This is a genomic window from Vibrio sp. B1-2 (assembly GCF_963888445.1).
Taxonomy (GTDB): Bacteria; Pseudomonadota; Gammaproteobacteria; order Enterobacterales; family Vibrionaceae; genus Vibrio; species Vibrio anguillarum.
Genome location: NZ_CAWPJH010000044.1, coordinates 1 through 57,671, shown reverse-complemented (window position 1 = coordinate 57,671; position 57,671 = coordinate 1). Strand labels below are relative to the sequence as shown.

At 44.6% G+C, this 57,671-nt stretch carries 52 protein-coding genes (1 of these 52 running past the window's edge); 25 read left to right on the top strand and 27 right to left on the bottom strand.

Going from position 1 to position 57,671, the window contains the following annotated elements:
* The 3 genes from AACQ75_RS16920 to nspC form a co-directional block, all read left to right on the top strand.
* Positions 1-1,478: the 3' portion of a pyridoxal phosphate-dependent class III aminotransferase gene (locus AACQ75_RS16920; RefSeq protein ID WP_170889112.1), read on the top strand. The gene continues 1,411 nt to the left of window position 1, outside the view; only the last 1,478 of its 2,889 coding nucleotides appear in the window; its start codon lies beyond the left edge, outside the window; its stop codon occupies positions 1,476-1,478.
* A 16-nt stretch (positions 1,479-1,494) separates the two neighbouring features.
* Positions 1,495-2,739, top strand: coding sequence for a carboxynorspermidine synthase (locus tag AACQ75_RS16915; RefSeq protein WP_170889111.1), 1,245 nt, complete (start codon positions 1,495-1,497; stop codon positions 2,737-2,739).
* 64 nt (positions 2,740-2,803) lie between these two features.
* Entirely contained in the window at positions 2,804-3,937 is a 1,134-nt protein-coding gene (gene nspC / locus AACQ75_RS16910; RefSeq protein ID WP_017046172.1) for a carboxynorspermidine decarboxylase, read from the top strand.
* A gap of 54 nt (positions 3,938-3,991) precedes the next feature.
* Here the strand turns inward: nspC and AACQ75_RS16905 are convergent, their stop codons facing one another.
* The 3 genes from AACQ75_RS16905 to AACQ75_RS16895 form a co-directional block, all read right to left on the bottom strand.
* Complete coding sequence (locus tag AACQ75_RS16905; protein ID WP_026028013.1) at positions 3,992-5,602, bottom strand: methyl-accepting chemotaxis protein; 1,611 nt, start codon at positions 5,600-5,602, stop codon at positions 3,992-3,994.
* Positions 5,603-5,960: 358 nt separating this feature from the next.
* Positions 5,961-6,473 (bottom strand): glycine cleavage system protein R, encoded by a 513-nt coding sequence (locus AACQ75_RS16900; RefSeq protein ID WP_013857004.1) that lies wholly within the window; start codon positions 6,471-6,473, stop codon positions 5,961-5,963.
* Positions 6,474-6,675: 202 nt separating this feature from the next.
* Complete coding sequence (locus AACQ75_RS16895) at positions 6,676-7,614, bottom strand: DUF3943 domain-containing protein (protein ID WP_017044301.1); 939 nt, start codon at positions 7,612-7,614, stop codon at positions 6,676-6,678.
* Between the two features lie 156 nt (positions 7,615-7,770).
* On the opposite strand from AACQ75_RS16895, the gene AACQ75_RS16890 reads away from it, so the two are divergent.
* On the top strand, positions 7,771-9,009 hold the full coding sequence (locus AACQ75_RS16890; protein ID WP_170889110.1) for a CinA family nicotinamide mononucleotide deamidase-related protein: 1,239 nt from the start codon (positions 7,771-7,773) through the stop codon (positions 9,007-9,009).
* A gap of 263 nt (positions 9,010-9,272) precedes the next feature.
* Entirely contained in the window at positions 9,273-9,527 is a 255-nt protein-coding gene (locus AACQ75_RS16885) for a hypothetical protein (RefSeq protein ID WP_013857001.1), read from the top strand.
* Between the two features lie 67 nt (positions 9,528-9,594).
* Here AACQ75_RS16885 and yfaE read toward each other — a convergent pair whose 3' ends face one another.
* The 4 genes from yfaE to ubiG form a co-directional block, all read right to left on the bottom strand.
* Complete coding sequence (yfaE, locus tag AACQ75_RS16880) at positions 9,595-9,873, bottom strand: class I ribonucleotide reductase maintenance protein YfaE (RefSeq protein WP_013857000.1); 279 nt, start codon at positions 9,871-9,873, stop codon at positions 9,595-9,597.
* Complete coding sequence (gene nrdB, locus AACQ75_RS16875) at positions 9,873-11,006, bottom strand: class Ia ribonucleoside-diphosphate reductase subunit beta (RefSeq protein ID WP_010318364.1); 1,134 nt, start codon at positions 11,004-11,006, stop codon at positions 9,873-9,875. Before nrdB ends, yfaE begins: the two co-directional genes overlap by 1 nt.
* 68 nt (positions 11,007-11,074) lie before the next feature.
* Positions 11,075-13,357: a class 1a ribonucleoside-diphosphate reductase subunit alpha gene (nrdA, locus tag AACQ75_RS16870; protein WP_017046168.1), complete on the bottom strand. Its 2,283-nt coding sequence runs from the start codon at positions 13,355-13,357 to the stop codon at positions 11,075-11,077.
* A gap of 480 nt (positions 13,358-13,837) precedes the next feature.
* A complete protein-coding gene (gene ubiG / locus AACQ75_RS16865) occupies positions 13,838-14,545 on the bottom strand; it encodes a bifunctional 2-polyprenyl-6-hydroxyphenol methylase/3-demethylubiquinol 3-O-methyltransferase UbiG (RefSeq protein ID WP_017044298.1) in 708 nt (235 codons plus the stop codon).
* Positions 14,546-14,839: 294 nt separating this feature from the next.
* On the opposite strand from ubiG, the gene gyrA reads away from it, so the two are divergent.
* The 3 genes from gyrA (at position 14,840) to AACQ75_RS16850 (ending at position 19,861) form a co-directional block, all read left to right on the top strand.
* On the top strand, positions 14,840-17,563 hold the full coding sequence (gyrA, locus tag AACQ75_RS16860) for a DNA topoisomerase (ATP-hydrolyzing) subunit A (RefSeq protein WP_017044297.1): 2,724 nt from the start codon (positions 14,840-14,842) through the stop codon (positions 17,561-17,563).
* A 349-nt stretch (positions 17,564-17,912) separates the two neighbouring features.
* Positions 17,913-19,559, top strand: coding sequence for a methyl-accepting chemotaxis protein (locus AACQ75_RS16855; RefSeq protein WP_017046166.1), 1,647 nt, complete (start codon positions 17,913-17,915; stop codon positions 19,557-19,559).
* 125 nt (positions 19,560-19,684) lie between these two features.
* The gene (locus AACQ75_RS16850) at positions 19,685-19,861 is read left to right on the top strand and encodes a hypothetical protein (protein ID WP_017042466.1); all 177 of its coding nucleotides are present in this window, start codon (positions 19,685-19,687) and stop codon (positions 19,859-19,861) included.
* Positions 19,862-19,955: 94 nt separating this feature from the next.
* Here the strand turns inward: AACQ75_RS16850 and manA are convergent, their stop codons facing one another.
* Complete coding sequence (manA, locus tag AACQ75_RS16845; protein ID WP_170889109.1) at positions 19,956-21,152, bottom strand: mannose-6-phosphate isomerase, class I; 1,197 nt, start codon at positions 21,150-21,152, stop codon at positions 19,956-19,958.
* Between the two features lie 153 nt (positions 21,153-21,305).
* On the bottom strand, positions 21,306-23,204 hold the full coding sequence (locus AACQ75_RS16840) for a PTS fructose transporter subunit IIABC (protein WP_115339741.1): 1,899 nt from the start codon (positions 23,202-23,204) through the stop codon (positions 21,306-21,308).
* Positions 23,205-23,531: 327 nt separating this feature from the next.
* Here AACQ75_RS16840 and AACQ75_RS16835 point away from each other — a divergent pair, with 327 nt between their 5' ends.
* Positions 23,532-24,434 (top strand): helix-turn-helix transcriptional regulator, encoded by a 903-nt coding sequence (locus AACQ75_RS16835; protein WP_160117740.1) that lies wholly within the window; start codon positions 23,532-23,534, stop codon positions 24,432-24,434.
* Between the two features lie 2 nt (positions 24,435-24,436).
* Here the strand turns inward: AACQ75_RS16835 and AACQ75_RS16830 are convergent, their stop codons facing one another.
* The 3 genes from AACQ75_RS16830 to AACQ75_RS16820 all read right to left on the bottom strand — a co-directional run bounded on the left by AACQ75_RS16830 (position 24,437) and on the right by AACQ75_RS16820 (position 26,046).
* Positions 24,437-25,231, bottom strand: coding sequence for a PTS sugar transporter subunit IIA (locus tag AACQ75_RS16830; protein ID WP_064625109.1), 795 nt, complete (start codon positions 25,229-25,231; stop codon positions 24,437-24,439).
* A 6-nt stretch (positions 25,232-25,237) separates the two neighbouring features.
* Positions 25,238-25,534, bottom strand: a complete 297-nt coding sequence (locus tag AACQ75_RS16825; RefSeq protein WP_013856969.1) for a PTS fructose transporter subunit IIB — start codon at positions 25,532-25,534, stop codon at positions 25,238-25,240.
* A 104-nt stretch (positions 25,535-25,638) separates the two neighbouring features.
* Positions 25,639-26,046, bottom strand: a complete 408-nt coding sequence (locus AACQ75_RS16820) for a PaaI family thioesterase (protein ID WP_170889108.1) — start codon at positions 26,044-26,046, stop codon at positions 25,639-25,641.
* A gap of 39 nt (positions 26,047-26,085) precedes the next feature.
* Between AACQ75_RS16820 and AACQ75_RS16815 the strand changes: the two genes are divergently transcribed.
* Positions 26,086-26,364 carry a DUF134 domain-containing protein gene (locus tag AACQ75_RS16815; protein WP_026027228.1) on the top strand — a complete coding sequence of 93 codons (279 nt, stop codon included), beginning with the start codon at positions 26,086-26,088 and terminating at the stop codon, positions 26,362-26,364.
* Here AACQ75_RS16815 and nqrM read toward each other — a convergent pair.
* On the bottom strand, positions 26,361-26,564 hold the full coding sequence (gene nqrM / locus AACQ75_RS16810; protein ID WP_013856966.1) for a (Na+)-NQR maturation NqrM: 204 nt from the start codon (positions 26,562-26,564) through the stop codon (positions 26,361-26,363). The two genes, AACQ75_RS16815 and nqrM, sit on opposite strands and share 4 nt — an antisense overlap.
* Positions 26,564-27,049, bottom strand: coding sequence for a NifB/NifX family molybdenum-iron cluster-binding protein (locus AACQ75_RS16805; protein WP_013856965.1), 486 nt, complete (start codon positions 27,047-27,049; stop codon positions 26,564-26,566). The genes nqrM and AACQ75_RS16805 overlap by 1 nt, the downstream gene beginning before the upstream one ends.
* Positions 27,050-27,600: 551 nt before the next feature.
* Between AACQ75_RS16805 and mglB the strand changes: the two genes are divergently transcribed.
* From mglB to mglC, 3 genes are all read left to right on the top strand, one after another.
* Complete coding sequence (gene mglB, locus AACQ75_RS16800; protein WP_026027227.1) at positions 27,601-28,575, top strand: galactose/glucose ABC transporter substrate-binding protein MglB; 975 nt, start codon at positions 27,601-27,603, stop codon at positions 28,573-28,575.
* 137 nt (positions 28,576-28,712) lie between these two features.
* A complete protein-coding gene (gene mglA / locus AACQ75_RS16795) occupies positions 28,713-30,221 on the top strand; it encodes a galactose/methyl galactoside ABC transporter ATP-binding protein MglA (RefSeq protein ID WP_170889107.1) in 1,509 nt (502 codons plus the stop codon).
* Positions 30,222-30,231: 10 nt separating this feature from the next.
* Positions 30,232-31,239 carry a galactose/methyl galactoside ABC transporter permease MglC gene (mglC, locus tag AACQ75_RS16790; RefSeq protein ID WP_170889106.1) on the top strand — a complete coding sequence of 336 codons (1,008 nt, stop codon included), beginning with the start codon at positions 30,232-30,234 and terminating at the stop codon, positions 31,237-31,239.
* Between the two features lie 93 nt (positions 31,240-31,332).
* Here the strand turns inward: mglC and AACQ75_RS16785 are convergent, their stop codons facing one another.
* Positions 31,333-32,124: a substrate binding domain-containing protein gene (locus AACQ75_RS16785; RefSeq protein ID WP_249339376.1), complete on the bottom strand. Its 792-nt coding sequence runs from the start codon at positions 32,122-32,124 to the stop codon at positions 31,333-31,335.
* A gap of 2 nt (positions 32,125-32,126) precedes the next feature.
* Positions 32,127-32,264 carry a helix-turn-helix domain-containing protein gene (locus tag AACQ75_RS16780; RefSeq protein WP_249339375.1) on the bottom strand — a complete coding sequence of 46 codons (138 nt, stop codon included), beginning with the start codon at positions 32,262-32,264 and terminating at the stop codon, positions 32,127-32,129.
* 123 nt (positions 32,265-32,387) lie between these two features.
* On the opposite strand from AACQ75_RS16780, the gene AACQ75_RS16775 reads away from it, so the two are divergent.
* Positions 32,388-33,479, top strand: a complete 1,092-nt coding sequence (locus tag AACQ75_RS16775; protein WP_170889146.1) for an alkene reductase — start codon at positions 32,388-32,390, stop codon at positions 33,477-33,479.
* Positions 33,480-33,583: 104 nt separating this feature from the next.
* Here the strand turns inward: AACQ75_RS16775 and AACQ75_RS16770 are convergent, their stop codons facing one another.
* The 7 genes from AACQ75_RS16770 to AACQ75_RS16740 all read right to left on the bottom strand — a co-directional run bounded on the left by AACQ75_RS16770 (position 33,584) and on the right by AACQ75_RS16740 (position 40,563).
* Positions 33,584-33,952, bottom strand: a complete 369-nt coding sequence (locus AACQ75_RS16770; protein WP_017046154.1) for a diacylglycerol kinase — start codon at positions 33,950-33,952, stop codon at positions 33,584-33,586.
* Positions 33,953-34,103: 151 nt separating this feature from the next.
* Positions 34,104-35,405, bottom strand: coding sequence for an ATP-binding protein (locus tag AACQ75_RS16765; RefSeq protein WP_170889105.1), 1,302 nt, complete (start codon positions 35,403-35,405; stop codon positions 34,104-34,106).
* Positions 35,406-35,432: 27 nt separating this feature from the next.
* On the bottom strand, positions 35,433-36,134 hold the full coding sequence (locus AACQ75_RS16760; protein ID WP_013856957.1) for a response regulator: 702 nt from the start codon (positions 36,132-36,134) through the stop codon (positions 35,433-35,435).
* Positions 36,135-36,274: 140 nt separating this feature from the next.
* Positions 36,275-37,801 carry a tripartite tricarboxylate transporter permease gene (locus AACQ75_RS16755; RefSeq protein WP_017046152.1) on the bottom strand — a complete coding sequence of 509 codons (1,527 nt, stop codon included), beginning with the start codon at positions 37,799-37,801 and terminating at the stop codon, positions 36,275-36,277.
* Between the two features lie 9 nt (positions 37,802-37,810).
* Positions 37,811-38,308: a tripartite tricarboxylate transporter TctB family protein gene (locus AACQ75_RS16750; RefSeq protein ID WP_010318351.1), complete on the bottom strand. Its 498-nt coding sequence runs from the start codon at positions 38,306-38,308 to the stop codon at positions 37,811-37,813.
* Between the two features lie 202 nt (positions 38,309-38,510).
* The gene (locus AACQ75_RS16745) at positions 38,511-39,482 is read right to left on the bottom strand and encodes a tripartite tricarboxylate transporter substrate binding protein (RefSeq protein WP_017047673.1); all 972 of its coding nucleotides are present in this window, start codon (positions 39,480-39,482) and stop codon (positions 38,511-38,513) included.
* Between the two features lie 250 nt (positions 39,483-39,732).
* Positions 39,733-40,563 carry a hypothetical protein gene (locus tag AACQ75_RS16740; RefSeq protein WP_170889104.1) on the bottom strand — a complete coding sequence of 277 codons (831 nt, stop codon included), beginning with the start codon at positions 40,561-40,563 and terminating at the stop codon, positions 39,733-39,735.
* 273 nt (positions 40,564-40,836) lie between these two features.
* Between AACQ75_RS16740 and AACQ75_RS16735 the strand changes: the two genes are divergently transcribed.
* The 8 genes from AACQ75_RS16735 (at position 40,837) to AACQ75_RS16700 (ending at position 51,691) form a co-directional block, all read left to right on the top strand.
* Entirely contained in the window at positions 40,837-41,547 is a 711-nt protein-coding gene (locus AACQ75_RS16735) for a GntR family transcriptional regulator (protein ID WP_094126991.1), read from the top strand.
* A 113-nt stretch (positions 41,548-41,660) separates the two neighbouring features.
* Positions 41,661-42,557, top strand: a complete 897-nt coding sequence (prpB, locus tag AACQ75_RS16730) for a methylisocitrate lyase (protein WP_010320281.1) — start codon at positions 41,661-41,663, stop codon at positions 42,555-42,557.
* A gap of 26 nt (positions 42,558-42,583) precedes the next feature.
* The gene (prpC, locus tag AACQ75_RS16725) at positions 42,584-43,711 is read left to right on the top strand and encodes a bifunctional 2-methylcitrate synthase/citrate synthase (RefSeq protein ID WP_013856951.1); all 1,128 of its coding nucleotides are present in this window, start codon (positions 42,584-42,586) and stop codon (positions 43,709-43,711) included.
* A 120-nt stretch (positions 43,712-43,831) separates the two neighbouring features.
* The gene (acnD, locus tag AACQ75_RS16720) at positions 43,832-46,438 is read left to right on the top strand and encodes a Fe/S-dependent 2-methylisocitrate dehydratase AcnD (protein ID WP_170889103.1); all 2,607 of its coding nucleotides are present in this window, start codon (positions 43,832-43,834) and stop codon (positions 46,436-46,438) included.
* A complete protein-coding gene (gene prpF, locus AACQ75_RS16715) occupies positions 46,435-47,625 on the top strand; it encodes a 2-methylaconitate cis-trans isomerase PrpF (protein WP_170889102.1) in 1,191 nt (396 codons plus the stop codon). Before acnD ends, prpF begins: the two co-directional genes overlap by 4 nt.
* 27 nt (positions 47,626-47,652) lie before the next feature.
* On the top strand, positions 47,653-49,530 hold the full coding sequence (locus tag AACQ75_RS16710; RefSeq protein WP_170889101.1) for a propionyl-CoA synthetase: 1,878 nt from the start codon (positions 47,653-47,655) through the stop codon (positions 49,528-49,530).
* 224 nt (positions 49,531-49,754) lie between these two features.
* Entirely contained in the window at positions 49,755-50,237 is a 483-nt protein-coding gene (locus tag AACQ75_RS16705; protein ID WP_017046144.1) for a GNAT family N-acetyltransferase, read from the top strand.
* Between the two features lie 29 nt (positions 50,238-50,266).
* Positions 50,267-51,691, top strand: coding sequence for a bifunctional NUDIX hydrolase/phosphatase PAP2 family protein (locus tag AACQ75_RS16700; RefSeq protein WP_094150344.1), 1,425 nt, complete (start codon positions 50,267-50,269; stop codon positions 51,689-51,691).
* Between the two features lie 58 nt (positions 51,692-51,749).
* Here the strand turns inward: AACQ75_RS16700 and yidA are convergent, their stop codons facing one another.
* A complete protein-coding gene (yidA, locus tag AACQ75_RS16695) occupies positions 51,750-52,568 on the bottom strand; it encodes a sugar-phosphatase (protein WP_017046142.1) in 819 nt (272 codons plus the stop codon).
* A 174-nt stretch (positions 52,569-52,742) separates the two neighbouring features.
* Here yidA and queE point away from each other — a divergent pair, with 174 nt between their 5' ends.
* Entirely contained in the window at positions 52,743-53,411 is a 669-nt protein-coding gene (queE, locus tag AACQ75_RS16690) for a 7-carboxy-7-deazaguanine synthase QueE (RefSeq protein WP_170889100.1), read from the top strand.
* A gap of 10 nt (positions 53,412-53,421) precedes the next feature.
* Positions 53,422-54,117: a 7-cyano-7-deazaguanine synthase QueC gene (queC, locus tag AACQ75_RS16685; protein ID WP_170889099.1), complete on the top strand. Its 696-nt coding sequence runs from the start codon at positions 53,422-53,424 to the stop codon at positions 54,115-54,117.
* A 123-nt stretch (positions 54,118-54,240) separates the two neighbouring features.
* Here the strand turns inward: queC and AACQ75_RS16680 are convergent, their stop codons facing one another.
* The 3 genes from AACQ75_RS16680 to AACQ75_RS16670 form a co-directional block, all read right to left on the bottom strand.
* Complete coding sequence (locus AACQ75_RS16680) at positions 54,241-54,591, bottom strand: DUF2750 domain-containing protein (RefSeq protein WP_013856942.1); 351 nt, start codon at positions 54,589-54,591, stop codon at positions 54,241-54,243.
* A gap of 117 nt (positions 54,592-54,708) precedes the next feature.
* Positions 54,709-55,344, bottom strand: coding sequence for an OmpA family protein (locus tag AACQ75_RS16675; protein WP_017042438.1), 636 nt, complete (start codon positions 55,342-55,344; stop codon positions 54,709-54,711).
* Positions 55,325-56,635 carry a TolC family outer membrane protein gene (locus tag AACQ75_RS16670; RefSeq protein WP_094165612.1) on the bottom strand — a complete coding sequence of 437 codons (1,311 nt, stop codon included), beginning with the start codon at positions 56,633-56,635 and terminating at the stop codon, positions 55,325-55,327. Before AACQ75_RS16670 ends, AACQ75_RS16675 begins: the two co-directional genes overlap by 20 nt.
* A 432-nt stretch (positions 56,636-57,067) precedes the next feature.
* Between AACQ75_RS16670 and AACQ75_RS16665 the strand changes: the two genes are divergently transcribed.
* A partial coding sequence (locus tag AACQ75_RS16665; protein WP_170889098.1) for a retention module-containing protein occupies positions 57,068-57,671 on the top strand: 604 nt, incomplete at its 3' end.

The window sequence follows — 57,671 nt, the reverse complement described above, 5'->3', positions numbered from 1 at the left end:
AGAAAGATCCAGAGCCAGAAAACAAAGCGTGGAAGAAGCATTTTATCCAAACCGGTGAAATGGGCAGCAATGAATTTGCCGATGTGATGAACCATGCCACTTCTGCGATGAAAGCTGTTTTTGAACAAGCCAAAGCGCCTTATTCAGGTTTGGATCCAAAGCAGCTTGAAGAAGCGATTTACGCAGTAGATTTGGATAACAAAAATGCGCCATTGAAGGATGTGATTTCTGAAATGGCAGATCTGGTAGCCAAAAATTCCATTATCGTTCAACACCCAGATTGTATTGCTCACCTGCACACGCCACCCTTGATGCCATCAGTAGTGGCTGAAGCGATGATTGGTGCGTTAAACCAGTCCATGGACTCATGGGATCAATCGTCTTCTGCTACCTATGTTGAGCAGAAAGTGATTGATTGGATGTGTGAAAAATACGAACTCGGCGCTAAGTCGGATGGTATTTTCACCAGTGGTGGCACGCAAAGTAACCAAATGGGTTTAATGTTAGCTCGTGACTGGATTGCCGATAAATTAAGTGGTCATTCTATTCAAAAGCTGGGCTTACCTGAGTATGCCGATAAGCTGCGTATTGTGTGCTCGAAAAAATCGCATTTCACCGTGCAAAAATCGGCCTCTTGGATGGGGTTGGGCGAGAAAGCCATTTTGGCGGTTGATGCGAATCCAAACGGCACAATGGATGTCACCAAACTGGAAGCGGTTGTTGCACAAGCGAAAGCGGAAGGTCTTATTCCTTTTGCTATTGTTGGAACAGCAGGCACAACGGATCACGGTGCGATTGATGATCTGTCGACGATCGCGGATGTAGCACAGCAACATGATCTCTGGATGCATGTGGATGGAGCATACGGCGGCGCATTGGTTCTAAGTAGCCATAAAGCACGTTTGCAAGGTGTTGAGCGTGCGCAGTCGGTCAGCGTCGACTTCCATAAATTGTTCTTCCAAACGATCAGTTGTGGCGCGGTGTTGCTCAAAGATAAAAGTCACTTCAAGTATCTACTGCATCATGCGGATTACCTTAACCGTGAACATGATGAACTGCCAAACTTGGTGGATAAATCTATTTCTACGACCAAGCGTTTTGATGCATTGAAAGTGTTTATGACAATGCAAAACGTAGGCCCTAAGGCTTTGGGTGAGATGTACGATCATCTGCTAGAACAAACACTGCAAGTGGCAGATTTAGTTCAGCATCACGATGCTTTTGAACTCTTGGCTGAGCCTGCTCTCTCCACCGTGTTATTCCGTTCCGTGGATAAACAAGCGGTAGATTTTGACGAGTTGAACAAAGCGTTGCGTTTAGAAGCATTGACACGTGGTGTCGCGGTGTTGGGCGAGACGATTGTGGATGGCAAAACAGCGCTTAAATTCACCATTTTAAACCCATGCTTACAATTGTCAGATTTCAAAGCATTACTTAATAAGATTGAAGTACTAGCCTCTGAGCTAGCCAAGGCATAAAGGAATACAAACAACCATGTCTATTTTACAAATTGGCGCGGGAGGCGTTGGCTGGGTTGTCGCACATAAGGCGGCCCAAAACAACGACATACTCGGTGATATTGTTCTTGCTTCTCGTACTCTTGAAAAGTGCGAGAAGATCATTGAATCGATCAAAGGAAAAAATAACCTTAAAGATCCAACTAAAAAACTTGAGGCACGCACCGTCAAGGCGGATGACGTAGCCTCGTTAGTTGCATTAATTAAAGAAGTCCAGCCTGATCTTGTGATCAACGCTGGCCCTCCTTGGGTAAACGTGCCAATCATGGAAGCCTGTTATCAAGCCAAGGTTTCCTATCTAGATACATCGGTTGCTGTTGACCTTTGCTCTGAAGGTCAACAAGTGCCTGAAGCGTATGATCCTCAATGGGCATTTCGTGAAAAATTTAAGCAAGCAGGCATTACCGCTATTCTCGGTGCTGGTTTTGATCCGGGCGTGGTTAGTGTGTTTGCCGCGTATGCGGTGAAACACCTCTTTGACGAAATCGACAGTATTGATGTGATGGACATTAATGCAGGCGATCACGGCAAAAAATTTGCGACTAACTTTGATCCAGAAACCAATATGTTAGAGATTCAAGGTGACTCTTTCTATTGGGAAGAAGGGCAATGGCAGCGTGTTCCTTGCCATTCACGAATGCTAGAATTTGATTTTCCTCAGTGCGGCCAGCACAAGGTGTACTCCATGTCGCACGATGAAGTACGTTCGATGAAAGAGTTTATTCCGGCCAAACGAATTGAATTTTGGATGGGTTTTGGCGATCGTTATCTCAACTATTTCAATTGCATGCGTGATATTGGTTTATTGAGCCCAAACCCATTGACGCTGCAAGATGGTACTGTGGTTCAACCACTTCAAGTGCTTAAAGCGATGTTGCCAGACCCAACCTCTTTGGCCCCTGGTTACAAAGGCCTGACTTGCATTGGTACTTGGGTGCAAGGTTGGAAGGACGGTAAACAGCGCAGTGTCTTTATCTACAATAATGCAGACCATGAAGTGGCATACCATGATGTAGAGCACCAAGCCATCGCTTATACCACGGGCGTTCCTGCCATTACTGCGGCATTGCAGTATTTCCAAGGGCATTGGGCACAAGCGGGCGTGTTTAACTTAGAACAGCTTGACCCTGATCTGTTTTTAGAAACGATGCCGGAATTAGGTTTGGATTGGCATGTTCAAGAGCTCGATATCGGGCAACCAGAGATTAAAATTCTAAAATAAGAGTTTTCGATAGTTAAGCCGATGCAGATGTGTCGGCTTTCTTCAATTTGAGAGTGATAAATAGATGCAAAAAAGCGAACTCCAAACGCCCTATTTTATGATTGATGAATCACAGTTGATCGCGAACCTAGAAATCGCGAAGCAGCTCAAAGAGATGTCGGGCGTCAAACTCGTCTTGGCTTTAAAATGCTTCTCTACTTGGGGAGTATTTGACATCATCAAACCTTACTTAGATGGCACAACCAGCAGTGGCCCATTTGAAGTAAAATTAGGTTACGAAACGTTTGGTGGTGAAACACACGCCTATAGCGTTGGCTACAGTGAAGCTGATGTTAAAGAAGTGGCCGATATTTGCGACAAAATGATTTTTAATTCGCAATCCCAGTTGGCCGCTTATCGTCATTTAGTTGAAGGCAAGGCATCATTGGGTTTACGTTTAAACCCCGGCGTAAGTTACGCTGGGCAAGATCTTGCCAATCCCGCACGTCAGTTTTCTCGTTTAGGTGTTCAAACAGACCATATTGATAACTCAGTGTTCGATACTATCAATGGCGTGATGTTCCATATGAACTGTGAGAACAAAGATGCTGATGCGTTCATTGCGTTATTAGATTCGATCTCTGAGCGTTTTGGCCAATATCTGGATAAGTTAGATTGGGTCAGCCTAGGCGGTGGTGTGTTCTTCACTTGGCCTGGTTATCCGCTAGAAAAATTAGCATTAGCGCTTAAGGCCTTTTCAGAAAAGCATCAGGTTCAGCTTTATCTTGAACCGGGTGAGGCGATCATCACGAAAACGGCTGATTTAGTGGTGACTGTCGTCGATATCGTTGAAAATGGCATGAAAACAGCGATTGTTGATTCGGCAACTGAAGCGCATCGTTTAGACACACTGATTTACAAAGAGCCTGCGGCTATCTTAGAAGCGAGTGCGAACGGTGAACATGAGTATGTCATTGGCTCGTGTTCTTGCTTAGCGGGTGATCAATTTTGTGTGGCTTCATTTGAACAGCCATTATCGATTGGCCAGCGGTTGCATATCATGGATAGCGCGGGCTATACCATGGTGAAATTGAATTGGTTTAATGGCCTTAAAATGCCTTCCGTGTATTGTCAACGCAGTACAGGAGAGCTTCAGAAACTGAATGAATTTGGCTATGAAGACTTTAAACGTTCATTATCTCAATGGTCGGTAAACTGATGACAATAGGCCTCACCATACAGTGGGTGAGGCCTATTTTTGTAAAATCACACCTTAGAGTTTAAAGCTTTTCATTCTTTCGTCTAATTGGCGTGAAAGAGCGGCCAAGGTTTCACTCTCTTCTGCCAAATAGTTTGCCGATTGTGACATCTCCAATGCTGAATCGTTAATGCCACTGACGTTACGGTTCATTTCTTCGGCCACTGCACTTTGTTCTTCTGCCGCAGTGGCGATTTGAATTGCTTTATCACTCACATGCTGAATATGACTGACGATCAAGGAAAGATCGCTGCCTGCATTTTCTGCCCGCTCCACACTGTTATAAGCGAGATCTTGGCTTTTTTGCATCGCGTTTGATGTACTAACGGCCAGTTGCTGTAAGCGGTTAATGGTGGTTTGGATTTGGTCAGTGGAATGATGGGTACGGCTAGCTAAATTTCTGACCTCGTCGGCGACCACTGCGAATCCTCTACCTTGTTCTCCAGCACGTGCGGCTTCAATCGCTGCATTTAGTGCAAGTAAATTGGTTTGTTCAGAAATGCCGCTGATCACTGTGGTAACTTCACTGATTTGCATCACGCCTTCTTTGAGTTTGTGCACTTGCTCAGTAGCCACTTCCAGCTCTTTTGAGAGCGCTTTAATGCTGTCCACACTGGAATGTACGTCTTTATCGCCTAAGCCGGCTTCTTTGCTGGCATCCAATGTGTCTCTTGCTGTCTCTTCTGCATGGCCTGCAACATCGGCAACTGTCGCACTCATTTCATTCATCGCGGTTGCGAGCTGACTTAATTGGTCACGTTGACTGGTCACCGCTTGGCTAGTTTCTTCCGCAGAAGAAGCGATGCGAATGGCGGCCTCTGCAAGCAGGTTTGCTGAGGTGACCGACTCGATTAATGCTAAACGCACTGCACTTACGCTGTCATTGATACGACATGCCACAATGCCAATCTCATCTTCTCCCATTACTGGGACTTGTGCGGTTAAATCGCCACTTGCCACTTTTTTCATGACTTCTTTAATTGACTCTAACGGCATAATGATGGCTCGGCTGATGACCACCCCAAGCGTTGCCATCACAAACACAACTGCCAATGTCGCTCCTCCCATCTTGAGGATCTGTTTGTTGATTGCCTCTTCAATGTCATTGATGAGCATGCCTGAGCCGATAATCCAATGCCACGGCGCAAACCCGTGGACTGCCGATAATTTCTCTGCGGGTGTTCCACTGTTAGTCTGCCAAGGATATGTCAACGTGCCTTGTTGACCATTTTTGCCAAGTTCAACCATAGTGAACCAAAACTCGCCTTGCGTATCTTTTCCTGGGCTTCCCATCTGTTTGCCAACCAAATCAGTGCGAATCGGATGGGCAATGGTGTAACGAGACTCATCGATAGCAAAAAGATAGTTGTTGCTGTCAAAACGTGTGTTGTTGATGAGTATTTTCGCCTGTGATTTAGCTTCGTCTTCGGGGAGTGTTTTCTGAAGGTGTGAGATTTGTGAGAGGAGAGTATCGATAACTGCGTTCAACCTCGCTTCACGCTCTACGACTAAGTTACTTCTCAGCGCGCTAGTTGCAATGAACAGTAAGCTCAATAAGCCAACAATTGCAACCGCGATAATAGCGGTCAGCTTGTAGCTGACCTTAATATTTTCAAGCTTCAACATGACGTTACCACCATTAAAACAACCCAACCTTATTGCTGGGCATATTGGTTTACCTGTTGTACTTGAGGTTACCGTGATGTTGGTTACGTTGATTGCTAGAGTCACAAGGTTTGTTAATGCTCATTAGTAATCATCCGTTTATCCATCTGACGGCGTCTTCAAGTTATTCGGCATCTAGGATTTGCAGGCTTAGATTAATTATGGTTACCCGCTCTCTAATATTGGAATATGGTCGTCATTTCGCGAATGCAATTAGTTGATTTTGTTAAATGAATCACAACTTTAATCTTACTTAATAGATAGTGAGGTCGATAAAAAAGGAAGCATCAGCTTCCTTTTTTCGGGGGCGTAAACGAGATTACACTTCTAATATCACGCGCGTATCTTCACTGAGCGCTTCAAGCTCATCGGCTACGTCTTCAATTTGTATCGCAGCAGGGAGCTTGATGGCTAGGTTGGCGGTAAATAAACTTGAGCTGACACCGCCGCCACCCGCAATAAAAACGCGTTGGCAATCCATATCTAAAATATTGATACCTTGATTATCAAGAAGGTGGGTGATTTCGTTGACGATGCCTGCACGGTCGTTTGCATCAATCCGCAGTTGGTAAATCGTTTCTTTTTCGTGTTGATGTACGTCAGAATCAACAATCTGCACCAGAAGATCGGGTTGTTCTCTAAATGCTTGTTGAACGATAACGGCATTTGAGGTCGGTAACTCTATTTTAATGACGGCAGCTACTTGGTTTTCAATAAAGTTCACTTTACTTATTAACCATTTTCCACCATTTTCATGAGTGATAGCGGCAAGATGTTTAATTGTGGCTGGTGTTGCACTGCCGACGAAATTGACGATAAAAGTACTGTTCATAATAGGCCTCCCATAGCAAGCTAACGAAAGATAAATCGTTGATCTTGAATTCCTTTCACTTCAGTGTAGAGGCCTATCTTAGATAAGACTTGATGAGAGTCAATTTTTTACATTTACGCAGTCTTTTGCTTGTCAGTATTCATACTTGGGCCACAAAAATAGCCTTGGCTTTAGGCATTGGCCTTGTGTTTAGCCCTGTTTTTTAGAAACTGACTTTGAGGTTAAGGCCATAAAATTGCGAATCATAGCTAGCGCCTGAGTCCAAAGCAAACTTTGCGGCATCTTGGTTGCCAAACCAAGGCGTGCCATTAAATTCTACTTCGGCATCGCCTCCCCAAGCATTTGATACCCAGCCATGGATATGTCCAACAGGGTTGAGGAAGAAAAGTGTGACATCACCCAGAGTCGATGAACCCAACACTTCACCACCTGTGGTAACAATATCTTGTTCCGCTTCAAACATCAGCTCACCGACAACCGCACCAAAAAAGGGCGTAATAAATAAGTCTTGCCATGACGGTATCTCGGCAAACGATTCTACGCCATATTCCCAAAAGAAAGTCGACATAACACCGGAGTAAAGAAAAGATTCAAACTCATTAAATCCAGCATGTCTTGCGGCTGTGTAGTAAACGCCGCCAAAGTAGGGGTGCATAATGTAGTTGAGATAATGCTCATCTCTATCCCAAGTGGGGCCGGATGATACGTTATCTTTCCATTTGCTGCCTATGCCGCTTATGCTGCGATCCTCTTCATCCCATTTGGTAATGGATGCAGGCAAAAATGTCATTAAACCAACGGTTGCTACGCTTAATCCTAAGATGGTGTAGGTTTGGCCTTTGAGATAGTCCCAGTCTTTTGTATCTTGTACGGTAAGATATTTAGGTAGCGCGGGCTCTTCAAGGTTTAGCGGTTGCGACTCTGCTAAGCTTGCTAAAAATGGAGAGTTCGATTGGTAAATATTCGGATCGTCATTAAAACAAGAAATTTGATTGCAGTCGACCGTATAGGAAAACTCAATGTGTTGGTTGAAATCGTATGCAGTGGCACTAGCACAAGCCGAAAACGATAACATCAATGGTATGATGCTTTTCTTTGACACGGAGGGCTCCAAAGTTTTGTTTTTAATGATCAGAATCACAATTATCTATTAAAGCGGCGGTGATGAAAACAGCAAATTATGTAAATAAGGAAACTTATGAGAAAAATAGCATTCAAAGCGTTATATATTGCACTTTATTCTCTGCCGTATTGATTGATAGCACACCTGTAAGCGTACACAAAAGGACACCATGATATGTTGAAAATAGCAATGTTAAGCACGGGTGAGGAAGTGCTCCATGGCGATATTGTCGATACCAATGCTGCTTGGTTATCCAGTGAGTTCTTCCAGCACGGTTTTTCGTTAGTAAAACGATCAACGGTAGGCGATAGCCAGCAAGCCTTGGTTGAAGAGTTACTGATGCTCAGTTTCAATAATGATGTATTGATCGTGAATGGCGGGCTCGGCCCAACGTCTGATGATTTAAGTGCGGCGGCGGCGGCTCAAGCGGCGGACCAAAAGTTGGTGTTGTCTGTGCTGTGGAAGCAAAAACTGGACGAATTTTTTGCGCAGCGTGGTGTTGTGATGCCAGAAAGTAACCTCAAACAAGCGATGTTACCGGAGTTCTCTGACATCATTGATAACCCAATAGGGACGGCTTGCGGCTTTAAAGTTCAGATTAATGATTGTGTTTGTTATTTCACCCCCGGAGTACCCAAAGAGTTTAAGCTGATGGTCTCTGAACAGGTTTTACCCGACTTGCTAGCAACATACCCACAACAAACGGGATTAGAGTGCAGCCGTTTATTCACTCTGGGTTCATCGGAGTCGGCCATTTCAGATAAGTTGGATAAATTAGTCTTACCGGAAGGGTATATGCTGGGGTATCGTTCTTATCTGCCTTTTATTGAGGTGAAATTGTTTGGTCCGAAAAGTGATTTAGAACGCCGAGTAAAACTACTACAGATCATCTACCAGCATTTGGAACAACATGTTGTGAGTGTCGATGAACCTATGCTCACGCATATCGGTCATTTAATGCAAGACAAAGGATTATCGATCTCTATTGCAGAACAAGCGACCAAAGGTTGGCTCGCCAGTTGGTTGTTAAGTAACGAGCAAGTGGAAGCGTTGAGCGGTCACTGCTGGATTTTGAGCCGCAACGTTGAATCGGGCTTAGGCGATCAAGATCCACTCGCGGCGTCATTAGCGCTTGCTGGCGCAACGAAGGAAAAGTGTTCTACTTCGTTATCGCTCGTGACTGGTGTATTAAATGATGATCAATTTAGCCTAGCTTTATCGGCTCCGCAGGGAGAGTGGGGACAGATCCTCAAATTCAAGCGTCGTTACAGCGCCGATGAGCAGAGGGAGTTAATGGGGACCATCGCGGCTGATATGTTACGCCGCTATTTATCGAATAAGCCTATTTTTGCTCAGTATGGGGCACTAATCTCCGTCAAAGAGATGTTTTTACCTGCGAGCGCCATTGGCTAATTAACTCAATGTGTTAGCGTATTTTTAAACCTAAATTGTTGATAATTAAGTGCTTTGTGTTTAAATTGTATCGGGTGGTAACTGCATGATTTTTTAGCTTATTCCGTAGGTTCGGTGAGGTGCTTAGCTTATGATTATTTCGTCTAAAGACTAAGCTCATGATTTCACGCATCAGATAAAATTGTTTCAAAATTGGGTCTTTTTTGCACACCTTTTCTCTGTACACTGTCAGTCCGCTCGATGAAATTCAGCAGGAGGCTGACATGTTTAACCAATCGAAAATTTTAGTTTGGTATAAAGTTGCAAGTCAAAAAGTGATCTTAGGTGAGGCATTGAGTAATGAAATGAGTGATGTTGTTTCTTTGTGGCTCAACGCTCCATCAGACTTAGATACGCCTAGCTATCAAGGATATAGACTTTCATTGTTTGATGGGGATGGCAGAGAAATCGCTAACAAATCCGTATCAATGGGTACGGCTGATGGCATTCTTCTAGGAATGTATAAAGCCAGAGCATAGCTCTGGCTTTACCTTTTTAACGCGCCAATGTGTGATGCGTTAACAGTGCACTATTGGCAGATCGAGATTAGGCTCGCCTTGCTTTGGGTCGATAATTAACACCAGCAAGTTCCACATGGCTTTTGGCTTTACAAATACAGGGCAATATTTCGTTGCGCTCTGTGTAAGCCATCGCAAAACCAACGTATTCCACTTCGCCTTTAACGAGCGTGCAGCGACAGGCACCACAGTGACCATCGCGACAGTTGTACTCTGGCTCTAGCCCCGCACTCTCCATACTTTCCAATAAAGTATTGGAAGAGTTTGATTCTATGGTTGTAACTTTGTTGATTTTAATGGTCGCCATTACAGCTCAAAGTCCTCGAAGTCATTGGCACGAACTTCATTGTCAATTTGGCCTACAAGGTAGGAGCTGATTTCTGCTTCTTGAGGTGCAACTTGTACGTTGTCTGAAGACAACCACGCATTAATCCAAGGAATTGGGTTTGATGTTGCGCCGGGGTAGGCGATATCTAAACCAACCGCTTGCATACGAACGTTGGTGATGTATTCAACGTATTGGCACAGAATGTCTTTGTTTAAACCAATCATCGAACCATCTTTAAACAGATATTCAGCCCACTCTTTTTCTTGTTCAGCAGCCGCTTTGAACAAATCAAAACACTCTTGCTTGCACTCTTCAGCGATTTGTAAGAAAGCGAAATCGTCTTGTCCATTACGCAGCAAGTTGATCATATGCTGTGTACCAGTCAGGTGCAAAGCTTCATCACGTGCAATCAACTTGATGATTTTGGCGTTACCTTCCATCAATTCGCGCTCTGCAAAGGCAAATGAGCAGGCGAAGCTGACATAGAAACGAATCGCTTCCAACGCATTGACTGACATCAAGCAAAGATAAAGTTTACGTTTCAGGTCACCTAAGCTAATTTTGACGCTCTCACCATTAATCTGATGTGTTCCTTCACCAAAACGGTGATAGTCATTAGACAGTTGGATCAGATCATCGTAATAGTGCGCAATGTCTTTTGCGCGTTTCAATATGTGTTCATTTTCGACGATGTCATCAAACACAATACCCGGATCATTCACAATATTACGAATAATATGAGTGTATGAACGTGAGTGGATCGTTTCTGAAAATGACCAGGTTTCAATCCATGTTTCCACTTCAGGAAGCGAAACCAGCGGTAGCAGTGCCACGTTAGGGCTGCGACCTTGGATTGAATCTAGTAGCGTTTGATATTTTAAGTTCGAGATGAAAATGTGCTTTTCATGATCTGGAAGCTTGTTGTAATCAATGCGATCACTCGATACGTCGACTTCTTCTGGACGCCAGAAGAACGAGAGCTGTTTTTCTATCAGTTTTTCAAAAATTTCAAACTTTTGCTGGTCGTAACGAGCCACGTTAACCGATTGGCCAAGAAACATCGGTTCTTTGAGTTGATCATTCTTTTTTTGAGAAAAAGTACTGTAAGCCATAAATGCCTCAATCCCTTTTAAGCTCCCCTGCGTGGGGAGCATTATTGAATACGTTGAGTGAAATAGAGTTAGATCTTACAACCGCCGCCCGCACAATCATCATCTTGTGCCTGTACTGCGTCTTTTTGATCATCCTTCGCGCCATCACGAGTGTTGTGATAGTACAAGGTTTTCACACCAAATTTATATGCCGTCAGCAGATCTTGCAGCAACTGTTTCATTGGCACTTTGCCACTTTCATACGCGCTGGGGTCGTAGTTGGTATTAGCGGAAATCGCTTGGTCAACAAATTTCTGCATGATGCCGACTAGGTGCAGATAACCGTTGTTAGAACCAATATTCCACAATAACTCATAGTTCTCTTTCAAATTAATGAAATCCGGCACGACTTGTTTCAAGATGCCATCTTTTGAGGCTTTTACTGAAACATAACCGCGAGGAGGCTCAATACCGTTGGTGGCATTGGAAATTTGCGAAGAGGTTTCTGAAGGCATTAACGCTGTTAACGTTGAGTTACGTAAGCCAAATTCCATGATCTCTGCGCGCAGCGCATCCCAATCATAATGCAAAGGTTCTGCGCAAATTTGGTCGACATCTTTTTTATAGGTGTCTATAGGCAGCAAGCCTTTGGCATAATTTGTTTCATGGAATAGAGGGCATCGGCCTTGTTCTTTGGCTAACGCGACTGAAGCCTTCAACAGGTAATATTGCATCGCTTCAAAAGTGCGGTGTGTCAAACCATTTGCACTACCGTCCGAATATTTCACGCCATTTTTCGCCAGATAGTAAGCGTAGTTAATCACGCCCACACCCAATGTACGGCGATTCATGGTTGACTTATAAGCGGCAGGCAGTGGGTAATCTTGATAATCCAACAGTGCATCTAGCGCACGAACCACAAGATCAGACAACTCTTCGAAATCATCCAGAGATTGAATTGAACCTAAGTTGAATGCCGAAAGCGTACATAGCGCAATCTCACCTTCATTATCTTCAACATTAGACAGCGGTTTCGTCGGCAGTGCGATCTCCAAACAGAGATTGGATTGGCGAACAGGCGCTACAGACGCATCAAACGGGCTGTGCGTATTGCAGTGGTCAACGTTCTGGATGTAGATACGGCCAGTGGAGGCACGTTCTTGCATCAATAGGGAGAACAGTTCTACCGCTTTCACCGTCTCTTTTTTAATCGAAGTGTCATTCTCATATTGAACATACAAACGTTCGAATTCGTCTTGGTTTTCGAAGAATGCGTCATACAATCCAGGCACATCAGAAGGGGAGAATAGGGTGATATTACCGCCTTGAACTAAGCGAGAATACATCAACTTATTGAGCTGAACACCATAGTCCATATGACGAACACGGTTCTCTTCAACGCCGCGGTTATTTTTCAATACCAGTAGCGACTGCACTTCACCGTGCCACAAAGGGTAGAAGACAGTGGCTGCGCCACCACGAACACCACCTTGAGAACAGCACTTCACTGCGGTTTGGAAATATTTATAAAAAGGAATACAACCTGTGTGGAATGCTTCACCACCGCGAATTTCCGAGCCTAATGCACGAATGCGGCCCGCGTTAATACCAATACCCGCACGCTGTGATACATAACGCACGATAGAGCTTGCTGTGGCATTGATTGAATCTAAGCTGTCACCACATTCAATCAACACACATGAGCTAAATTGACGGGTAGGCGTGCGCACGCCCGACATGATTGGCGTTGGCAGCGAGATTTTGAACATTGATGTTGCGTCGTAAAAACGCTTAATGTAATCGAGACGGTTTTCTTTTGGATATTTCGCGAATAAGCAAGCGGCGACCAAAATGTAGAGGAACTGGGCACTCTCATAAATTTGTTTCGTCACACGGTTTTGCACGAAGTACTTACCTTCAAGCTGTTTTACCGCGGCGTAAGAAAAATTAAGGTCACGTGCGTGATCGATATAAGTGTCGAGTTCTTCAAATTCTGCGCGAGTATAATCTTCGATAAGGTGCTTATCGTATTTGCCCATTTCAACCAAACGAGAGACATGGTTGTACAAAGTGGGTGGCTCGTATTGTCCGTAGGCTTTTTTACGCAAATGGAACACCGAAAGACGAGCCGCTAGATATTGGTAATCTGGCGTCTCTTCTGAAATCAAATCGGCAGCGGATTTGATGATAGTCTCATGGATGTCAGAGGTCGTAATACCATCGTAAAACTGAATGTGAGCTTTCAGTTCTACTTGTGATACAGAGACATTGTGCAGGTCTTCCGCAGCCCACGCGATTACACGGTGGATTTTCTCAAGATCAATTGTTTCTTTGCGTCCATCACGCTTGGTGACAGTAAGTTTTTGGTTCATTCTGCTTCATTTCCCTAACAAAACTGATTAAGGCCGTATTTTTGTAGAATTGTTGTAAATTTCATCGCGGCTTTGTGATCTGAATTTATCTATATATTGTAGTGCAAACACAACATATAGGGGTTCTTTGCTTTGCGAGTTACAAGATAGTGCTATCTGAAGCTCATTTCAAGTTACAGATCTGGGACAGCTTGTGGATAACTAGCAAAAATAAAAAAAACAGTTAGTACCCACTTACTGATGATCAAAGAGCCGATTTGATTGTAGAAAATTACCGTTTTGAGTTTGGTTTAGATGTAACCACAATCAAAAAAAAACTTCTTGATCTTTGAGGAAAAAAGGGAGCGATTTTCGATGTGGTTAAAATGGAATCTAGAGCACAAAAAACAGCCTAGAAACCGAGAAAAAATGTGCTATTCGGCTTAATTTTTAACGTGAGCAATACGCTATCGATAATGGCATATTAGATGACCACTGACTTTAAAAAAGCTGAGTATGAACGATGTAATTGACATCAACATTGCGCCCTAAACGGTAAGTATCGGTTAACGGGTTATAAAGTAGGCCTGTTATTCCTTGCTCTTGCAGGTTTGTTTTATCAATCATCTTAATCAGTTCCGATGGGCGGATGAATTTTTCATGATCATGTGTGCCTTCTGGAACAATGCGTAGCAACTTCTCTGCGCCCACGATGGCAAACAGGTAAGACTTAAAATTACGATTGAGCGTAGAAAAGAAAACATGACCGCCGGGTTTGACCAACGCAGAGCAGGCTTGAACAACGGACAATGGATCTGGAACATGCTCAAGCATTTCCATGCAAGTGACAACATCATATGTGTGTGGGTTGTCAGCGGCGTGATCTTCAATCGTACTTTGAATATAAGTGAGCTTTGTTCCGGTTTCTAAAGCATGTAAACGAGCGACTTCAAGCGGTTCTTTGCCCATGTCTAAGCCAGTCACTTGTGCACCTTCTCGCGCCATGCTTTCGGCTAAAATTCCGCCACCACATCCAACATCGAGCACCTTCTTGCCAAATAGGCCGTTGGCATTGACCAACACATAGTTCAATCTTAACGGGTTAATTTGATGCAGTGGCTTAAATTCACCATCCAGATCCCACCAGCGTGACGCCATCTCTTCAAACTTTTTAATTTCATTAAGATCAACGTTTTGTGCTTTAGTCATGTTAGATTCGCTCTTGCTGTCAAAATAGGCATCTTTAGTTGTGTGGGGTATTATAACCAGTTGATTATCACAGGCTACAGGTTATCTTTATTTCATTAATTTTTGGCTAAAATTTGGCCATTAATCAGCCGGGTATGGAATGAATGTGCAATTTCTCGGCACTTGATACACAACAAAGGTCACAACCTGATAAAAGGAAAGGGAAAGGGATGCCGAAGTAGTGAATTATGTGTTATATTTTTCGGCCTTGTACGTATCGAATATACGATCAAAAGATAGAGGGATAATGGCTCTATGAGCGATCTAGCTAGAGAGATCACGCCCGTAAACATTGAAGATGAGCTAAGAGGTTCATACCTAGACTACGCGATGTCCGTTATCGTGGGTCGTGCTCTTCCAGATGTGCGTGATGGCCTAAAACCAGTACACCGTCGCGTTCTATTCGCGATGAATGTGCTTGGTAACGATTGGAATAAACCATATAAAAAATCTGCCCGTGTTGTGGGCGATGTGATTGGTAAATATCACCCGCATGGTGATAGTGCTGTATACGATACGATTGTTCGTATGGCGCAGCCGTTCTCATTGCGTTACATGTTGGTCGATGGCCAAGGTAACTTTGGCTCGATCGATGGTGACTCTGCGGCAGCAATGCGTTACACCGAAGTACGCATGTCAAAAATTGCCCACGAACTGCTTGCCGATCTCGACAAAGAAACGGTCGATTATGTACCGAACTATGACGGTACAGAACAGATCCCTGCGGTTCTTCCTACGAAAATTCCTAACCTACTGGTGAATGGCTCATCCGGTATTGCAGTAGGTATGGCAACCAACATTCCACCCCATAACCTAACGGAAGTGGTTGAGGGTTGCTTGGCCTATATAAATAATGAAGACATCACCATTGATGAGTTGATGGACTACATTCCGGGCCCAGATTTCCCAACAGCAGCATTAATCAGTGGCCGCAAAGGAATTATCGACGCTTATAAAACAGGGCGCGGTAAAGTCTACATGCGCTCTAAAGCGGATATCGAAGTCGAGAAGAATGGTAAAGAAACCATTATCGTCAGAGAAATCCCTTATCAAGTGAACAAAGCACGCTTGATTGAAAAAATTGCTGAGTTGGTTAAAGAGAAAAAAGTCGAAGGCATCAGTGCACTGCGTGATGAGTCTGATAAAGACGGCATGCGTATTGTTATCGAATGTAAACGTGATGCGGTTGGTGAAGTAGTTCTGAACAACCTTTACGCTCAAACACAGTTACAAACGACATTCGGCATCAACATGGTTGCGCTGGATAATGGTCAACCTAAGCTATTCAACTTGAAAGAAATGTTGAAATGCTTTGTTGATCACCGCCGTGAAGTGGTGACGCGTCGTACTATTTTTGAACTGCGTAAAGCTCGTGATCGTGCCCACATTCTAGAAGCACTGGCTCTCGCGTTAGCCAACATTGATGAAATCATCGAATTGATTCGCCGCGCAGCAACGCCAGCAGAAGCAAAAGAAGGCTTGATTGCTCGTGGTTGGGATCTTGGCAACGTAGCGTCAATGCTTGAACGTGCTGGGACCGATGCCGCTCGTCCTGAATGGCTTGAACCAGAATACGGTATCCGTGATGGCAAATATTTCTTAACTGAGCAACAAGCCCAAGCAATTCTTGAACTTCGTCTGCACAGATTGACAGGTTTAGAGCACGAAAAAATTCTTGATGAGTACAAAGCTCTTCTGGAAGAAATCGCTGAACTGATGCATATCCTTGCTAGCACTGAACGTTTGATGGAAGTGATCCGCGAAGAGCTTGAAACTGTTCGTGATGCTTTTGGTGACGCACGACGCACTGAAATTACCGCGGCAACTCACGATATCGACATGGAAGAACTGATTGCTCGTGAAGATGTGGTCGTTACACTTTCTCATGCAGGTTATGTGAAATACCAGATCCTCAGCGATTACGAAGCACAACGCCGTGGTGGTAAAGGTAAGAGCGCGACGAAGATGAAAGAAGAAGACTACATTGAGCGTCTTCTTGTGGCGAATACTCATGACCATATTCTTTGCTTCTCGACTCGTGGTAAGACATACCGTTTGAAAGTCTATCAATTACCGCTAGCGAGCCGTACAGCGCGTGGTAAACCTATCGTTAACATTCTTCCTCTGGAAGAAGGGGAACGTATTACTGCGATTTTGCCAGTCACTGAGTTTAGTGATGATAAGTTTATCTTTATGGCGACCGGTGACGGTACAGTGAAGAAAACATCACTTTCAAGCTTTGCCAACGTGCGTTCTAACGGTTTGATCGCGGTTAACTTGCGTGAAGATGACTCTTTGATTGGTGTGGACATTACCGATGGCAACAGTGAAATTATGCTGTTTTCTAAATTTGGTAAAGTGGTTCGCTTTAAAGAATCAGAAGAAACACCAGTATTGGATGAAAACGGTCAGCCTGTTCTTGATGAACATGGCCAGCCAGAAATTAAGTTCAAAGGTGTTCGCGCCATGGGACGCACAGCGTCCGGTGTTCGTGGTATGAAGCTAGCAGAAGGCGACCAAGTGGTATCGCTGATTGTTCCTTCAAATGACGGCGACATCTTAACAGTGACACAAAACGGCTATGGTAAACGTACAACCTTAGGGGAATACCCAACTAAAGGTCGTGCAACTCAAGGCGTTGTTTCAATCAAGGTGTCTGAGCGTAATGGTCAAGTTGTCGGCGCAGTGCAAACTGAAGAAGGCGATGAGTTCATGATGATCACCGATGCCGGTACGCTCGTTCGTACTCGCGTCGCGGAAGTGAGCCAAGTGGGACGCAATACTCAAGGTGTGACCTTGATTCGCACCGCTGAAGATGAAAACGTCGTAGGTTTACAACGTATTGAAGAAATTGAAGATGTTGAGTTACCAGAAGGTGAGGAATTGCCAGAAGGTGAAGCGAGCGTTGCAATTTTAGAAGTACAAAGTGACGCAGAAGAGGCTGACTCTGAACCGAGCAGCGATTCTGAAGACGAGTAATCGTTTCACATATCCACCTTTATTCTAAGGTGATAAAGAATAAAAGCCGGAGCATTGATTGCTTCGGCTTTTTACTTCTAGCGAGCAGCCCATCTAACAAGTGAAGGATTTCCATTCAGCGTTGAAATCGTGGTGGTCTTTTTGAAAAGATCATCTGTGCCACAAATACGGCTGACTCCACATCTCTCATTCAACCTAAAATTGCCTATACTTAGCTATTGAGTTAACGTCATAAAAGTCATTAATTTAATTTCTAGAAAAGATAACTTTTTAATAAATAAGAAACCATTCATTGGTTAAGATCTGTCCCCATAACATAATGGCGCTACAACTAAAAAGGATATAAAAGATGTTTGCTAATCGGTTTACCTTACAATCGCGATTAATTTTTGCGGTGTTATTACCTTGCGTTGCGTTGATTATTGTTGGAATGGCGAGCTTCAATAGCATGTCGACGATTCAACGACAGGCAGAACAGCTCTATCTCAATACGGCCGCGCCAATGCGTTCAATGGCTGAAGTTGCCTCTCGAATTCCCCGTATGCGGGTTGGTATCGATATGATGTTACTTCAAGAGACGTCGTTAAGAGATAAAAAGGGTGTCCTCACACGCGTGAAAGAGACACGTGACGAAGATATCCCTGAAATGAGGCAGTCTGTCGAGCACGCAGTTCAGTCACAAGTGGATCCAGAACAGCGTAGACAAGTTCAGCAGCTGTTGACTGACTTTGAAAAAATGGTCAGTACTCAGCTTAATCCTATGTTGGCGGCATTTGAAAAGGGCGATCTAGATACGGCGCGCAACATATACCGAGATCAATACGCGGTTACCTATGGTGAACTGCGTAAAAAAGCCAATGTGATCCTCGATTCGCTACTAGAGCAGGCCAAACAGCAGAACGTCAATAGCCAAAAGAGTTATGCCCAAGGGCAAAATCACATGTTTATCATTATTGGTATTGGCGTGCTAATTTCGTTTGTCACTTCATTCTTTATTGTTATCGGCCTAAAAACGCGAGTGGCCAGCCTACAAAAATCGATTGCTTTGGCAGCTGAAAACATGGCGCTAGATGCTCGTATTGATTTAGGTGGTCAAGATGAGTTATCGAAAATTAGCGACAGTTTTAACGACTTCATTGAGAAAGTACATGTAGCGATCAAGCAAGTGGCTTCGAGTTCTTATGAATTAGCGAATACGGCTAACCAAGTTTCAGCTCGGGCACTATTAACCAAAAACAACTGCACTTCGCAACGTGATAGAACAGTTCAAGTGGCCACTGCCATTCATGAACTAGGTGCAACGGTAGGCGAAATTGCAAACAACGCAGCTCAAGCTGCTGACGTTGCGAAACAGGCCACTCATCAGGCGGAAAATGGCACCACTGTAGTAGAGAAAGCACAAGTGCAAATTGCAGATTTGATCACTGAATTAGAGCAAGCTGCACAAGTCGTAGGCTCTTTGGCTGGTCAAGTGGTTAACATCAGCTCGATACTTGAGACTATTCGTAGCATTTCCGAGCAAACGAACTTACTTGCATTGAACGCAGCGATTGAGGCGGCGCGAGCGGGAGAGCAAGGTCGAGGTTTTGCGGTCGTTGCCGATGAGGTGCGAAATTTAGCAAGCCGTTCTGCTGCATCAACCGAAGAAATTCAAAGAGTCATTAATAACTTACAGGAAGAATCGAAACGGGCGGTTGGGGCAATGTCCCAGGGCCGAGAGCAGAGTTTGTTGGTGGTTGAACAAGCTGAAAATGCCAATAGTTCGCTAAAACAGATCCGCGTTTATATAGAGAATATTAGTGATCAGAACATTCAAGTGGCGACGGCAACGGAAGAGCAATCAAGTGTGGTCAGTGAAATCAACCGCACCGTTGAAGATATTAATCATCTCACCATGGAAACAACAACAGTAGCTGAGGAGCTCACTGTCAGTAGCGAACATTTGAAAAAAGTTTCTAAGCAACTCGATAGCCTAGTGAATAATTTTAAATTGTAATTTTGATACTTTAGGCTTAGATATTAGAAATGTGATAACTATTCCATAACTTAACACGACATAAGACATGTCTATGAAAAATGGTATTATTTTTGAGAATTTTAGTATTTTTATAGGAATCGGTTGTGGACCCTGTGATATCGCAATTAAAGAAGGATTTTTATGCGCAGATTCGCTCTCTCAAAGACGGTCCGACATCTGAATCTCAAACGACCTTAGCACTGCTCACAGAAGAAGAGTTGCAACAACTTGAACAAATGTGGGTTGAACTGGCGGTTTGGAAGCAGTCGCAGAATATCTAACTGCCCACAAATCGATTAGCGCAAATTTTCGTAATAATCCCAAATAAAAAGCCAGCAGAACAGATGCTGGCTTTTTTGTTTATCACGTCGGCTGTTAATTATACGCGCGTGCGACACGTCCAAGTGATGACAGTTGATAATGTTCAGCGTATGCGGGGATGAAGATTGAGTGACCTTTTTTCACGGTTAGAGACTCACCATTGTCATGGGTTAAGGTCGCATCAGCATCAATGGCAAAGATAATTTCGGCACTGTTGATTTTCACGTTAACTTGCGCGGCATTGAGGTAAATCGCAAACTTAAAATCGCGGACTGGGACAGGGAACAGTAATGCTCCATTTTCTTCGATTGGTTTCAATAACAGGCTTGAAGCGGGTTTTTCTTCAAATAGCGTGCATGATGCGAGCTCTTCAATATCCATGTGTTTGGGTGTTAGGCCAGCGCGCAATACGTTGTCTGAATTGGCCATGATTTCAAGCCCGGTACCTTTCAAGTAGGCGTGTGGCGTTCTGGCGTCTAAAAACATGGCCTCACCCGGAGCTAAAGTGAGTACATTGAGCATTAATGGAGAAAATAGACCGATATCACCGGGGTACTGTTGTGCCAGCTCTAAAATGAGCCCAAAAAGATCATCACCTGAATGATGATGGGCATACGCTAATAATGCATTCACCGTATGTTCTTTTTGCTCGCCAGTTAATGATAGCAATGCACTAAAAAAGGTTTTTAAACCTTGTGATGTTGGGTTGTGTGCAAAAGCATCGACTAGGGTTGAAATCGCATTGATATTCAGCGTTTGAAATTGTTCAACAATCTCTGTGATTGGGCGAAACCCATTCATCGCTTGATAAGGGGTAAGGGCGTAAACCAATTCCGGCTTGTGGTTAGGATCTTTATAGTTGCGATGTCCGGCATTGAGTGGGATCCCCGCTTGGTTTTCTTTCTCAAAACCAATTTCCGCTTCTTGCTTACTTGGGTGAACTTGAATCGAAAGGGCGTTCGCTGCGGCAAGTACTTTGAAAAGATAAGGTAACTCACCAAAGGTTGTTGCAGTAGCAGCAGAAAGAAACGCTGTTTTATCTTGGTTGATCATCTCAAGCAACGAAACAGGTTCTCCATTCACATGAATTTGTGAGCATCCATTTGGGTGTGCTCCCATCCAAATTTCTGCTTGTGGAGCGTTGGTTGGGTTAGCAATATCAAACAAGTGCTGAATCGAAGTCGTGCTTCCCCACGCATAGTTTTGGATGACATTGTCCATCAAAAAGAAAGGTTGTTTGTTATTGGTCATAGTACATCTCACAAAAAATCAAAATAAAAACAAAGTAGCAGTACACAGAGTAAGAGAAATAAAAAACTCCCGAGTTAAAGCGGGAGTACAACATAAAGTCAGAAGCTCAGCGTTGATGAACATTAAGCACTCTCGGGGGAGAGTGCTTGATCATTAAGCCGTTGCTTGTTGTAATTTCGCTTGGCGCATTTTTTTCAGAGTGATACAAACAACACCTGTCACTACAGCACCGGTTGCCATGCAAAGCAAAGCTAGCAAAGGCTTATTCATGGCACCGAGCAATGCTACTACAGGACCGCCGTGGGCAACACTGTTTGTAATGCCAAAAGTGAACGCCATAACCGCTGCAACCATCGACCCCAAGATGTTTGCTGGAATGACTGACATCGGATCTTGCGCGGCAAATGGAATGGCTCCTTCAGAAATACCAACCAAGCCCATTGCACCGGAAGCTTTACCTGCTTCAATTTCAGAGGCTTCAAACAAGTTCAGTTTACGGCCCAGTACGGTCGCTAAAGCCATACCAAGTGGCGCGACTGGAATGGCACACGCCATTGCACCCATAAATTGAGTTTGACCGCTGGCAATCATACCAACAGAGAAGAGGAATGCCACTTTGTTAAATGGGCCACCCATATCAAAGCCAGCCATGCCGCCGAGCACAATACCGAGCAGTATCACGTTACCTGAGCTCATGCTCGTAAGTAGTGCGGTTAAGCCATCCATCAAGCTTGCAATCGGCGCGCCGATAACAAAAATAAAGAGCCCAGAGATAAAGAGCGAGCCTGCGATGGGTGCAATCATGATTGGCACAAGTGGTTGAATAAACTTGTGAAAATGGATGCTTGTTAACCATTTGATGAAATAACCGACTAAAAGGCCAGCAATAATGGCACCGATAAAACCTGTACCGGCATCTGCGCCGTAGAATGACCCGTTGTTAGCGATCCAACCACCAATTAAGCCAGGAGTCAGAGCGGGGCGATCGGCGATCGCATACGCGATGTAACCTGCAAGAATGGGGATCATCAATGTAAAAGCAACCACACCGACGTTCAGCACTTGGTTCCACATACTGCCGTCAGGAATGGCCATACCAGCTTCGGTTGGCTCGCCGCCAATAGCGAGTGCTAAAGCAATCAACAAACCGCCAGTAACAACGAATGGGATCATATGCGATACACCATTCATCAAATAGCGGTATAAATCGGAGCGAGCTTGCGCCGCTTTGCCTTTTCCACCTAAAGTCTTGGTACTGGCATCGGCTTGATATTTTGGTGCGCTGAGGGCTTTTTCAATCAACCCTTTTGCATCACGAATCGGCGCTTTAACGCCCGTTTCAATCAGTTTTTTACCCGCAAAGCGCACCATGTCAACTTGCTTGTCACAAGCCACGATGATCGCATCAGCTTTGGCTATCTCTTCATCCGTTGGGCTGTTTTTCACCCCAATCGAACCGTTGGTTTCGACTTTAATTTGATAACCCATCGCGGCGGCCCCTTTTTCCAGCGCTTCAGCGGCAAGATAAGTGTGTGCGACACCGGCTGGGCAGCCCGTTACGCCAATCAAAAAGCCTTTATTGGCTTCAACATCGGTTGTTTTTTCGGTTTTTTGTAGCAACAAATCTAGCGCTGCTTGCTCTGTTTTTGCGTCTAAGAAACGTTGGATGAACCCTTCTTCAATAAGCTTGGAAGAGAGCTCTGCCAGCACTTCAATATGATGATTTGAACCACCATCAGGCGAGGCTATCATGAAAAATAATTTAGAAGGCAAGCCATCTTCCGCGCCATATTCGATACCGCTTTTGCTGATGCCTATCACAACTGCAGGCGAGATAACGGCGGAACTTTTGGCATGAGGCAGCGCGACACCATCTTCAAATCCAGTGTTACCAAGCTCTTCACGAGCATAGATATCGGCTAAAAACTGCGATTTATCGCTGATGCGTCCTTGTTCTAACAGTACATCGACCAGCTCTGAGAAAACGCCATCTTTTGATGTTGCTTTCAAATCAAGCCGGATCAAGTTCTCATTAATGAGTTGAGTGATCATGTTTCGTCCCCTATATGGTTTTTATCCCCTTCGCACGTAGAACTGAGCCATGTTGGCTGCAACTTCAAACTGTTTGGGGATATTGTTATTGCGCACCGCGCTTTTTGTTGGAGATATTGTGAGCGCCTCGGGTGAACAGTGGTAGTGTACGAAACTGGCATTTACTGGATTATTGTAACCTGTGGCTGCAAACGTGATCAGGCTCTTATTTTGGTTTTAGGGTGATAATTTGAATTTATGATTAATTTTTTATTTTAATTCAATTAGATAAATTGATTGTTTTGCTTTTTCGATCGGAGTTATCGAATGCGTAATGATTGGTGATTCATGAGGTATTGGATTATAGTTGCCTCGTTTATTGATGGGTATAGGGTGAATTTTGTGATCCCAGTATTTAAAAATGTGATTGAAGTGCTGCTCTCGGAGCGAGAAAGTTTTAATCGAATATGGTTTGCTGGGGACAAAATAACGCCGCCAGCGTTCAGTTACCAAGTCAATTTCCCTCGTCTAGAATTGGTTTTAAGCGGCGTGTATAGCAACGAAATCGAAGAGATTGAACACGGTATCAGTAAGGTCAACATCTTATCTGGTGATGCGCTTTATATACCTCCGAACTGCTGGAATAAACCTGATTGGCAAGAGAGCTGTTCGGTCTTGAGTTTGCTATTTGGCCGTCGTCAAATGGGGTTTAGTTTGGTCAGTAAACACAAAGGCGAGAGTGGTTTTTATGATGTTCAGAAACACAGTATTCCAACGCGTACTGGGCACGCGATTGATCACATGCTCGAAGGGCTAAATGCATTAGCACGTGAGCCTCAGAAAAGCCCAATGGACGAACATTTGTTGTTGGCTCTGTTGAGTTACAGCGCCACAATGCTTGATCAACCGACCGCTTCTCCTAAAAAGCGCAGTGAAGATTTATATCAAGGCATCTGCATCTATATCCAAGAAAATTTTCATCGCACTATTTGCCGTGACAGCATCGCACAGCGGTTTAACATTTCCGCCAACCATTTATCGCGCATGTTTCGCCAACAAGGACACATGACTCTTGCTGATTACATCACTTGGGTAAGAATTGAACGGGCAAAATTTATGTTGAAGAAATACACCTTTCGTTTAGCCGAAGTGGCCACGCGCTGTGGATTTCAAGATGTGAATTATTTTTTCCGCGTATTTAAAAGCAAAGCGGGTATGACTCCATCTGAATATCGAACTCTGTCGCAATAAAGCTATTCATTTTGTATTGGGTCGCACGGCTTAGCCATCACGTGCAGCAAAATGGCTTTAAGGGTTTCTTCTCTTTTTGCCGTAAGTAGCCATTGACGATGTTCCTCTTCCAGCAACCAACGAGTTAACTGCGTGACCGGTTTAATCACGGTTCGCGGCGCTGATGTCGGCAGTAATAAGGTGATGATCAGCGACACATCGCCGGATTTTTCTGACCATGATAGCGGGTTTGCTAACCAGTGAACCGCCAGTGTTGGCTGGGCAACTCGTGCGTGAATGATATGGGGTAGCGCTATTCCACGGCCAATAATGGTCGGGGAGATGGCTTCTCTTTTTTCCAGCGCATGCAAAATATCATGGCAATGTGCGGGCATGATCTGCTTAGCAATCGTGTCGAGTGCTTCTGATTTGCTAAGCTCAGGGCCTAATGTGGCGTAATGCCACTGTAGCGAAAAGGGCAGTTTAAAAGCAGAGTGGGTGGCAAACGCCAATTCCGCTTTGGCATTTTGTTTGTGTGATGTTGAAATAAGCAGTGTGTGCTCGCGCAAATACTCTGTCATCACCATGCAGGCCAACTCGGCGTCGAGCCCTTCAATGGCAATTTGGCATACATCTCCCGGGTTTGAACCAAGGCTTAACACTTGCAGTGTATGGTTGAGCATTGCCTTGTTGTCACGCGTGATGTTAAACAGCACCACCACCGAGCGAAAATGGCGGTTGAGATCTTTCAATTCATTTAATTGCCAGCTGACTAGACCGCCTGCTTTTAAAACAAACGTGATGCGCGTTGTGATCATCGGCGGTTACAAATGACGATCTAAAACAGATTGAACGTTCGTTAACACTTCTTCAATGGACACCTGAACCGTTTTGCAACCAACAAAACGTTCACGCTGTTCAATGTCGATATCTGAAGCGATGAGGATCAGATCCGCGTTGACAATATCTGCCACTGTCAGTGGGTTCTCGACACCCATTGCACCTTGGGTTTCGACTTTGATTGAGATATTACGCTTATTCGCTTCTTTTTTGAGTGCGTCTGCGGCCATATAGGTGTGCGCGATGCCTGTTGGACAAGCGGTTACTGCGATAATTTTCATAACGAAAGATAATAGAGAAATGATGAGTGAGTATAAGGAGGATGAAAGCGTGACTCAACCGAAGTTTACGCTAAGCCAGTACCCTAATGGCTGTAGCACTCGGGCTACTCGGCTTTGCACATAAACTTTGCACTGGCCGTAGAATAGGGAAGCCCATCATAAAAAATGGTGCTGCACAGATAGTAAATGTGACGTTTTTGTTTGATAAGATGCGCTTCGACTTGTAATGATACATTCAGTGGAATAGGGTGCAGATAACGTACGTTTAGCTCTGCCGTCATCGCATAAATGCACTGTGCAAACAGACAATGCGTCATGGCAGCGTCATGTAAGGTGCTGATAAGTCCACCCTGCATGACCCCTTGATAGCCTTGCATCTTTTCTGTTGCTACAATCTGTGCGCATACGCTCCCCGTTTCTGTTTGGTTAAATTGCAGTGTGTGCGTTTCAGAAAAGAACGGGGCACAACACACCGCGCAGTGGCAATGTTGTAGGGGAGGCTGAATGTTCATAAGTTCACCAAACTGTTTTTAAATGATTAGGAGAAGAAAATGGCAAGACCCAAAAAAATTCGTCGTGTTTGTGGTCAAGCGGCGTATGCATGCTTCAAACCCAACGGTGTCAAATTATCTGAATTGAACACAGTAGATTTACTGCCAGAAGAACTTGAAGCGCTGCGTTTGGCTGATAAAGAGGGGCTTAGTCAATTGCAAGCGGCCACGCAGATGGGCATATCGCGACAAACCTTTGGTAATATCGTTAACCAAGCAAGAGCGAAAGTCGCGACTTGCTTGGTGGAAGGTCATGCGTTGATGTTGGTTGAGCGCTAACGCTCGTGATCAGGTTCTTGAATTTGATACAACACCTTCTGATGCTCATCACAAACGTCTACGCAGTTACATTCTCTTTCAATATCGATATTTGCTAATCCACCACAACTGCCTTGCAGCGAGCGGCGGCGAAACAAAACACCGATCGCCATCAAGACAATAATGCCAATGAAAAACGCAAAGGTTATAACATAAGTCATTATTTTCCCTCGACAATCGCTTTTACTTTCAGCACTTTCTTCAACGCTTCTATGGTAGTTGGTGACAGCATTCTGGGTGCCAGTTTGTTATGTTTACCCACTTTCTTCGATCCACATTGACTAGCACAACGTTTCTTCGATTTATTGGCTGAAGGCTTGCCAAAAGAGACGTCGGTGACGGGCAGAAGATGGTTTGGATGAAGTGATGTTAATTGGCTGCCTCTTGGTGCGTAATATACCTCAATCTTCTTTTCTAAAATTGCTGCTAACATATTTTGTCCGATATTGCGGACGATAACAGCGTCCACTCTATTCTCTCTTAGCAGTGCAAGTAGCTGTTTTTTGTGGCCACAACTGCCCTCGGTTTTAGTAACGTCAATACGTTGGCTAGTGGCGGTGGTATCGTCCACAATCATCAATTGAGGCGCTTTGGCAAAGTGATTAAAAGGCGAGTTTTGATCACAAGGGATGGCATAAATCATCATGGCTCCTAAAGTTTATCGGGTTCTTGTATTTAAAATACACCTTATTATTGGCATATGCCAATAATAAAAATGACAATTTAAGAGTTCATTAATTAAAAGTCGTGGTGCTGTTTGGTAAATCGAGACCCGATATGGCGTAAAAATACGCGAATAAATTGCAGGCGTATGTAACAAGCCTCACCTACACTTTGTGAGCGGTCAAATGAAAATTAAATCTATTGCATATTGGAAACTCGCAAGTGTAAACGTTAACACTTGGTGTTTTGAGAGGTATGATCTCTTTCGTGGTGGATCGCACTTTTAAAAAGAGAAATAGGTCTCGATGTTACATTGCGTTACGTATGATTACTTAGTTTTGCAATAGTTATCAAACTATTCACAAGAAACTGCATGAAAATGCGATTTCAAAACTGAAATTTTAACTGGTTCACATTAATTGTTTGTTTTACTACTATACTTTGAAAGGTAAACGTTTTCACTGCTGTTTCTCAGAGTTAACGTTTCTCCCCCTACACAACGTAATAACAACACTAACAAATAGGACTTGTTCAATGAGAAAGTTAACTACTTTAGCCATGCTTGCGGCTGGTATGAGTTTCGGCACTCAAGTCATGGCTGACACAACGATCGGTGTGACCGTTTATAAGTACGATGATAACTTTATGTCAGTTGTTCGCCAAGCGATTGAAAAACAGGCAAATAATGACGGCAACACCAAGGTTCTGATGAATGACTCACAAAACAGCCAATCAATGCAAAATGACCAAGTGGATGTCATGTTGGCTCGTGGCGTGAAAGCACTGGCGATCAACCTTGTCGACCCTGCAGCTGCACCAAGTATTATTCAAAAAGCGAAAATGGATGATGTTCCTATCGTTTTTTACAACAAAGAACCGAGTGCTAAAGCGCTCGCTTCATATGACAAAGCCTATTATGTGGGTACAGATTCAAAAGAGTCGGGCATCATCCAAGGCGATCTCATTGCGCAACACTGGAAAGCCAATCCTGCTTGGGATAAAAACGGTGACGGTGTACTGCAATATGTAATGCTGAAAGGCGAACCAGGTCACCCAGATGCGGAAGCTCGTACTTCTTATTCTGTGAAAACCATTAACGAAAATGGCATCAAAACAGAAGAGCTACACATGGATACTGGTATGTGGGATACCGCCATGGCAAAAGATAAAATGGATGCTTGGTTATCTGGCCCCAACGGCAGCAAAATCGAAGTCGTGATTGCCAATAATGATGGTATGGCGATGGGTGCGATTGAAGCGTTACGTGGTGCGGGTGCGAAAGTACCAGTATTCGGTGTTGATGCGTTAGCAGAAGCATTAGCATTAGTTAAATCTGGCGACATGGCAGGCACTGTGCTTAATGATGCAGATTCACAAGCGAAAGCGACATTTGAACTTGCACGTAATTTAGCCAACGGCAAAGCTGCAACCGAAGGCACTCAATGGGAAATGGCCAATAAGATTGTTCGTGTTCCTTATGTTGGTGTGGATAAATCGACACTCGAGTAACCTAAAGTTCAAGGGGGAAGTCATTCCCCCTTTACTCCCTAACTTATAGGGTGTTTATACAATCAATAATAAATAATTGCTGATTAAATTTTATTTAATATTGAATGGTATTAATCAAAGAATAAATAAGTGATGCCATGGTAAATCAAGAGCATGAATTTCTGTTAGAAATGACAGGGGTGAGTAAAGAGTTTCCCGGGGTTAAGGCATTAGATAAAGTTAATTTGAAAGTTCGACCACACTCTATTCATGCGTTAATGGGAGAGAATGGTGCAGGTAAGTCGACGCTATTAAAATGCCTTTTTGGAATTTATGAAAAAAACGAAGGTGATATTATATTTTTAGGCGAACATGTGAATTTTCAATCGTCTAAGCAAGCTTTGGAAGCGGGTGTTTCCATGGTCCACCAAGAGCTTAACCAAGTATTACAATGTTCTGTAATGGATAATATTTGGCTAGGGCGTTACCCAAAGAAAGGACTCTTTGTCGATCACGATAAAATGTATCGCGATACCAAAGAGATCTTTGATGAACTCGATATTGATATAGACCCGAAAATTAAAGTGGCTAAATTATCGGTATCACAAAGGCAGATGGTCGAAATAGCGAAAGCGTTTTCTTACAACGCGCGCATTGTGATCATGGATGAACCCACGTCCTCTTTGACTGAAAAAGAGGTATCGCATCTTTTTACTATCATTAACAAGTTGAAAGAAAAAGGCTGTGGCGTGGTGTACATCTCTCACAAAATGGAAGAAATATTTACTATTTGTGATGAGATAACCATCTTGCGTGATGGGCAATGGGTTGATACGAGGCCGTTGAAAGGGCTCGATATGGACAAAATCATTTCGATGATGGTTGGCCGTGAATTAACACAGCGCTTTCCCACAAAGACCAATGTGCCAAAAGAAATTATCCTCGAAATCAAAAATTTAACAGCACTGAACCAACCCTCTATTCAGGATATTTCGTTTGATCTCAGAGAAGGTGAAATCTTAGGTGTGGCTGGGCTCGTCGGTTCAAGACGCACTGATATTGTGGAAACCATTTTTGGGGTTCGTGAGCGTAGTAACGGCCACATTATGTTACATGGCCGAGAGATGAAAAACCGTGATGCACATGAAGCGATCAATAGTGGTTTTGCGTTGGTGACAGAAGAGCGTCGTTCAACCGGCATTTACAGTAATTTAGATATTACCTTTAACTCTTTGGTTGCCAATGTGGATGAATACAAAACCAAATTAGGTTTACTGAGTAATAAAAAAATGAGGAGTGATACACAGTGGGTAATTGACTCCATGAGTGTAAAAACACCTTCTCATGAAACATCAATCGGTTCTTTGTCTGGTGGTAATCAGCAGAAAGTCATTATTGGCCGTTGGTTGTTAACTCAGCCAGAAATATTAATGCTTGATGAGCCGACTCGGGGTATTGATGTCGGAGCAAAGTTTGAAATTTATCAATTGATATTGGAATTAGCGAAAAAGAATAAAGGGATTATTATTATCTCTTCCGAAATGCCAGAGTTGTTAGGCATTACCGATAGAATATTGGTGATGAGTAATGGCCGAGCTGCGGGAATCGTTAATACTAAAGACACTTCACAGAATGAAATATTAGAGCTGGCCTCTCGTTACCTCTAGGGAAATTATTATGGATTCAGTTAAAACATTTGCAATGAAGCACCTAAAGGAAGGTGCGATCTATGCGGTTCTATTTATTCTTCTGGCAATTATTATTATTCAGGAGCCATCATTTTTAAGTTTACGCAACTTTAGTAATATATTAACGCAATCTTCAGTGCGCGTTATTATTGCATTGGGTGTGGCGGGGCTGATTGTAACGCAAGGAACCGACCTTTCTGCTGGACGTCAAGTGGGTTTAGCCGCTGTAATTTCGGCAACACTTTTACAATCAATTGATAACGTCAACAAAGTATTCCCCAGCATTGGTGACGTGCCGATTGTGGCTGTGATTCTTTGTGTGTGCGCGATCGGCGCGATCATCGGCTTAGTGAACGGTGTGATTGTTGCTTATTTAAAAGTAACGCCGTTTATCGCCACATTAGGCACCATGATCATCGTCTACGGGATTAACTCTCTCTACTACGATTCGGTGGGTGCATCTCCAATTGCAGGTTTTGATGAGCGTTTCTCTTCATTCACTCAAGGTTTTATTCGATTTGGAGATTTTAGGTTTTCGTACATAACCTTCTACGCCATTGTCGCGATTATCTTTACATGGATTTTGTGGAATAAGACCGTTTTTGGTAAGAACATTTTCGCGGTCGGTGGTAACCCAGAAGCCGCAAAAGTTTCTGGTGTTAATGTGCCATTGACGCTACTGAAAGTGTATGCTTTATCGGGTGTGTTCTATGCGTTTGGCGGTATGTTGGAAGCTGGCCGTATCGGCAGTGCGACCAATAATCTTGGCTTCTTGTACGAGTTGGATGCGATTGCAGCCTGTGTTGTGGGTGGCGTGTCATTTGCTGGCGGTGTCGGAAGCATTGCGGGTGTGGTCACGGGTGTGCTTATCTTCACTGTGATCAACTATGGTATGACCTACATTGGCGTGAGCCCTTACTGGCAGTACATCATTAAAGGCGGCATTATTATTTTCGCTGTCGCGTTGGACTCAATGAAGTACGCGAATAAGAAATAGCCGCCTAAGAGCAAAAATACAATTTTCGACATTTAATCGCCGAAAATTGTCGAAATAAAATAAACAAAGAGCGCCTTTATCGGCGCTCTTTTGCTATTGCCCAGTAGGAAGCGTACGTTTTTCAAAATAGCGCACAATCTCCTCGATCAATATTTTGATACGTGACGGTTGGTGATCACGATTAGGATAGAGCAGATGCAAGTCCGATCCTGTGGCCAAATCGTGTGAACTAAAACTTTGCCGATAATCTTCCAAGAGAAGAACGAGTTTCCCAGCATTGAGGTCGGGTTGAATATCGAGTTGTGATTTGAGTGCAATACCTGCGCCTTCGAGTGCCCACTGGCGAATCACTTCGCCATCATTAGACAAACGTGATGGTTTGATCAGAATATCTTGAACGGCATCTCCTTTAAGAAAAGACCAACGCGTTAATGATTCACTTTTGCGTAGCATACCCAAGCAAGCATGCTGTTTGAGATCCTCTGGGTGCGTCGGTTGACCATGACACGCTAAATATGCGGGTGAGGCACAAAGAACGCGGCGACTTGTTGCTAATTTTCTGGAAACCAATTGACTATCTTTGAGTGTGCCGTAACGCAATACCAAATCAAGTTTTGTTTCATATATCCCTAACACACTGTCACTAAAGGTAATCTGAGGCACAATTTTAGGATGTCTTGCTAAGAGGGAGTCGAGCAGTGGCAGCAAATGTTGTCGCCCGAGATCTTTGGGTGCTGAAATTTTTATATTGCCTTCCAAGTGTGTTTTCTCGGCAAATAGCGAAGACTCGACTTCAGTGATGTTGGCTAAGGTTTGTAAACATAATGGATAGAAACGTTCGCCGGCTTCCGTCAATGCAATTTTACGTGTGGTTCTTTGCAGCAATTTCACGCCATAGTGGCGTTCAAGCTCTGCAGTTTTAGTGTGACTGAAGCGGCGGACATATTGATGGCTTTTGCGGCGGCCGCCAACCCTTGTTGCTCAACAATGGCAACAAAGACCTCCATGTTCAATAATTTGTTCATTAAGATTCTATATCGCAGTTATTGTTAAGTAATCCTAAATACTCTTTTTAATTATAGCTAGATTATTTAGTGATTCTTTTGTTATAGCCTATGGATAACAACCCAATACAGAGCGATTGAATGATGAGTAGCTTATTTTCCCCGACACAAATCGGTCCACTTTCTTTGAATAACCGGCTGGTAATGGCTCCGATGACGCGGGATCGGACAAGTCAACCGGGTAATGTTCCCAACGACATCATGGCGCAATATTATGCTCAGCGAGCGAGTGCTGGTCTGATTATTACTGAAGCAACACAAATATCAGACGATAGCCAAGGATACTCATTTACTCCTGGCATATACACGCCAGAACAAATTGTGGCTTGGCAGCAGGTCACTCAAGCCGTGCATGACCGCGGAGGAAAAATAGTGAATCAGCTATGGCATGTAGGGCGAGTATCGCATCCTGTTTTTCAACAAGGTCAAAAGCCGATGGCTCCCTCAGCTATTGCTCCAGTCGATACCAAAGTCTGGATTGCACAGCCGGGGAGTGCCGGTGAGATGATGGAATGCGTTGAACCAAGAGCAATGACATTGCAAGAGATTAACCAAGTGGTACGCGATTTTGCTAATGCTGCACACAATGCGATTGCGGCTGGCTTTGATGGCGTCGAAATTCATGGTGGTAATGGCTATTTGATCGATCAGTTTTTGCGAACCAATTCGAATCATCGCACTGATCAATATGGTGGTAGCAGAGAAAACCGCTTACGTTTTCTTATGGAAGTTGTGAGTGCAATCATTGATAAGGTTGGCGCTGACAAAGTTGGAGTTCGCTTGGCGCCTTACATCACATTTAAAGATATGAACTGCCCAGATATCGTCCCAACGATTTTACAAGCGGCGGAGCAATTACAGAAACTCGGTATTGCGTATCTGCATTTGTCAGAAGCTGATTGGGATGATGCTCCACAAATCCCTGAAGATTTTCGCCGACATTTACGTGAGCTGTTCACCAATACCATTATTGTTGCAGGCCGATATGACGTTGAGCGAGCAAACCAAATCTTGGAAAATGGCTACGCTGACTTAGTCGCATTTGGGCGTCCCTTTATTGCGAATCCAGACTTAGTCGAGCGTTTGAAAATGAACCGTACATTATCGGCATTTGATCCAAGTTGCTTATTTGGTGGAGGTACTAAGGGATATACAGATTATCCAAACCATTCCTAAATCGACATAGCCAGCAGTCGTTTGTTTTATGATTCTGCTGGCTTTTTTACAACTGGTTGGCCGTTATAAAACAATGAGCCATTAACGCGCGCCAAAATGATACGCTAAAAGTAATAAGGCCACAGAATAAACATCCATGTGAATGCTGAAAATATCAACGCGATCAGTACGGCAGCTGAACCGATGTCTTTGGCGCGGCCACTGAGTTCGTGCCATTCGCTACCGACGCGGTCAACCACGGCTTCCACAGCGGAATTCATCAACTCCACAATCACAACTAAGACTAAGCAACCAATCATCATGATTTGCTCAATTTTAGTGACAGGCAAAAAGAAAGTAATGGTAATCAACAAAATTGAAGTGACAGTTTCTTGTCGAATAGCGGCTTCGTTTAGCCACGCGGCTTTCAGCCCTTGTATTGAATAACCTGTGGCATAAAACAGACGCTTTATTCCCGTACGACCTGGTTTCATAAATTGAACAACCTAATAATGAATAATTATGACAATGACAATGAGCATGAGTGAATTAGGTGTAGACGTAAAATAGCCTTCGCCCTGCACCCTCATGTTAAAAAAGAGAATCAATGACGTCAGTTCACAGATTCTCTTAAGTGGCCGAATTTTAAACGCCCACCACGGGTAGTACAAGAGTAAAGCAAGCACCTCCGAACACACTTTTAGCCACCGATACTTGGCCGTTGTGGCGTAAAACGATCTGTTTGACGATGGCCAAGCCTAATCCGAAGCCTGATTGTCGCTCTCCACGTGAGAGATCCGCGCTGTAAAAAGCATCAAAAATGAATGGCCAGTGCTGCGGGTCAATCCCTTCTCCATCATCATGGATATCAATTTGCACTGCTTGACCTGCGTTGATCACGGAGGTTTCAACGGCTATTTTGCTTTTGGCGTATTTCTGAGCATTACCCAATAAATTATCCAGAGCTCTTTTGAGAAGGTATGGATCGACCTGTAAGGTGGCGACTTGTGCTAATGGTAGCAACTGGATCTCGACTACGCTGTTGCTACGCCATTTACCTAGTATCGGTTCGAGCCAGTAATTGAGCTGAATTGTCTGCATATTGAGTTCGTTTTCTGGCCTTTCAACTTTCGCGTAGTAAAGAAGCTCATCGACCATCGTTTCCATCTCTTCGGTATCTTCGATGATACTGGCGACTTTCGCCGCTTGTTTTGGTGTCAGAGATTCATCGGCCAACATTTCTGCTTGCCATTGGATCCGAAAGATAGGGGTGCGTAACTCATGAGCCACGGCATTACTCAGCGCTTTATTGCTGAGCACTAAAGCGGAAATTTTGCTCGCCATGTAGTTAAAGCTTTTGTTTAAAGAGCCGACTTTATCGCCGCTTTTGATGGAGGCGCGAGCGGTTAGATCACCAGCGGCAAAGGCTAAGGTCACTTTTTCCAATTCACGCACTCGCCGACTGATGAACCAGATCAGCAACACACAGTACAGTGCAAAGCCGACGACAAGCAGCAAAAGTGAGAGATTATCTGCGAAGAAAATGGCTTGCCTCAGTGGTGATTCTTCATCGGGTTTAAAGCTGTAAATTGGTGAGGTGGACGTAAGGCGCAACCATAAAAAACGATCATCATCGTAGTAGGTGTAGGCATTGGGGGCGGTAGTAAAGAAAAACGCTCGCACATCTGAGGGTAAGGTCTTTTCAGTATGCGTCTCTATCAGTTGTCGTGTTTTATCGGCATATTCTTTTAGGACATTGAAGGTGCTGGCTTCACCTTCATGCTGATAAATACGAGTGACCAAGTCATGAAATGCTTCAGCTTGATAATCTTCAAGTACGTAATCGTAGTCAGTACCAAGCTGGTAAACGACCAGTTCAATGGTAATGAGTGTCGCTAAAAAAAAGAGCAATAAACCAACAAAAGATTCAACGTAGATACGACGCATACAGGTTTCTTCTAAAATACGTGGTCATTACCACGTGTCTGGTACAAAAAGGTATCCTTTCCCTCGGACCGTAATAATGCGTTTCGGTGTGGAAGAATCATCACCGAGTTTTTTACGCAAAATGACAATCTTGTTATCGACGGTTCTATCAAGCCCATCGTATTCAATCCCGCGTAACGCTTTGGTTAATACATCCCGTGATAGGACTTGATCTGGTGTTGATGCCAGTAGCCACAGCAAGTCGAATTCGCTGTCGGTCATCGCTACGGCCTCACCATTCATTTCACACAGATGTCGAGATTGATTGAGAGACAAGGCCCCAAACTCAAGCACGGTTTTCGCGGTTTGAATTGGTTCGTTGTCGACTCTGCGCAATAGCATACGCATTCTTGCAAGCAAGACGCGTGGTTTAATCGGCTTTGTCACAAAATCATCGGCACCAATTTCCAGTGCTGCAACGTGATCAAAATCGTCATCACTGGCGGTTAGCATCAATATCTTACCGTTGTACATAGGACGGATCTGTCTACAAATTGTCAGCCCATCTTCACCGGGTAGCATTAAATCCAGTAACACGATATCTGGTTGTTGCTCTAAAATGACCGCGCTCGCTTTGGCACCTTCAGCAAGGGCAATGACGCTAATATCTTGACTTTCAAAGTATTCTGTTAACATTTCTCTGAGTTTTAGATCATCTTCAACGATGATTAAAGAGTGTCTATCCGTCATGGAGACTCCTAGATAGGTACGATGAACGACATGACAATCGCTGACATTGGAAAAATTTGAAGTGCATAGTAAAGCAAAGACCCAGCATTTTCGCTAGGTCTTTGTATGGTTGGATGAGTTTCTATTGATACAATTTCTTGTTATTCAACTGCTTTGGTTGGTGAAGAGCGAAGTTTGTTCGCCAGCATCACCACAAGTGGGCTAGTCAACATCACAACTGCAAGCACGGTAAACACGAAAGTGATCGGACGTTCCCACAAGAAGCTTAACTCCCCATCGCTGATCATCAACGCGCGGCGAAGGTTCTCTTCCATTAATCCACCCAAAATAAAGCCAAGCAGCAGTGGTGCCAGCGGGAAGTTGGCTAACCGTAGAGCAATCGCCCCCATCGCGACGATCAACATTACGTAAACATCCATAGTGTTAAACGAAACCAAATAAACACCGGTGATTGAGAAGAACAAAATCATCGGCAGCAATACGGTTCTCGGTACCGCCAATAGCCTTGAAATATAAGGAATAAGCGGCAAGTTAAGGATGATAAGTACAATATTACCGAGATACATTGAGATGATGACAGACCAAAAGACATCAGGGTGATCAACAAATAAACGAGGGCCAGGTTGAATGCCGTAAGAGAGCAGGGCTCCAAGCATGATCGCTGTGGTGCCAGAGCCGGGAATGCCGAGTGTCAACAGCGGAACAAAAGATCCGCTAGAGGCGGCGTTATTGGCTGACTCTGGTGCAACAAGCCCACGCAAAGACCCTTTACCGAACTCTTCTTTTTTATCTTTGGGCGCTAAGCTGCGCTCCATACCATAACTCAAAAATGCGGCGATGGTTGCGCCAGCGCCGGGCAACACGCCAGTGAAAAAACCTAAAATGGAAGCACGAATTGAAACGGGAGCCGCTTCTTTAAATTCTGCCTTGGTGATTTTCATACTGCCCAAGTTGCTGATTTTATTCTGTTCATCTGTACGCGTGTCGTTTTCTGGTTTTAAAATACCCATTAATGTCTCGCCTAAAGCGAATGTCGCCATCGCCAGCAAGAGGAAGCTAAAACCGTCCATTAAATCAGTTAAGCCAAAGGTAAAACGTTCCACACCTACGCCTTTATCAATACCAACGGTAGAGAGCATCAAGCCAAGAACAACCATCATCCATGCTTTAAGGACTTGTCCTTTTCCAGCAAAGGCGGCGACCGCCGATAGACCGAGTAGCATCAACGCAAAATAGTCAGAGGATTGAAAACTCAGTGACACGCTGGCCAGTGCAGGCGCTGCGACCAAGAGCATAATCGCTGACAAGGTTCCGCCTGTAAAAGAGGCGTAAGCGGCGATGGCTAACGCTTTACCAGCTTGGCCTTTTTGCGCCATGGGGTAGCCATCAAACGCGGTGACCACGGTTGCCGAGCATCCGGGAGCATTAATCAAAATGGAGGAAGTGGAGCCGCCAAAAATAGCGCCGTAATAAACGCCGGCCATTAAAATCAAACCTGAAGATGGCTCAAGGCCATAGGTGATCGGGATCATCAACGCGATGGCCGAAATCGGGCCAAGCCCGGGTAACATGCCGATAAAAGTACCGACGAAACAGCCCACAATCACCATGAAGATGTTCATTGGCATCATGGCGGTAGAAAGCCCTTGTAAAATTCCATCTAACATAATCAGTTCCTACCAGAGTGTGAAAATAACGCCGGGCTCAAGGTAAATGTCCAAACCTTGAGTAAGCAGCAGATAAAACGCGATGACAAAGGGAAAAGAAGCACCAAATAACACTGATTTGCGTCTTTCACCCAAAATATAAAAACCAGCGAGTAGAAAGAAACTGGTGGCCAGTACGAAGCCTAAATAGGTTAGGCCAAGTCCGTACAGCGCCATCAACACTAAAAAACCAATCAACAATTTCCAGTTGAAGTGCAATACCGCGCCGCTTTGTTTATCGGGCTGCCCTAACACCAGCATCAACAAAGAGAGGCCAATTCCAGCGTAAGTCAGCAGAGTCGGCAAGGTTTGGGCGTTAAACGGTTCATATTCATCACCGGGAAACATCGGTATTTGAGTCGTTTGATAGCCGTAGCAAAGGCTAAGAACAAGGAAGATCAACGCGCCAACGCGATCGCGGCACAGTAAATATTCTTTGCTGAAAAATTTGGTTGGCAGATCCGACATATCCAACTCCATGGTAAAAATAGGGGAGAAAAGAGCCGTGTAGCAGCGAGTTAATGAATTGATTAACTAAGGGCAAAGGGATAGGTGTATGGAGGTTTTCCTATTCATATTTGCCTGATAAACAAAGGAGTATTAAGCATAACTGCACACGGCAAAAGTGTTGCTAGCGGGGACAAGGCAAGGAACTGTCCCCTTAGCGACCTTACTTCAGGAAACCGAGCTCACGCATCAGATCACCCATCTCTTTCTCTTGGGCTTCTAAGAAGGCGTAAAACTCTTTATCCGCTTGATAGTTATCGATCCAACCATTACGGTCGCGGACGATTTTCCATTCATCGGTGGTGTACATTTTCGCTAATGCTGCGTTCCACTGATCAATCTTCTCTTGGCTGATCCCAGGGGCAGCGAAGAAGCCGCGCCAGTTAGCAAAGACGGTTGGGTTGCCATAGTCAGTTAATGTTGGAATATTCGGGGCAGATTCCAAACGTTTAGGGGCGGTGATCGCCAAAATTTTCACTTGGCCAGACTTGGACATTTCAAGCACTTCACCTAAGCCTGTTGAAAGCAGTTGTGTTTCACCAGAAAGTAGTGCCGCCATGGCTTTGCCACCCGCGTCATAGGCGATGTAGCGAACTTCTTTTGGATCCAACCCTTGCCCTTTGAAAGCGGCTGCGGCGACTAAGTGATCCATACTGCCACGAGCAGAACCGCCAGCGACTTTCACTTTACGCGGGTTGTCTTTGAAATCGGCAACCGCATCTTCCCACGTTTTGTATTTTGAATCGCCCGCAGCAACGATAGCGCCATAATCAGAAACGGTGGCGGCAATCGGTGTTAAATCGCGGAAGGATTGTGGAAAAACACCGGATAAAGAACGAACAACAATCGGTGTAGAGTTGACCATCAAGGTATCTTCTTGGCGGTCTGCGGTTTCAATTAGGTGTGCAATCGCTTTACCACCACCACCACCGGATAAGTTTTGGTAAGACACATTGCCGACAATGTCGGTTTTCATCAGTACATCACCTGTACCACGAGCCGTCATGTCCCAACCACCACCCGCGCCACCGGGTACTAAAATGTGAAGTTTCTCAATATCAGCGGCGAAGCTGCTAATAGAAAAGGTTGCAGCCAGAATGGATGCAGTGAGGGTTGGTTTGAACTGCTTAAACATATTCACGTTCCTTATGTAGGGCGCATCTTCATCTTTACCTTGGAGCGTTTGTGATTGAATGCTACAGGCGGAGATAGGGTGCTTATCATTGTTATCATGACTGCATCAATGATCCAATGCAGATACGTTAAGTTAATAACCTGTTACAGGTTTGTCTCTAATGCGTAGATAAAAACAATATAGGGCATAAAAACGTTTTTGTTCATAAAGTTCACGGCGTTATTTTGCTGCGTTGTGTGACGAGTCTTCGTTAGCGTCTTGTCTCACTATCTACGAGCAGCAATCGGGTGTTATTCATTGCAAATTGCGCAGCTGAGGCGTCATTACCTTGTTGAAGTAAGGTCGTGATACTGGGCAGCAGCAAGAAAAAGATCAAAGGTTCGGGATATTGGGCTTGCCATTGATGGCGCTCATCTAACACATGCCCTTCGAAGTAGACGGTGAGTACCACACTGTCCGATGAAAAGTGCGATCCATGGAACCGCCCTAAAGTATGCGTCGAGCCCCATATTGAACTCAGTGGTCGCTCCGATGTGCTTTTAAGATAGAGATCAACCGCTACACTTTGCGATTGAGAACCTTGCGGTTGAGAATGTCGATGAACCGTTAAACGCTCACCCGAATACTTGCCTTGCTGGAAAGGCAAATAACCTAAGTTGTTCGGTGTTACACGGCCATCGTTTGCACACATTTGAACCGAATCGGGCATTTGCTGGCTGCTGTACAATTCACAAGCAAATTGAGCAACAAGTTGCTGTACTGCGCTTTGCAATAAGCGAGCATCAAATGAGTGTTCTTGCTCAAGGTGTAAATTTAATTCAGGAAAAACAATAGGTAACTGGCTTGTTAGCGCGTTGAGGTCATTGATCGTAACCGATTGATTCTGCTCTATTGCCGTGCGAATAATATTTGGGTTGTCTGCCAATGAAAGATCATCTTCAGAATAGATCGCCTCACTCAGTAGTGGGTAGCTGCGCGGATTTTTCGGTTTACTGTTGTAAGCAATGCATCCAGATAAGAGCAACGAGCAGGCGAGAGCGTAACCAAAAGGAGAGTGCGTGATTCTCTTGCAAAGATTCATAAGTGACGGCCGTGTCATCGGTAATGGGTTGCACTGCTTATTCTATCTGCGAAATCGACACTTTTCTCTTTTCAAGCTCACAGAGTTTTATCTTCTTCTGGTTCAAATTTAATCATTAAGTTTCTTATACATTAGTCTAATGTGTCGACAATTTTATTGATTATCGATGGTTTTATGGTCTATTTTAACAATAAGTTTTAATAATTGTTAACACATATAAGTGTGTGAGTGCTTTGCGTCTCAGCATGAATCCAACCTGTGAGCGATAACAAGATGAATAGTGCACTAACACTAAACAGTACTGATACAAAATCACACGCTGTTGAACGAGAAAAAGAGAACACCAAATCGGAAAACCTTACGGAGTATCTGATTGAGGCGATTGTTGAAGGGCGTATAGCACCGGGCAGCAAGATTTCAGAACCCGAACTCGCCAAACGTTTTCAAGTCAGCCGTGGGCCACTGCGTGAAGCGATAATGCGTGTGGAAGGCTTGGGGTTGATCGAACGTGTTTCACATGTGGGCGCGCGAGTCATTGAGTTGTCACCCGGTAAGTTGGTAGAGCTTTATGCAGTACGCGAAGCGTTAGAGGGTATGGCGGCAAGGTTAGCGGCGCGCAACATTTCGTCCTCTGAATTACAAGGGCTAGAGGCATTATTGTCGACACATTCGAATCATATTGAGCAAGTCGAAGGGGCTTCCTATTTCCATCAACACGGTGATTTTGACTTTCATTACCGCATCATCAAAGCCAGCCGTAATCATAAATTAGTGACTTTATTGTGTGATGAGCTCTATCACTTACTGCGCATGTATCGTTATCAATCACCACGCTCACATTCACGTCCGAAGGAGGCGTTGGATGAGCACAAATACATTCTACAAGCGATCAAAAACGGCGATGAAGAACTGGCTGAGATGTTGATGCGACGCCATATTTCGGGCAGTCGAATCTTGATTGAACAGCAGATAGTAAAAGAGTAAGCCACAGGGCGGCGGGTAGAAAATAATCATGCCTGCAATGAAGCAAACCAAGAACCACGCATAGAGCGGCCTTGAATAAGGGCGATAACCAAGCGACTGATTAGGAGAATCTCATGAGCTTAAGTCAGGGGGCGAAATTTAGACTCGCAGTTCAACAAAATGATCCGCTGCAGATTGTCGGCACGATCAACCCTTATTGCGCAATGATGGCCAAACGTTTAGGCCACCAAGCCATTTATCTGTCGGGTGGTGGCATCGCTAACGCTTCGTATGGTTTGCCCGATTTAGGTATCACCACATTAAATGACGTGCTGGTGGATGTTGAGCGCATCACCAATGCGTGTGATTTGCCTTTGTTGGTGGATATTGATACCGGTTTTGGCGGCGCATTTAGCATTGCTCGCACTATCAAAGCGATGGAGAAAGCGGGCGCTGCTGCCGTGCATATGGAAGATCAAGTTGCGCAGAAACGCTGCGGGCACCGCCCTAATAAAGCGATCGTCAGCCAGCAAGAGATGGTTGATCGCGTAAAAGCCGCGGTAGATGCACGAGTGAACCCAGAGTTTGTGATCATGGCGCGCACCGATGCGTTAGCGGTAGAAGGCATTGATAGCGCCATTGAACGTGCCATTGCTTGCGTGCAGGCCGGAGCCGATATGATTTTCCCCGAAGCGATGACCACTCTTGAGCAGTACGATCGTTTCTCCACCGCGCTAAGCGCAGCTTGTGGTAAGTCAGTGCCGATTTTAGCCAACATTACTGAGTTTGGTCAGACGCCGCTCTACCAATGTACCGAGCTCGCTCAATCGAAAGTGGATATGGTGCTTTATCCATTGAGTGCGTTTCGTGCGATGAATAAAGCGGCTGAGAATGTCTATCGCCATTTATTAGAGCAGGGCAACCAACAAGCTTTGCTCGATAGCATGCAAACCCGTAGCGAGCTGTATGACTATCTCAATTACCACGATTACGAAGATAAGCTCGACGAGCTTTTTTCATCAAAGGAATAATAAAAACAAAGGAAAAGGAGTTCAACATGTCAAACGCACCACTGGGCGGCGCAGGTCTGCGCGGTCAAAGCGCGGGAGTCACCGCTTTATGTACTGTCGGAAAAACTGGGACGGGTTTAACTTATCGAGGTTATGACATCACCGATCTTGCCAACCATGCACAGTTTGAAGAGGTCGCTCATCTGTTATTGATTGGCCATTTACCTAATCAAAGTGAACTTGACCAGTACAAAACCCGCTTAATGGGATTACGAGGTTTACCGCAGCCGTTAAAAGCCGCGCTAGAGCTGCTACCAGCCAGTACACATCCAATGGACGTAATGCGCACCGGCTGTTCAGTTTTAGGCAACCTTGAAACCGAGCACAGTTTTGCTGAGCAGTTGAGTGCGACCGAACGGATGTTGGCACTTTTCCCCGCTATTATCTGTTATTGGTATCGTTTCAGCCACCAAGGCATCCGGATTGACACTGAAGATCAAAGCGAAGCATGTATTGGTGGCTACTTCTTAAAAATGCTGACAGGAAAAGCACCGAGCGAGCTGCATAAGCAGGTGATGCATTGCTCATTGATTCTGTACGCAGAGCACGAGTTTAATGCATCAACGTTTGCCGCGCGCGTCTGTGCTTCTACGCTGTCAGATATTCACTCTTGCGTAACCGGGGCGATTGGCACACTGCGTGGCCCGTTGCATGGTGGAGCCAATGAAGCGGCGATGGCGATGATCGAACGCTGGCAAACACCGGACGAAGCTGAGGCCAATATTCTGCAAATGTTGGCTAATAAAGACAAAATAATGGGTTTTGGTCATGCTATTTATCGTGAAAGTGACCCGCGTAACGCATTGATCAAACGTTGGTCAAAAGCGTTATCTGAAGCGGTGGGTGATACGCATTTGTACGCGGTATCAGAACGTGTTGAAGCGGTGATGAAACGTGAGAAAGGCCTATTTTGTAATGCGGATTTCTTCCACGCTTCGGCCTACCATTTTATGGGTATTCCTACGCCATTATTTACCCCTATTTTTGTGATGAGTCGATTAACCGGCTGGGCCGCTCATGTGTTTGAGCAGCGCGCTAATAACCGAATTATTCGCCCAAGTGCCGATTATGACGGTCCTGAACATCAAGAGTGGATACCAATAGAGCAGCGTTAATGGGATGAAATCAAGCCATGCTCCTTTGGTGTATGGTTTGATGGCAGGTAAAACCTAGCTCGCTAGACGATGTTTTGAATTAGACAATGTTTCGAATAGACAGTTTTATGGGTGGAATTGATGAGTCATCAAACGATCAACAGCCAATACAAAAAAGTATTACCAGCGACCGCGCTGGAGTATTTTGATGCACGACAAGCGGTCAATGATATCCAAGCCGGAGCGTATGATCGGCTGCCTTATACCTCACGAATACTGGCGGAAAACTTAGTCCGCCGCTGTGAGCCGCACACATTGGTTGATTCGCTGAAACAGCTGATTGAGCGTAAGCGCGATCTCGACTTCCCGTGGTATCCGGCGCGTGTGGTGTGCCACGACATTTTAGGACAAACCGCTTTAGTGGACTTGGCGGGGTTAAGAGACGCGATCGCTCAGCAAGGCGGTGATCCATCCAAAGTAAACCCTGTGGTGGAAACGCAACTGATTGTCGATCACTCACTCGCGGTTGAACATGCTGGCTTCGAAGCTGACGCGTTTGAAAAAAACCGTGCGATTGAAGATCGCCGCAATGAAGATCGCTTTCACTTCATCGAATGGTGCAAAACCGCCTTTGAAAATGTCAGCGTTATTCCGGCGGGTAATGGCATCATGCACCAGATTAACTTAGAAAAAATGTCGCCCGTCATCCAAGTGAAAAACGGCTTAGCATTTCCAGATACTTGTGTCGGTACTGACAGCCATACTCCTCATGTCGATTCATTAGGCGTGCTGGCGATTGGCGTCGGTGGGTTAGAAGCCGAAACAGTGATGTTAGGTCGGCCTTCGATGATGCGTCTGCCCGATATTTTCGGCGTTAAACTAACCGGCCAACGCCAAGCGGGGATCACCGCGACCGACATTGTGCTTGCCATTACGGAGTTCTTGCGAAATCAGCGCGTGGTGTCTTGTTATCTGGAGTTTTTCGGAGAAGGCGCTCGCGCATTGACGATTGGCGATCGCGCAACGCTTTCCAATATGACACCTGAATATGGTGCAACCGCAGGCATGTTCTATATTGATGAGCAAACCATCAACTATCTCAAACTCACGGGTCGAGACGCACAGCAAGTAGCCTTGGTTGAACAGTACGCTAAGCAAACCGGCTTATGGGCCGATGATTTGATTGAAGCGCAATACGAACGGGTGCTGGAGTTTGATCTCTCAAGTGTACAGCGCAATTTAGCCGGGCCTTCGAATCCTCATCGCCGTTTGCCGACAAGCGAACTGACCGAGCGCGGTATTGCGGGGGCGTGGCAAACCAAAGAAGGCGAATTACCTGATGGCGCAGTGATCATCGCCGCCATTACTTCGTGCACCAATACCAGTAATCCGCGCAATGTCGTGGCCGCCGCGTTGCTGGCGAAAAAGGCCAATCAATTGGGTTTGGTTCGCAAACCTTGGGTCAAAACCTCTTTTGCACCGGGCTCAAAAGTAGCCAAACTTTATTTAGAGGAAGCCGGTCTGCTGCCTGAGCTAGAACAGCTCGGTTTTGGCATCGTCGCTTATGCATGCACTACCTGTAATGGCATGAGTGGCGCGCTTGATCCTAGGATTGAGCAGCAAATCATTGAACGCGATCTCTATACGACGGCTGTGCTATCAGGTAACCGAAACTTTGATGGCCGCATCCATCCCTATGCGAAGCAGGCTTTTCTTGCCTCTCCGCCATTGGTGGTGGCGTATGCACTTGCGGGTACGATTCGTTTTGATATTGAAAAAGACGCGTTGGGAATAGATTCGCAAGGCAAGCCGATTTACCTCAATGACTTATGGCCAACCGATGAAGAGATCGATGATGTGGTGGCGCGCCATGTTAAGCCCGAACAGTTCAAACAAATCTACATTCAGATGTTTAAATTAGATGAGCACATGGCCAAACAAAAGCCACTTTATGATTGGCGCCCCATGAGCACTTATATCCGTCGCCCGCCTTATTGGGAAGGTGCGTTAGCGGGTGAACGTCGGTTGTCAGCCATGCGACCTTTGGCTATTTTAGGTGACAACATCACTACGGATCATTTATCGCCATCGAACGCAATTTTAGCGACCAGTGCCGCTGGGGAATATTTGCTCAAAATGGGCGTTCCGGAGCAAGATTTTAACTCCTATGCCACGCATCGTGGTGACCATCTGACCGCGCAACGCGCCACTTTTGCTAACCCCAAACTGTTCAATGAGATGGTGCAAGAGGAGGGTAAAGTAAAGCAAGGTTCGTTAGCGCGTATTGAACCTGAAGGCTTGGTTACCCGCATGTGGGAAGTGATAGAGACTTATATGGATCGTAAGCAGCCATTGATCATTATTGCTGGGGCCGATTATGGGCAAGGTTCGTCACGTGATTGGGCGGCGAAAGGTGTACGTTTGGCGGGAGTTGAAGCCATTGTTGCCGAGGGGTTTGAACGGATCCATCGCACGAATTTAGTCGGGATGGGTGTTCTACCACTGCAATTTAAAACGGGAACAGACCGCCACACACTGCAACTCGATGGTACTGAGCTTTATGATGTGGTGGGAGATATTAAGCCAGGCGTCGACTTAAGCTTGGTGATCACTCGTACGCAAGGCGCAAATAAGGGCGAACAGCAGAAGGTTACGGTGACTTGTCGTTTAGACACGGCTGATGAAGTCAGTGTGTATCAGGCTGGTGGCGTATTGCAGCGTTTTGCGCAAGATTTTCTGGCTCAATGACGCTAAGGATAAAGGAGTATCACGTGAGTAACTCATTAAAAATTCCGGCGATGTATATGCGAGGCGGCACCAGTAAGGGCGTGTTTTTTCGGCTTGAAGATTTACCCAAAGAGGCTCAGCAAGCGGGAGAGGCGCGAGATCAACTGCTGTTGCGTGTCATTGGTAGCCCCGATCCTTATGGCAAACAAATTGATGGCATGGGCGGCGCAAGTTCTAGCACCAGCAAAGCCGTGATTCTCTCCAAAAGTGAGCAAGCCGATCACGATGTCGATTATCTATTCGGCCAAGTTTCGATAGACAAAGCGTTCGTAGATTGGAGCGGCAACTGCGGTAACCTTTCTGCGGCAGTAGGGCCATTTGCGATTCACAGCGGTTTTATTGACCCAGAACGGATCCCTAATAACGGTGTAGTGACGGTTCGCGTTTGGCAAGCCAACATTGGCAAAACCATTCTTATTCATGTGCCAATTGAGCAGGGTGAAGTGCAAGAGTGTGGTGATTTCGAACTTGATGGGGTGACTTTTTCCGCCGCCGAAATTGCGGTTGATTTTCTCGATCCTGCCGATGATAGCGGTGTGATGTTCCCAACCGGAAATGTGCTTGACCAACTGCAAATCCCCGGCATGGGAACCTTGAATGCAACGCTCATTAATGCGGGCATTCCGACGATTTTTATCGATGCACACGACATCGGTTATCAAGGTACTGAACTTCAAAAGGCGATCAACAATGATGATCATGCCTTGGCGATGTTTGAAGCGATTCGCGCTTATGGCGCTGTGAAAATGGGTTTGATTGAGCATATTGAACAAGCCCAACTGCGCCAACATACGCCTAAAGTAGCGTTTGTGGCAAAAGCGCAATCCTATTTGTCATCCAGTGGTAAAGCGGTATCGGCGAACGATGTCGATATTGTGGTGCGTGCGCTGTCTATGGGAAAACTGCATCATGCGATGATGGGAACGGCCGCCGTGGCCATCGCTTCAGCGGCCAGTGTCCCGGGAACGTTAGTGAATATGTTGGCGGGCGGTGGAGCAAAAGAATCGGTCACCTTTGGTCATCCATCCGGTACGCTGAAAGTGGGCGCTAAAGCCGTTTTACGAGAGGGTCATTGGGGAATAGAGAAAGCCAGTATGAGCCGCAGCGCGCGGGTGTTAATGGAAGGTTGGGTGCGAGTCCATCGTTAAGCCTCAAATCATGTTAAGGGAAATGTTATGTCGGCATATTTAAAGGAATATCAATGGGCTCAATCTGAACCTGAATCATTTTGGCAGGCTCAAGCTCGGCAGATTGAGTGGTTTGAGTTTCCCCAAACTATCTTACAAAAAGATGAGCATGGCATTGAACGCTGGTTTACCGATGGTGTACTCAATACCTGTTGGTTGGCGCTAGATTTCCATTGTGAACAGGGGCGAGGTGAGCAAACCGCGCTGATTTATGATTCCCCAGTGACCGGAAGAAAGCGTCAATACAGCTATACACAATTACGAGATCAGGTAGCGAAAGTGGCGGGAATGCTGGCAATGCAAGGTGTTGCTAAAGGCGATCGGGTGATCATTTATATGCCAATGATTCCGGAAGCAGTGATGGCGATGCTCGCTTGTGCACGGCTTGGCGCGATTCACTCTGTCGTTTTTGGCGGTTTTGCACCCAATGAATTAGCGGTGCGTATTGAAGATGCTGAACCGAAAGTGATCATGACGGCATCTTGCGGTATCGAAATCAATAAGATTTTACCCTACAAACCCTTAGTTGACCGTGCCATTTTAGACAGCAAATGGAAGCCGGAAAAAGTGGTGGTGTTACAACGCTCGGAGCATGTGGCTGACTTAAACAATGAGCGAGATCTAGAGTGGAATCGAGCCGTTAAAGAAGCGCCGCCACATGATTGTGTGCCGGTTTTGGCGACCGATCCGCTTTATATTCTTTACACATCAGGTACAACAGGCAAACCCAAAGGGGTGGTGCGCGACAACGGTGGTCATGCGGTCGCGATGAAGTACTCCATGTCAACCATCTATAATATGCCTCAACAAGGTGTTTTTTGGGCTGCGTCGGACGTGGGGTGGGTAGTTGGTCACTCTTACATTGTTTATGCGCCGTTGATTCACGGTTGCACCACTATTTTGTATGAAGGTAAACCGGTGCGCACACCCGATCCGGCTGCATTTTGGCGAGTGTGCCAAGAGTATAAGGTGGACGTACTTTTTTCTGCGCCTACCGCCTTTCGCGCCATCAAAAAAGAAGATCCCAATGGCGATCTACTCAAACATTATGATTTATCCACTTTAACCACTATTTTTATGGCCGGAGAGCGTCTTGACCCGCCGACACTTGAATGGGTAGAGCAGCACACTCAAAAGCCAGTAGTTGACCATTGGTGGCAAACCGAAACCGGTTGGGCGATTGCTGGTAATCCGATAGGACTTGAGTCGATGCCAATTAAAGCGGGGTCAGCAACGAAACCGATTCCTGGCTATCAGGTTGAGATTCTCAATGAGCTAGGTGAAGTGATGCCCGCCAATCAACAAGGGTTTGTGGCGTTGAAACGCCCCTTACCACCAAGTTGTTTAGCGACGGTATGGCGTGATCACGAACGATTTGAGTCCGGTTACCTTGCTCAATTTGACGGTTACTATGTTTCTGGTGATGGTGGCTATTTGGATGAAGAAGGTTATCTCTTCATCATGGGGCGAATTGATGATGTGATAAACGTTGCAGGCCATCGTTTATCTACGGGGGAGATGGAAGAAATCGTCGGTGCTCATCCTGCGGTTGCCGAATGTGCTGTAGTCGGAGTGTATGACGAGCTGAAAGGGCAGTTGCCGTTAGGTTTGGTGGTGCTTAAAGATGGCGTTAAGGTGGATGAGCGCGAGTTGGAACAAGAACTTGTTAACAAAGTGCGCAGTGAAATTGGTGCGGTAGCGTGCTTTAAGCATGCGTTAATTGTTGATCGTTTACCCAAAACGCGCTCTGGTAAAATTCTGCGTCGCGTCATTCGACAAATTGCCGATGGCGAAGAGTATGCTGTCCCTTCAACAATTGATGACCCAATGAGCTTGAGTGAGTTAGAAAAAGCGCTCCATCACTAGCGGCTACCCTATAGTTGACGATTAATTGAGGCGCCTCAGATGAATGAGGCGTTTTTATTGCCAATTTGCAATCCGCATTTTATTTGTTTCTCTTAGTTCATCTGTCTTAGTTCTAAGACGAGATTAGCGCTCAATCGACCAAAAACACTACGCATGAAGATATATTTTTTAATCACTATCTTATAGAATCACGGCCAAAGCTTTATTCATTCAGAGCGCGAAATATGTCGTTAGTTATCATAACTCCTGCTTGTGATCGTGATTTACCGCAACTGAATCAGTTGATGTATGACCTTCATCATGAGCATCACCTTGCTTGCCCTGAGCATTTCAAAACAGCAGAAGAGATTGAACAAGAAAAAAGTATTGCTCGTTATTTAGATGATCCGGAATGTTTGGTTTACGTTGCCAAAATAGACAGTCAAATTGTGGGATTTATATCGGGTCACTTTTGCGAGTTAATTTCAAGCGTGAGCAAAGCGGTACCAATGGGCAGTATTGATGAGCTTTACGTTGAGCCACAATATCGTCAGCAGCATATCGCACAGCAGCTGTTTCAAAAAATGGAACAGACATTAAAAGAGTACGGTATTACCCAAGTATTTGTCGAAGTGTGGGATTTTAACCAAGGAGCGCAATCTTTTTATCAACGTTCTGGTTTTTCATCGCATATACATTGGTTAAGAAAGTCAATCGATAGCAAGTAATTCGATAATAATAATCATGGATTTTTAATGTGTTAAAACAGTTTTCATTGTTGAGTGTCTGTTTGCTGTCGTTGTTCTGGTCAAGTGTTGGTGTCGCTCAACAACCCGTAACGCTACCAGATAATATTCGTGGTGCTCTATGCCTAGTTAAAGCCGATCATAAGATCGTGCTCGTTAACGAGGTGATCACCAAGCAGATTTCATTGCCAGGAGGGACGATATCTCCCGGTGAATCTCCAGAATTGGCCGCGCAAAGAGAAACATGGGAAGAAACGGGCCTTGTTGTAACGGTAGGGCGCATGTTGGGGTATACGGATACGGCTGTCGTTTACAGCTGTCGCAGTGATTCCGATGTGATTGCTTTTGAGTCAAAAAATAGCCGTAATGGACATGAGTTGCCTATTTGGTTTGCTCCTCATTATGGTGTCGAGGTTGCTAGCGCAATGCTGATCGATCCGTATCGTATTGATGCAAGTCAGTATCGTTACCCTGAGCAATGGGATCGGATCAAAACCATGTATCAAGAAGCAGATAGTCAACCCGTGATTTATGTAGAGAATCTGGTTTCTGCTGCGCCTCGGTTTCACCAAATCGAATTAGGCTGGATGATGAAATTGCAGAATACGGTCGCGGAATGGCCATATACGCTGAGTTCGTCGATTTATCAAATCGCAGTATGGATCACCAAACTGACGGATCCTTTATTGCTGATAGTTTTGTTTCCAGTGATTGCCTGTTATCTGGGTAAAGAGTCTGTTTATAAGATATTTTTTGTGGTTACCGTGAGTTCATTATTGTCATTGGTGGCTCAGCAAGGATTTGCATTACCAAGACCTCATGCCTATATACCACTGTTGGAACTTTGCCAAAGTTACGGGTACGGTTTTCCAAGTTTACCGATTGCAGTTTGGTTTGGTGTAGGGATATCACTATTGCGAGCTTTTGATCATCTCGATTTCAACCGAATGTTTGTGGGTTTTATCGTGTTGATGGGGCTATTAATGTTGGCCAAATTCTATATTGGGGAAGCCTTCATCAGCGATATGGTGATAGGTGGATTGTTGGGCGCTCTGGTCGCGTGGCATATTGTTCGTTTAGATGAACAATCTTATACCGACGTCAGAACACTGCTGGGTTCGCGTGGGGTATGGTGGGGTTTAACGATCACGGTTGCACTGCTGGCTATGATCTGGCCCTTGCCTAGTTTCACCGCTTGGTTAGCCATTTTGCTGACGGCATCGGCTTTAGTTATGACAAAGAGCACTGAACCACTACACATCACTCTTCAACGAATGTGGCTGCTGATCATTTTGTTATTAGCACTCAATCAAGTGGTATTATTTGGTGCCACGCTCGTTTCATACAGCAGTATTTTCTCTTTAATGGTTGAGACGCTCCGCTTGCCACTACTCATGCTCATCTTTGCATGGTTCATGCGAAAATGCCGTGCTTAACTTGGTTGTTTAGTCAACATCCCGATTAAAGACGCCTCGACTGAGGCGTCTTTAATGCCTATTCGTGAGACTCACCGAGTACAAATTTTTCTATAGCAACTGCCACACCATCGTCGTCGTTACTGAGTGTAATATAGTCCGCTAGCTGCTTAGTTTGTTCCATCGCATTTGCCATTGCAATTCCAAGTCCTGCGTATTGCAGCATGTGATGATCATTTTCAGCATCTCCCATACAAATAATGTGTTTAGCCTCGATCCCCAAGTGCTCGGCAATCGCTTTGACACCGACGCCTTTATTACTTTGTGTGTTTAAGAATTCAAGAAAGAATGGTGCACTTTGTACAATAGTAAACTGCTGATAGAGCTCCGGAGGAAGTTGTTCAATGGCTTTCTGTAGCAAGCTCGGCTCTGCCACAATCATTGCTTTGATGATGGGATGATCATCTTCAAGCTGTTCAAAATCCATTTCCGTGATCGGCAGTCCGTTGATTCTTGCTTCAAGCTCGGTATATTCACTGATTTTAGGCGTGATCAGACCATGAACTTGGCTAAAGGCGTGCGTATTCACGTTAAGTTGGTTAGCAAGGTTAGCGACTAATTTTGCAGAGCGGCCATCGATAATTTTGTGATGAATAATTTCACCACTGCCAATGTTTTGAACCATTGAGCCGTTGTAGTAAAGGACAAAATCCTCATTTGAGTTTAAATGCAGTTCTTGCAACTTATCGCGCATGCCATCAATGGGACGTCCAGACGCCAGCACCACTTTTACGCCTTTTTCACGAGCTTTGGCTATAGCCTGTTTTGTTCTGGCTGTGATCTGTTTTTGGCTATTGAGAAGAGTACCGTCCATATCTAAAGCGATGAGTTTATACATGACTTACCTAAATTAAGTGAAGAAGAAAGCCAGCAGCTTATGCAAGTTGAGATATGATCGCCACTGATTTAGTCAAATTTTTACGCACGTGATGGGTTTAGTTTGACCTAAGGCAAGGCATCTATTAAGGTCAGCGACCTGCATTTTTTGATATTGAGTTAGGCTGAGTTTACGTTGTACAAAATTAATGAAATGTTTGAGACCATTCAAGGTGAAGGCGTGCATACCGGCGTTCCTGCGGTTTTTATTCGTTTGCAAGAATGCCCAGTGGGATGCGCTTGGTGCGATACAAAGCAGACGTGGGATGCAACGCCGCAAGATGAACGCCCAATCAATGACGTGCTAGCCAAAACCCAAGATAGCCCAACTTGGTGCTCAGTCAGTGCAGAAGAGATAGTGTCGCTCTATAAAACACAGGGTTATCATGCTAAACATATTGTAATTACGGGCGGTGAACCATGTATTTATGATCTGCGTCCACTTGCGCAAGCATTTGAGGCAATCGGATGTCACATTCAAATTGAAACCAGCGGCACATTCCCGGTTCAAACCTCGGCAAATACATGGGTGACAGTGTCACCAAAAATTGCAATGAAGGGCAAACTGCCTGTACTCGATTCAGCTCTGTTAAGAGCAAATGAGATCAAGCACCCCGTCGCAACGGCTAAAGATATTGAACAGCTAGATGCGTTATTGCTGCGAGCGCAAGTTCCTGATTCAACAGTGATTGCTTTACAGCCTATTAGTCAGAAAGAGCGGGCAACCCAATTGTGCATTGAAACATGCATTGTGAGGAACTGGCGTTTATCGATTCAAACGCATAAATATTTAAGTATTGCCTGAGGAGAGAAAAATGAAAAAAGCCGTTGTGGTATTTAGTGGTGGCCAAGATTCAACAACCTGTTTGGTTCAGGCATTAAAAGAGTTTGATGAAGTGCACGCTATCACCTTTGATTATGGCCAACGCCATAAACTCGAGATTGAGGTTGCCAGCACCTTAGCGAAAAAGTTAGGTGTAGTTGCACATAAAGTCATGGATGTAAGCTTACTCAATGAGTTGGCGATCAGTTCACTCACTCGTGACGATATTCCAGTATCACACGAGTTACAAGAGAATGGGTTACCGAACTCGTTTGTGCCGGGGCGTAACATTCTGTTTTTGACCCTTGCGGGTATTTATGCGTATCAAATAGGTGCAGATGAGGTGATTACTGGTGTTTGTGAAACAGACTTTTCTGGCTATCCGGATTGCCGAAATGATTTTGTTAAAGTGATGAACAGTGCTTTGGTGCAAGGGATGGATCGCCCATTCAACATTCATACTCCTTTAATGTGGCTAAACAAAGCAGAAACTTGGGCATTGGCGGATCAACATGATGCTCTCGAACTCATAAGACACGAAACACTGACTTGTTATAACGGTATTATTGGTGATGGTTGTGGCGATTGCCCATCATGTGAGCTACGTAAAGCGGGTTTAAACGATTATTTAGTAAACAAAGCGTTGGTGATGAATGCGCTTCACCAAAAGCAATCTGTAACTTTATGATGTATCTAATAATCAACGTATAGATCAAGTGAAATTTAAACGGGTGTTCTAGTGTTTGCGAATGGAATAGCGTGCAAATAGAACACCCATTATTTAGCTCAAGGTACTAAATAGTTCAAGGTACTAAAGATACATTTTGGCCAAATCTGCAGGTTCTACTTCTTTACCTTCTAAGCTTGCATTCCAGTTGGTGCCAATTAATACACCATCTTCATCAAGGGTAATCAACCAATCTTCTACGAAAATATCGAGAGGGATTTCTAACACTTCGAAGTCAGACCACTCTTCAACGTTGTGAGTTTGTGCATCTTCTTTGGTTGACCAAAAGGGCATAACTTCACTACTTTCAAATTCTGTCGAGTCGCATGCCAGCCAACCATCTTCATTTTTTAAGCCCCATACTAGTTGGGTCTCTTTTGTTTGTTCAATAAACAATTCTAAGTTTGCTTGAAGGTCAGCAGTTAATTTGCTCATTATCTTTATCTCATAAGGTGATGACGCGCAAGGATAGCATTTTGTTCTAGTAAACTCATTACAATTTTAGACAGAAAAAAGGGGCGAAAACGCCCCAATCCTCGATAAATATCGATTTCAACGCTCGCGTTTGGTGAAAATGGTCCACTCTTCTTTCACCGAACCTTTGTGGCCGACGACAGTGGCGACAACTTTTCTATTCATCGCATGGCTAATATCATCATCACCATTTTCTGTCAGTTCAGTATCACCAAAACCAACAATACGGACACGAGTATGGCTAATGCCGTAACTAACAAGCGCCTTCTCGACATTATAAGCTCGGTTTTTCGATAACTCTAAGTTATAACCTGGATTCCCAACCTTACTGGCATAACCTTGTAATTCAATCGAAGCTGAAGGGTATTGCTTGAGAAAATTGGCCATTGACCGTATTTGACTTAGAAACACAGGGTTGACTATTGCTGAATCATTCGCAAACAGAATTCTAAGCTGGAGTTGCTCTTCGGTTTTAATGAAAGTGCCACAACCATCATTATCGATCTCTGACTTCAATGGTGTTTCGGGGCACAAATCTCTGGCATTAATCACGCCGTCAAAATCATCGTCACGTAAATCGTCTATTTGATCAGCGAGTGGCATATCAATATATGGATAATCATCTCTAGCAGATGAAGCCGTCGAGGTGATAAAGAGTAAGCTCGCTATCATTGGCCATAAGTATTTCAACATGTTAGTACTCCACCGCATCATGCCACTCTTTGGGTGTATCCACTCTCAACGAACTCAACAATGACCCAGTTGCATTCATAACACGGTATTTTGCATACTGTTCATCGTATTTGGCATCGAGATAACCTTTTCTTGCTTCGAAAAGCTCATTTTCAGTATTCAACACATCCAATAGTGTTCGCTTGCCGAGCTTATATTGTTTTTCATAAGCAATAACCGTATCTGAAGCAGAATCAACATGATCGGCTAAAAATTCTTTCTGTTGTAATGTCAAATCGAGAGCGCTCCAAGATAAACGCAACCCCTCTTCAACACTACGATAAGTCCGATCTCTTAAATCTTTCGCTTTGTTCATTTGGTAGGCAGCACTGTCGGTGCGCGCAGAATCTGAACCACCATTGTACAGGTTGTAACGCATCCTAATCATGGCCGAGAATTCATCGCTGTTACCTTCTATCCCACCGGCATCATCACGCCATGTTTGTGCAGCTTCGAAAGATAACGTTGGGTAATTTGTTCCCTGAGTTTGTTTATATTGAAACTTTGCGGAATCAACATCGGCTTGCGCTACTTTGATGACCGGGTGATCTTGGTAGGCTTTTTCTAAAGCGTCATCAACGGTAAAAGGCAAAGCAGAATGGTCTGCTTTAGGGAAAATTAAATCTTGAGGAGGTTGACCTACCAACCGTTTAAACTGGGTATGTATATCAAACAGATTATTCTGTGCAGCTAAAAGATTGCCATGGGCTTTAGCTAAACGAGCTTCAACCTGAGAAAGATCAGCTGTTGAACCAATGCCTGATTCCACACGCTTTTGTATATCACGATATATTTTCTTATGTACTGAGAGGTTGCTTTCAGAAAGTGTCAGTATTTCAAACGCTTTCGTTGCATCGAGATACACCTTAGTGACCTCTAATGCGATATCTTGAGCGTCAGCTAAGAGTTGGAAACGAACCGATTCGGCATCAGCCGAAGTACGATCAATATCGTTTAAAGTCGAAGAACCATCCCAAATCAGTTGGGTTAAGGTAATGGTGGCTTCTTTACGAGTAAGTTCATTTTCAGTACCAGAGGCTAAATCTACCGCTTCGTAGCCAATACCAGCATCGAGATCGATCCTTGGAAGGTAAGCACCAGAAGAGGCTTCGCTATTATAGCGCTTACTCACATATTCGTTATATGCACTTTTAATATTTGGATTGGTTGCAAGCGTTATTGACACCGCTTGCTCAAGAGTCTGGCTATATACAGAGATCGGGAAGCTGAGTGCGATGGCGTAGCTCAACGTTTTCATGTTCATCCAATTCACTTGGGCACTCCTCTAGGGACTTCTACTTCTTTTAAGCCGCAATAGTACGGCATTAGCTGTTGCATTATCGAGACGCTTGATGGAAAAACGCAACAAAATAACATTAAATTCTCATCAGTAAACAGCAACATATTCATTACATTCGTGATTTTAGCAAAGAATCATACACCAAATCATCAATTAACATTTATTAAACATTGTTGATTGTTTTTATAATAAAGTACATCTTTAGTGTGATATTGATTCAAACTATAAATGTGTGACTTAAGTCTCCACCTACGTCACATAAGAAAGTGTAAAAATGGTTTTTCCTTTGTATTACAGGTGTTAAATGCTAATTTATTACCATTAGAAATGACAAATTACGTAGCAAAGATGTAGGAATGTAAACAGTCGCATCGTTGTGAATTCGGAAGTTATTAGAGGCATTATATGGAACTTGGTTCTTTTTCTTTAGGTACAACATTAACTTTCGGTCAGATGATCGTTGTGGATGCAAATGGCAATGTACGGGTGCTTCAGCCAGGAGAAAAAACCTTGCCTGGTGAAATAATCATTAGTGCCAGTAACGCCTCCCAAAACGATGTAGGCAATAATAATGATGTACAAATATCAAAAGTTAACGCCGATGGTCGCAACGTAGACATAACTAATGACATCAATGAAATTTTCGCAGCATTAGAGCAAGGCCAAGACCCAACACAGCTAGGCGAAGATCTTGCAACTGCAGCGGGTGAATCGAACGGTTCAAGCCCGACGGGCTCAGTCAGCATCGCTCGCGACGCTTCGGAAACCATAGCCGCAACAGAATTCTCCACGTCAGCACTCACCGCGCTAGGCCTATCTGAAACACAAAGTTTAACGCTATTAGAAGGCTATTCTCAAAGTGTTTTAGGGTCAATTGTGACGGGCACCAACGATGCGGCGACGATAGAAGGCGACACTGAGGTCGTGGCCTCTGAAACCGATGCGGCGTTGAGCTTGACCGGCACCTTGACCGCGACGGACGTGGACAACGCAGACAACACCTTCACAG

Coding starts and splice junctions, on each gene's coding strand:
- nspC (WP_017046172.1), top strand. CDS start 2,804: ATGCAAAAAAGCGAACTCCAAACGCCCTATTTTATGATTGATGAATCA.
- mglC (WP_170889106.1), top strand. CDS start 30,232: ATGGATTCAGTTAAAACATTTGCAATGAAGCACCTAAAGGAAGGTGCG.
- prpC (WP_013856951.1), top strand. CDS start 42,584: ATGTCAAACGCACCACTGGGCGGCGCAGGTCTGCGCGGTCAAAGCGCG.
- AACQ75_RS16735 (WP_094126991.1), top strand. CDS start 40,837: ATGAATAGTGCACTAACACTAAACAGTACTGATACAAAATCACACGCT.
- yfaE (WP_013857000.1), bottom strand. CDS start 9,873: ATGGCGACCATTAAAATCAACAAAGTTACAACCATAGAATCAAACTCT.
- acnD (WP_170889103.1), top strand. CDS start 43,832: ATGAGTCATCAAACGATCAACAGCCAATACAAAAAAGTATTACCAGCG.
- AACQ75_RS16770 (WP_017046154.1), bottom strand. CDS start 33,952: ATGAAACCAGGTCGTACGGGAATAAAGCGTCTGTTTTATGCCACAGGT.
- AACQ75_RS16905 (WP_026028013.1), bottom strand. CDS start 5,602: ATGTTGAAGCTTGAAAATATTAAGGTCAGCTACAAGCTGACCGCTATT.
- AACQ75_RS16855 (WP_017046166.1), top strand. CDS start 17,913: ATGTTTGCTAATCGGTTTACCTTACAATCGCGATTAATTTTTGCGGTG.
- AACQ75_RS16780 (WP_249339375.1), bottom strand. CDS start 32,264: ATGAACAAATTATTGAACATGGAGGTCTTTGTTGCCATTGTTGAGCAA.
- AACQ75_RS16885 (WP_013857001.1), top strand. CDS start 9,273: ATGTTTAACCAATCGAAAATTTTAGTTTGGTATAAAGTTGCAAGTCAA.
- AACQ75_RS16755 (WP_017046152.1), bottom strand. CDS start 37,801: ATGTTAGATGGAATTTTACAAGGGCTTTCTACCGCCATGATGCCAATG.
- mglB (WP_026027227.1), top strand. CDS start 27,601: ATGAGAAAGTTAACTACTTTAGCCATGCTTGCGGCTGGTATGAGTTTC.
- manA (WP_170889109.1), bottom strand. CDS start 21,152: ATGACCAATAACAAACAACCTTTCTTTTTGATGGACAATGTCATCCAA.
- AACQ75_RS16835 (WP_160117740.1), top strand. CDS start 23,532: ATGAGGTATTGGATTATAGTTGCCTCGTTTATTGATGGGTATAGGGTG.
- AACQ75_RS16815 (WP_026027228.1), top strand. CDS start 26,086: ATGGCAAGACCCAAAAAAATTCGTCGTGTTTGTGGTCAAGCGGCGTAT.
- AACQ75_RS16820 (WP_170889108.1), bottom strand. CDS start 26,046: ATGAACATTCAGCCTCCCCTACAACATTGCCACTGCGCGGTGTGTTGT.
- AACQ75_RS16675 (WP_017042438.1), bottom strand. CDS start 55,344: ATGATGCGGTGGAGTACTAACATGTTGAAATACTTATGGCCAATGATA.
- AACQ75_RS16840 (WP_115339741.1), bottom strand. CDS start 23,204: ATGATCACTCAACTCATTAATGAGAACTTGATCCGGCTTGATTTGAAA.
- AACQ75_RS16830 (WP_064625109.1), bottom strand. CDS start 25,231: ATGATCACAACGCGCATCACGTTTGTTTTAAAAGCAGGCGGTCTAGTC.
- AACQ75_RS16775 (WP_170889146.1), top strand. CDS start 32,388: ATGAGTAGCTTATTTTCCCCGACACAAATCGGTCCACTTTCTTTGAAT.
- AACQ75_RS16760 (WP_013856957.1), bottom strand. CDS start 36,134: ATGACGGATAGACACTCTTTAATCATCGTTGAAGATGATCTAAAACTC.
- nqrM (WP_013856966.1), bottom strand. CDS start 26,564: ATGACTTATGTTATAACCTTTGCGTTTTTCATTGGCATTATTGTCTTG.
- AACQ75_RS16745 (WP_017047673.1), bottom strand. CDS start 39,482: ATGTTTAAGCAGTTCAAACCAACCCTCACTGCATCCATTCTGGCTGCA.
- gyrA (WP_017044297.1), top strand. CDS start 14,840: ATGAGCGATCTAGCTAGAGAGATCACGCCCGTAAACATTGAAGATGAG.
- prpB (WP_010320281.1), top strand. CDS start 41,661: ATGAGCTTAAGTCAGGGGGCGAAATTTAGACTCGCAGTTCAACAAAAT.
- AACQ75_RS16705 (WP_017046144.1), top strand. CDS start 49,755: ATGTCGTTAGTTATCATAACTCCTGCTTGTGATCGTGATTTACCGCAA.
- AACQ75_RS16710 (WP_170889101.1), top strand. CDS start 47,653: ATGTCGGCATATTTAAAGGAATATCAATGGGCTCAATCTGAACCTGAA.
- mglA (WP_170889107.1), top strand. CDS start 28,713: ATGGTAAATCAAGAGCATGAATTTCTGTTAGAAATGACAGGGGTGAGT.
- AACQ75_RS16680 (WP_013856942.1), bottom strand. CDS start 54,591: ATGAGCAAATTAACTGCTGACCTTCAAGCAAACTTAGAATTGTTTATT.
- AACQ75_RS16765 (WP_170889105.1), bottom strand. CDS start 35,405: ATGCGTCGTATCTACGTTGAATCTTTTGTTGGTTTATTGCTCTTTTTT.
- AACQ75_RS16890 (WP_170889110.1), top strand. CDS start 7,771: ATGTTGAAAATAGCAATGTTAAGCACGGGTGAGGAAGTGCTCCATGGC.
- yidA (WP_017046142.1), bottom strand. CDS start 52,568: ATGTATAAACTCATCGCTTTAGATATGGACGGTACTCTTCTCAATAGC.
- AACQ75_RS16805 (WP_013856965.1), bottom strand. CDS start 27,049: ATGATGATTTATGCCATCCCTTGTGATCAAAACTCGCCTTTTAATCAC.
- nrdB (WP_010318364.1), bottom strand. CDS start 11,006: ATGGCTTACAGTACTTTTTCTCAAAAAAAGAATGATCAACTCAAAGAA.
- ubiG (WP_017044298.1), bottom strand. CDS start 14,545: ATGACTAAAGCACAAAACGTTGATCTTAATGAAATTAAAAAGTTTGAA.
- nrdA (WP_017046168.1), bottom strand. CDS start 13,357: ATGAACCAAAAACTTACTGTCACCAAGCGTGATGGACGCAAAGAAACA.
- AACQ75_RS16750 (WP_010318351.1), bottom strand. CDS start 38,308: ATGTCGGATCTGCCAACCAAATTTTTCAGCAAAGAATATTTACTGTGC.
- AACQ75_RS16915 (WP_170889111.1), top strand. CDS start 1,495: ATGTCTATTTTACAAATTGGCGCGGGAGGCGTTGGCTGGGTTGTCGCA.
- AACQ75_RS16740 (WP_170889104.1), bottom strand. CDS start 40,563: ATGAATCTTTGCAAGAGAATCACGCACTCTCCTTTTGGTTACGCTCTC.
- AACQ75_RS16825 (WP_013856969.1), bottom strand. CDS start 25,534: ATGAAAATTATCGCAGTAACCGCTTGTCCAACAGGCATCGCGCACACC.
- queC (WP_170889099.1), top strand. CDS start 53,422: ATGAAAAAAGCCGTTGTGGTATTTAGTGGTGGCCAAGATTCAACAACC.
- prpF (WP_170889102.1), top strand. CDS start 46,435: ATGACGCTAAGGATAAAGGAGTATCACGTGAGTAACTCATTAAAAATT.
- AACQ75_RS16900 (WP_013857004.1), bottom strand. CDS start 6,473: ATGAACAGTACTTTTATCGTCAATTTCGTCGGCAGTGCAACACCAGCC.